At 69.4% G+C, this 56659-nt stretch carries 51 protein-coding genes and 1 pseudogene (2 of these 52 only partly in view); 23 read left to right on the top strand and 29 right to left on the bottom strand.

Going from position 1 to position 56659, the window contains the following annotated elements; genetic code table 11:
• The 7 genes in view from GT347_RS26785 to GT347_RS26815 are tightly spaced (at most 10 nt apart) and all read left to right on the top strand, a layout consistent with a single transcriptional unit that may run on beyond the window.
• On the top strand, positions 1-970 hold the 3' portion of the coding sequence (locus GT347_RS26785; RefSeq protein WP_229722556.1) for a hydantoinase B/oxoprolinase family protein. It extends 860 nt beyond the left edge of the window; only the last 970 of its 1830 coding nucleotides appear in the window; its start codon lies beyond the left edge, outside the window; its stop codon occupies positions 968-970.
• 5 nt (positions 971-975) lie between these two features.
• A complete protein-coding gene (locus tag GT347_RS26790) occupies positions 976-3066 on the top strand; it encodes a hydantoinase/oxoprolinase family protein (RefSeq protein ID WP_160555087.1) in 2091 nt (696 codons plus the stop codon).
• 9 nt (positions 3067-3075) lie between these two features.
• Entirely contained in the window at positions 3076-4062 is a 987-nt protein-coding gene (locus tag GT347_RS26795) for a TRAP transporter substrate-binding protein (RefSeq protein ID WP_160555088.1), read from the top strand.
• A gap of 10 nt (positions 4063-4072) precedes the next feature.
• Positions 4073-4552, top strand: a complete 480-nt coding sequence (locus GT347_RS26800) for a TRAP transporter small permease (RefSeq protein WP_160555089.1) — start codon at positions 4073-4075, stop codon at positions 4550-4552.
• The gene (locus GT347_RS26805) at positions 4549-5835 is read left to right on the top strand and encodes a TRAP transporter large permease (RefSeq protein WP_160555090.1); all 1287 of its coding nucleotides are present in this window, start codon (positions 4549-4551) and stop codon (positions 5833-5835) included. Before GT347_RS26800 ends, GT347_RS26805 begins: the two co-directional genes overlap by 4 nt.
• Position 5836: 1 nt before the next feature.
• Positions 5837-6250: a RidA family protein gene (locus GT347_RS26810; RefSeq protein WP_160555091.1), complete on the top strand. Its 414-nt coding sequence runs from the start codon at positions 5837-5839 to the stop codon at positions 6248-6250.
• Positions 6247-6999 carry an SDR family oxidoreductase gene (locus tag GT347_RS26815; RefSeq protein ID WP_160555092.1) on the top strand — a complete coding sequence of 251 codons (753 nt, stop codon included), beginning with the start codon at positions 6247-6249 and terminating at the stop codon, positions 6997-6999. Before GT347_RS26810 ends, GT347_RS26815 begins: the two co-directional genes overlap by 4 nt.
• On the opposite strand, the gene GT347_RS26820 is transcribed toward GT347_RS26815, so the two are convergent.
• A complete protein-coding gene (locus GT347_RS26820; protein WP_160555093.1) occupies positions 6996-7508 on the bottom strand; it encodes an ureidoglycolate lyase in 513 nt (170 codons plus the stop codon). The genes GT347_RS26815 and GT347_RS26820 overlap by 4 nt on opposite strands.
• 127 nt (positions 7509-7635) lie before the next feature.
• Here GT347_RS26820 and GT347_RS26825 point away from each other — a divergent pair, with 127 nt between their 5' ends.
• The 3 genes from GT347_RS26825 to GT347_RS26835 all read left to right on the top strand — a co-directional run bounded on the left by GT347_RS26825 (position 7636) and on the right by GT347_RS26835 (position 10493).
• Positions 7636-8307, top strand: a complete 672-nt coding sequence (locus GT347_RS26825) for a GntR family transcriptional regulator (RefSeq protein ID WP_229722558.1) — start codon at positions 7636-7638, stop codon at positions 8305-8307.
• 52 nt (positions 8308-8359) lie between these two features.
• The gene (locus GT347_RS26830; protein ID WP_160555095.1) at positions 8360-9463 is read left to right on the top strand and encodes an isocitrate/isopropylmalate dehydrogenase family protein; all 1104 of its coding nucleotides are present in this window, start codon (positions 8360-8362) and stop codon (positions 9461-9463) included.
• 151 nt (positions 9464-9614) lie between these two features.
• The gene (locus GT347_RS26835) at positions 9615-10493 is read left to right on the top strand and encodes a tripartite tricarboxylate transporter substrate binding protein (RefSeq protein ID WP_229722560.1); all 879 of its coding nucleotides are present in this window, start codon (positions 9615-9617) and stop codon (positions 10491-10493) included.
• A 23-nt stretch (positions 10494-10516) separates the two neighbouring features.
• On the opposite strand, the gene msuE is transcribed toward GT347_RS26835, so the two are convergent.
• The 4 genes from msuE to paoA all read right to left on the bottom strand — a co-directional run bounded on the left by msuE (position 10517) and on the right by paoA (position 15012).
• A complete protein-coding gene (gene msuE / locus GT347_RS26840) occupies positions 10517-11089 on the bottom strand; it encodes an FMN reductase (RefSeq protein WP_160555096.1) in 573 nt (190 codons plus the stop codon).
• Between the two features lie 105 nt (positions 11090-11194).
• A complete protein-coding gene (paoC, locus tag GT347_RS26845) occupies positions 11195-13402 on the bottom strand; it encodes an aldehyde oxidoreductase molybdenum-binding subunit PaoC (protein WP_160555097.1) in 2208 nt (735 codons plus the stop codon).
• 6 nt (positions 13403-13408) lie between these two features.
• The gene (locus GT347_RS26850) at positions 13409-14359 is read right to left on the bottom strand and encodes an FAD binding domain-containing protein (RefSeq protein ID WP_160555098.1); all 951 of its coding nucleotides are present in this window, start codon (positions 14357-14359) and stop codon (positions 13409-13411) included.
• Positions 14356-15012, bottom strand: coding sequence for an aldehyde dehydrogenase iron-sulfur subunit PaoA (paoA, locus tag GT347_RS26855; protein ID WP_160555099.1), 657 nt, complete (start codon positions 15010-15012; stop codon positions 14356-14358). Before paoA ends, GT347_RS26850 begins: the two co-directional genes overlap by 4 nt.
• Positions 15013-15121: 109 nt before the next feature.
• Here paoA and GT347_RS26860 point away from each other — a divergent pair, with 109 nt between their 5' ends.
• Entirely contained in the window at positions 15122-15571 is a 450-nt protein-coding gene (locus GT347_RS26860; protein ID WP_326830370.1) for an H-NS histone family protein, read from the top strand.
• Positions 15572-15602: 31 nt separating this feature from the next.
• Positions 15603-16076: a GNAT family N-acetyltransferase gene (locus tag GT347_RS26865; RefSeq protein ID WP_160555100.1), complete on the top strand. Its 474-nt coding sequence runs from the start codon at positions 15603-15605 to the stop codon at positions 16074-16076.
• On the opposite strand, the gene GT347_RS26870 is transcribed toward GT347_RS26865, so the two are convergent.
• Entirely contained in the window at positions 16073-16945 is an 873-nt protein-coding gene (locus GT347_RS26870; protein ID WP_195812376.1) for an MBL fold metallo-hydrolase, read from the bottom strand. The two genes, GT347_RS26865 and GT347_RS26870, sit on opposite strands and share 4 nt — an antisense overlap.
• Positions 16946-17037: 92 nt before the next feature.
• Between GT347_RS26870 and GT347_RS26875 the strand changes: the two genes are divergently transcribed.
• Positions 17038-17679 carry a glutathione S-transferase family protein gene (locus GT347_RS26875; RefSeq protein ID WP_160555101.1) on the top strand — a complete coding sequence of 214 codons (642 nt, stop codon included), beginning with the start codon at positions 17038-17040 and terminating at the stop codon, positions 17677-17679.
• Between the two features lie 22 nt (positions 17680-17701).
• On the opposite strand, the gene GT347_RS26880 is transcribed toward GT347_RS26875, so the two are convergent.
• From GT347_RS26880 to GT347_RS26940, 13 genes and pseudogenes are all read right to left on the bottom strand, one after another.
• Complete coding sequence (locus GT347_RS26880; protein ID WP_160555102.1) at positions 17702-18544, bottom strand: dienelactone hydrolase family protein; 843 nt, start codon at positions 18542-18544, stop codon at positions 17702-17704.
• Between the two features lie 148 nt (positions 18545-18692).
• Positions 18693-20057 (bottom strand): c-type cytochrome, encoded by a 1365-nt coding sequence (locus GT347_RS26885; RefSeq protein ID WP_160555103.1) that lies wholly within the window; start codon positions 20055-20057, stop codon positions 18693-18695.
• Positions 20058-20070: 13 nt separating this feature from the next.
• Positions 20071-21849, bottom strand: coding sequence for a GMC family oxidoreductase (locus GT347_RS26890; RefSeq protein WP_160555104.1), 1779 nt, complete (start codon positions 21847-21849; stop codon positions 20071-20073).
• A gap of 3 nt (positions 21850-21852) precedes the next feature.
• A pseudogene (locus GT347_RS26895) lies at positions 21853-22598 on the bottom strand (gluconate 2-dehydrogenase subunit 3 family protein).
• A 331-nt stretch (positions 22599-22929) separates the two neighbouring features.
• On the bottom strand, positions 22930-24240 hold the full coding sequence (glgC, locus tag GT347_RS26900; protein WP_160555105.1) for a glucose-1-phosphate adenylyltransferase: 1311 nt from the start codon (positions 24238-24240) through the stop codon (positions 22930-22932).
• 168 nt (positions 24241-24408) lie between these two features.
• Positions 24409-25371, bottom strand: coding sequence for a tripartite tricarboxylate transporter substrate binding protein (locus GT347_RS26905; RefSeq protein WP_229722562.1), 963 nt, complete (start codon positions 25369-25371; stop codon positions 24409-24411).
• Complete coding sequence (locus tag GT347_RS26910; protein ID WP_160555539.1) at positions 25368-26315, bottom strand: Bug family tripartite tricarboxylate transporter substrate binding protein; 948 nt, start codon at positions 26313-26315, stop codon at positions 25368-25370. Before GT347_RS26910 ends, GT347_RS26905 begins: the two co-directional genes overlap by 4 nt.
• Before the next feature lie 80 nt (positions 26316-26395).
• Positions 26396-27379 carry a Bug family tripartite tricarboxylate transporter substrate binding protein gene (locus GT347_RS26915; RefSeq protein WP_160555107.1) on the bottom strand — a complete coding sequence of 328 codons (984 nt, stop codon included), beginning with the start codon at positions 27377-27379 and terminating at the stop codon, positions 26396-26398.
• On the bottom strand, positions 27376-28809 hold the full coding sequence (locus GT347_RS26920; RefSeq protein WP_160555108.1) for an MmgE/PrpD family protein: 1434 nt from the start codon (positions 28807-28809) through the stop codon (positions 27376-27378). Before GT347_RS26920 ends, GT347_RS26915 begins: the two co-directional genes overlap by 4 nt.
• Positions 28810-28816: 7 nt before the next feature.
• Positions 28817-30016, bottom strand: a complete 1200-nt coding sequence (locus GT347_RS26925) for a 2-methylaconitate cis-trans isomerase PrpF family protein (protein ID WP_160555109.1) — start codon at positions 30014-30016, stop codon at positions 28817-28819.
• Positions 30017-30054: 38 nt separating this feature from the next.
• Positions 30055-30669, bottom strand: coding sequence for a 3-isopropylmalate dehydratase small subunit (leuD, locus tag GT347_RS26930; protein ID WP_160555110.1), 615 nt, complete (start codon positions 30667-30669; stop codon positions 30055-30057).
• Between the two features lies 1 nt (position 30670).
• Entirely contained in the window at positions 30671-32080 is a 1410-nt protein-coding gene (locus GT347_RS26935) for a 3-isopropylmalate dehydratase large subunit (RefSeq protein ID WP_229722564.1), read from the bottom strand.
• Positions 32077-32979: an isocitrate lyase/PEP mutase family protein gene (locus GT347_RS26940; RefSeq protein WP_160555112.1), complete on the bottom strand. Its 903-nt coding sequence runs from the start codon at positions 32977-32979 to the stop codon at positions 32077-32079. Before GT347_RS26940 ends, GT347_RS26935 begins: the two co-directional genes overlap by 4 nt.
• Before the next feature lie 114 nt (positions 32980-33093).
• Here GT347_RS26940 and GT347_RS26945 point away from each other — a divergent pair, with 114 nt between their 5' ends.
• The 4 genes from GT347_RS26945 (at position 33094) to GT347_RS26960 (ending at position 35048) form a co-directional block, all read left to right on the top strand.
• Positions 33094-33900 (top strand): GntR family transcriptional regulator, encoded by an 807-nt coding sequence (locus GT347_RS26945; protein WP_160555113.1) that lies wholly within the window; start codon positions 33094-33096, stop codon positions 33898-33900.
• A 125-nt stretch (positions 33901-34025) separates the two neighbouring features.
• On the top strand, positions 34026-34271 hold the full coding sequence (locus GT347_RS26950; protein ID WP_160555114.1) for a hypothetical protein: 246 nt from the start codon (positions 34026-34028) through the stop codon (positions 34269-34271).
• A gap of 90 nt (positions 34272-34361) precedes the next feature.
• Positions 34362-34565 (top strand): hypothetical protein, encoded by a 204-nt coding sequence (locus tag GT347_RS26955; protein ID WP_160555115.1) that lies wholly within the window; start codon positions 34362-34364, stop codon positions 34563-34565.
• Between the two features lie 36 nt (positions 34566-34601).
• Entirely contained in the window at positions 34602-35048 is a 447-nt protein-coding gene (locus GT347_RS26960; RefSeq protein WP_160555116.1) for a zeta toxin family protein, read from the top strand.
• 46 nt (positions 35049-35094) lie between these two features.
• On the opposite strand, the gene GT347_RS26965 is transcribed toward GT347_RS26960, so the two are convergent.
• Entirely contained in the window at positions 35095-35784 is a 690-nt protein-coding gene (locus tag GT347_RS26965) for a Bax inhibitor-1 family protein (RefSeq protein WP_160555117.1), read from the bottom strand.
• 46 nt (positions 35785-35830) lie between these two features.
• On the bottom strand, positions 35831-36286 hold the full coding sequence (locus GT347_RS26970) for an ABC transporter substrate-binding protein (RefSeq protein ID WP_160555118.1): 456 nt from the start codon (positions 36284-36286) through the stop codon (positions 35831-35833).
• A gap of 121 nt (positions 36287-36407) precedes the next feature.
• Here GT347_RS26970 and GT347_RS26975 point away from each other — a divergent pair, with 121 nt between their 5' ends.
• Entirely contained in the window at positions 36408-37298 is an 891-nt protein-coding gene (locus GT347_RS26975) for a LysR family transcriptional regulator (protein WP_160555119.1), read from the top strand.
• Between the two features lie 36 nt (positions 37299-37334).
• On the opposite strand, the gene GT347_RS26980 is transcribed toward GT347_RS26975, so the two are convergent.
• Entirely contained in the window at positions 37335-38087 is a 753-nt protein-coding gene (locus GT347_RS26980) for an SDR family NAD(P)-dependent oxidoreductase (protein ID WP_160555120.1), read from the bottom strand.
• Between the two features lie 277 nt (positions 38088-38364).
• Between GT347_RS26980 and GT347_RS26985 the strand changes: the two genes are divergently transcribed.
• Together GT347_RS26985 and GT347_RS26990 are read left to right on the top strand one after the other, a co-directional pair.
• Positions 38365-39240, top strand: a complete 876-nt coding sequence (locus tag GT347_RS26985; protein ID WP_229722957.1) for an SDR family oxidoreductase — start codon at positions 38365-38367, stop codon at positions 39238-39240.
• A gap of 114 nt (positions 39241-39354) precedes the next feature.
• The gene (locus GT347_RS26990; RefSeq protein ID WP_160555122.1) at positions 39355-40590 is read left to right on the top strand and encodes an acyl-CoA dehydrogenase family protein; all 1236 of its coding nucleotides are present in this window, start codon (positions 39355-39357) and stop codon (positions 40588-40590) included.
• A gap of 4 nt (positions 40591-40594) precedes the next feature.
• On the opposite strand, the gene GT347_RS26995 is transcribed toward GT347_RS26990, so the two are convergent.
• The 6 genes from GT347_RS26995 to GT347_RS27020 all read right to left on the bottom strand — a co-directional run bounded on the left by GT347_RS26995 (position 40595) and on the right by GT347_RS27020 (position 47456).
• Entirely contained in the window at positions 40595-41752 is a 1158-nt protein-coding gene (locus GT347_RS26995) for an LLM class flavin-dependent oxidoreductase (RefSeq protein WP_160555123.1), read from the bottom strand.
• A gap of 38 nt (positions 41753-41790) precedes the next feature.
• Complete coding sequence (locus tag GT347_RS27000; RefSeq protein ID WP_160555124.1) at positions 41791-43410, bottom strand: dipeptide ABC transporter ATP-binding protein; 1620 nt, start codon at positions 43408-43410, stop codon at positions 41791-41793.
• Positions 43410-44225 carry an ABC transporter permease gene (locus tag GT347_RS27005; protein WP_160555125.1) on the bottom strand — a complete coding sequence of 272 codons (816 nt, stop codon included), beginning with the start codon at positions 44223-44225 and terminating at the stop codon, positions 43410-43412. Before GT347_RS27005 ends, GT347_RS27000 begins: the two co-directional genes overlap by 1 nt.
• Positions 44222-45196, bottom strand: coding sequence for an ABC transporter permease (locus GT347_RS27010; protein WP_326830371.1), 975 nt, complete (start codon positions 45194-45196; stop codon positions 44222-44224). The genes GT347_RS27005 and GT347_RS27010 overlap by 4 nt, the downstream gene beginning before the upstream one ends.
• Positions 45197-45202: 6 nt before the next feature.
• A complete protein-coding gene (locus GT347_RS27015; RefSeq protein ID WP_229722565.1) occupies positions 45203-46849 on the bottom strand; it encodes an ABC transporter substrate-binding protein in 1647 nt (548 codons plus the stop codon).
• Between the two features lie 259 nt (positions 46850-47108).
• On the bottom strand, positions 47109-47456 hold the full coding sequence (locus GT347_RS27020) for a hypothetical protein (protein ID WP_160555126.1): 348 nt from the start codon (positions 47454-47456) through the stop codon (positions 47109-47111).
• A 154-nt stretch (positions 47457-47610) separates the two neighbouring features.
• Here GT347_RS27020 and GT347_RS27025 point away from each other — a divergent pair, with 154 nt between their 5' ends.
• The 3 genes from GT347_RS27025 to GT347_RS27035 all read left to right on the top strand — a co-directional run bounded on the left by GT347_RS27025 (position 47611) and on the right by GT347_RS27035 (position 55297).
• Positions 47611-51360, top strand: coding sequence for a DUF7379 domain-containing protein (locus GT347_RS27025; protein WP_160555127.1), 3750 nt, complete (start codon positions 47611-47613; stop codon positions 51358-51360).
• An 11-nt stretch (positions 51361-51371) separates the two neighbouring features.
• A complete protein-coding gene (locus GT347_RS27030; RefSeq protein ID WP_160555128.1) occupies positions 51372-54245 on the top strand; it encodes a hypothetical protein in 2874 nt (957 codons plus the stop codon).
• Between the two features lie 128 nt (positions 54246-54373).
• On the top strand, positions 54374-55297 hold the full coding sequence (locus tag GT347_RS27035; protein ID WP_160555129.1) for a cation diffusion facilitator family transporter: 924 nt from the start codon (positions 54374-54376) through the stop codon (positions 55295-55297).
• Positions 55298-55414: 117 nt separating this feature from the next.
• Here GT347_RS27035 and GT347_RS27040 read toward each other — a convergent pair whose 3' ends face one another.
• Positions 55415-56659, bottom strand: partial view of an MmgE/PrpD family protein gene (locus tag GT347_RS27040; protein ID WP_160555130.1) — the 3' portion only. Its footprint extends 174 nt past the window's final position; only the last 1245 of its 1419 coding nucleotides appear in the window; its start codon lies beyond the right edge, outside the window; its stop codon occupies positions 55415-55417.

Here is a 56659-nt window from a genome sequence, read left to right on the forward strand (position 1 = left end):
CATCAACATGTCCGAGGCCACGGTGGTCGGCAGCTGCTACAGCGCGGTGATGAGCATGATCGGCAAGGATGTGCCGCGCTGCTCCGGCGCCTTCCGCCGCATCGACATCCTGATGCGCGAGGGCGCTGCGGTCGGCAAGCCGCGTTTCCCCGCGGCGACCTCGGCGGCCACCACCAATCTCACCCACATCCTCACCTCGCACCTGCAGGCGCTGTTCGCCGATTTCCGTGCGGACCTGGGCGCGGCCTATTCCACCATCGGCCAGCCGGCCTCGGCGCCCTGCATCAGCGGCGAGGACTCGCGTAAGGGCGGCAAGTCCTTCTACAACCAGATCATCCTGGGCTTCTGGAGCGGGCCGGCGCTGCATGGCCACGACGGTTGGCTGACCTTCGGCAGCGCGGGTGCCCAGGGAATGATCGCGCAGTCGAGCGTCGAAGTGGTCGAACAGCAGCAGCCGGTGCTGGTCGAGAAGCTGGAGATCCGCATCGACTCTGGCGGCGCCGGCCAGTGGCGCGGCAGCCCGGGTTCGGAATGCATCATCCGCAGCCGCAAGGACACGCTGCGCCTCATGGCCACCAGCGCCGGCCGCGACCATCCGCCGCCGGGCGTGCTGGGCGGCGGCCATGGCGGCGGCAACTGGGCCTGGAAGATCGATGCCGAGGGGCAGCGCAGCGTATTGCCGGTCTCGATGGACACCACCATCGGCCCGGGCGAGGCCATGGTGTCCTACGGCTGCGGCGGCGGCGGTTTCGGCGCTCCCAGCCAGCGCGACCCGGCCCTGGTGGCACGCGATGTGCAGGACGGCTGGGTCAGCCACGACGCCGCCCGCGCCGTGTACGGCGTGGTGCTGAAGGATCGCCAGCCCGGCACCGTCGACATGCCAGCCACCCGCGCCCTGCGCGACTCCCTCGCCGCGGCAGAGTCCACCGACGCCCCCCGCGCCGCCATCCCCACCCCCATCCTCGCCTGAACACCATGAGCTTCGAAATCGCAGTCGATGTCGGCGGCACCTTCACCGATCTGGTGCTCCGCCAGCCCGGACAGGAAACCCGGCACTACAAATCGTCCTCCACCGCCCGCATCGAGGAGGGCATCCTCAGCGGCATCGGCATCATCGCCGCCGACCTCGGCCTGGAACGCCAGCAGCTGCTGGAGCGCTGCAGCGACTTCGCCTGCGGCACCACCGCGGCGACCAACGCGGTGCTCGAAGGCAAGGGCGCCCGCACCGCGCTGCTGTGCACCGAGGGCTTTCGCGACACCTTGCTGATCCGCGAAGGCACGCGCCACGATGTGCTCGACCTGTATGTGGACTACCCCCAGCCCTATGTGCCGCGCCACCTCACCCACGGCATACGCGAACGCGTCAACGCCGAGGGCGGCGTGGAGATCCCGGTGGATGCCGAACAGGTGCGCGCCGTGGCCCGCCAGCTGCGTGAGCAGGGCGTGGAAGCGGTCGCGGTCTGCCTGCTGTGGTCCTTCCTGCGGCCCGACCATGAAGAGCTGGTCGGCAAGCTGGTGGCGGCCGAACTGCCCGGCGTGCCGATCAGCCTCAGCCACCAGGTCAACCCCACGCTGCGCGAATACCGGCGGGCATCGGCGGTATCGCTGGACGCATCGCTCAAGCCCATCGTGCGCGACCGCATCGGCAAGCTGGAGAGTTCGCTGCGCCAGGCGGGCTTCGCCGGCAACCTGAGCTTCGTCACCTCCAACGGCGGCCGGGCCTCTTCGGAAGAGGTGATGGGCAAGCCGGTCTACCTGTGCCTGTCGGGCCCTTCGGCGGCGCCGCGTGCGGCCAGCAGCCTGGCCCAGGCCGGCGCGCGGGACAGCCGCGACGTGATCGCCGTGGACATGGGCGGCACCAGCTTCGATGTGAGCATCGTGGTCGGCGGCCGCATTCCGACCCACCGCGAAGGCGTGATCGACGGCCACATGTTCGGCGTGCCCTCGGTGGACGTGAAGACCATAGGCGCCGGCGGCGGCTCGATCGCCCGGGTGGATGCGGGCGGCTTCATCCATGTGGGGCCGCACAGCGCCGGCGCCTTCCCCGGCCCCGCCTGCTACGGCCGCGGCGGCACGCTGCCCACGGTGACCGATGCCAACCTGGCGCGCGGCCTGCTCAATCCGCACAACTTCGCCGGCGGACAGTTCGCCCTGTCGGTGGAGAACGCGCGGCGAGCCATCGAGGAGCATGTGGCCGGCCCCCTGGGCCTGAGCGTGGAAGACGCGGCCAGCCTGATCGGCCTGGCGGCCGAGCAGAGCATGGTGGCGGCCATCGAGGACATCACCGTGCGGCGCGGCATCGATGCGCGGCGTTTCGTGATGGTCTCGGGCGGCGCCGCCGGCGGCCTGCACTCGGCCGAGATCGCCCGCGAGATGGGCATGGGCACCGTGCTGTTCCCGCAGGCCTCGGGTGTGCTGAGCGCCTACGGCATCGCCATCGGCGACTTCAGCTTCAACTTCACCCGCAGCTTCTACGCCATCTCCTCGGCCTTCAATTTCGAGGGCCTGGGCATCGTGCTCGAAGGCCTGGTGGCCGAAGGGCGCTCCTTCCTGGAACGCATGCAGGTGCCGGCGCAACGCCAGCGCCTGGCGTTCTCGGTGCAGGCGCGATATGCCGGGCAGATCTGGGAGATCACCCTGCCGCTGGACGGCGAGCGCCTGCAGGGCGAGGCCGCGCTGGCCGCACTGGTGGCGCGTTTCCATGCGCTGCACGAACAGCTCTACGCGGTGCGGGCCGAACACGATGCGGTCGAATTCATCGAATGGGACCTGCTGGCCGTGGGCGAGCGGCCGGCGCTGTCGCTGGTCGAGCCCGAGCCCGTCGGCGCCGATGCCACGGCGCGGGCGCGCGAGTTGCGCACCGTCTCGCTGGGCCGGCCGGCGCGGCCGATCCAGGTGCCGGTGTACGAACGCGCCGCACTGTTCGCCGGCGCCGTGCTGCCCGGCCCGGCGCTGGTCGAGGACCCGCTGTTCACCTGCCTGATTCCCGAGGCCTGCACCGGCCGCTACACGGCCGACCGCACCCTCATCGTCGACATCCACCCCCTTGCCCCGCAACGCCACTAGGAGCGCACCATGAAACTCTCAATCCTCAGGCGACTCGCCGTGGGCGCCGTGGCCCTTGCGCTCGGCTCGGCCGCCGCAGCGGCCACCTACACCGTCAAGCTGGCGCATGCCGCGGGCGAGCAGACGACTTTCAACCGCTCTATGCAGAAGTTCGCCGACGAGGTCCGGCAGAAGAGCCAGGGACAGATCGACATCAAGGTCTTCCACAGCAGCCAGCTCGGCGGGGAGCGCGACTACGTCGAAGGCCTGCAGCTGGGCAGCGTCGAGTTCGCGGCCGTCACCACCAGCACCATGGGCTCCTTCGAGCCGCGCATGTCGGTGTTCAGCCTGCCCTTTCTCTTTCGTTCGCCCGAGCATTTCGATGCGGTGGTGGACGGCCCCATCGGCACCGAGATCGCCGGCCGTCTCACGGCCAAGGGCATGCGGGTACTGGGCTATACCGACATGGGCTCGCGCTACATCCACAACAGCCGCCATCCGGTGAAGACGCCGGCCGACCTGGCCAACCTGAAGATGCGGGTGCCGCAGGACAACGTGCCGCTGGAGACCTATGCCGCCCTGGGCGCGCGGGCCGTGCCCATGGCCTGGCCCGAGGTGTATTCGGCGGTCAAGCAGGGCGTGATCGACGGCCTGGACAACGCGCTCATCTTCTACGAGGCCTCTGGCGTGTACGAAGGCGCGCCTTATCTCACCTATGGCGTGCCGATCTTCCAGTCCACCGGCCTGCTGATGGTCTCCGAGAGCTTCTACCGCAAGCTGCCCGATCCGCTGAAGAAGGTTGTGAGCGACGCCGCCCGCGACATGATCCCGGAACAGCGCCGCAGCTTTCGCGCCGACAGCAGCGCGGCGCTGGAACGCCTCAAGTCCAAGGGCGTGAAGGTGGAGCTGGCCGACCCCGCGCCCTTCGCCGCCAAGGCCGCGCCGGTGTGGAACAAGTTCGCGGCGCAGGTCGGCGGCCGCCAGGTCATCGACGCGATCGACAACACCGGCCGCTGAGGACAAAGCCGTGATATCCAGACTCAAGACCTTCGTCTTCACCACCCTGACGCTGGTGCTGCTGCTGTGCGTGTTCGGCCAGGTGCTGCTGCGCTACCTCACCGACGCGCCCATCGCCTGGACCGAGGAACTCTCGCGCTACACCTTCATCTGGCTGGTGATGCTGGGTGCGGCAGAGGGCTCCTACCGCGCCGGCCATTTCGCCATCGACCTGGTCACGCGCCGACTCGAAGGACGCGCGGCCCGCGGCTACCGCGCCTTCCTGGCCGGGCTCGAAGGCGTGGCCTACGCCGTGCTGGCCTATTCGGGCGCCGTGCTGCTGCCCATCGTGGCCGGACAGACCTCGATCACCCTCGGCGTGCCCTTGACCGTGGCCTATGCCGCGATACCCGTCGGCTTCGCGCTGATGGCGCTGGTCTCCTGGGTGCGCTGCGCCCGCTATTTCACCGCCCGTGCTACGGCCGGCTTCACCGAGGAACTCGCATCATGATCGCCGCATCGGGATTGCTCCTGCTGATGGGCCTGGCCATCGGCCTGCCCATCGTGGCCGCGCTGATCTGCGCCTCGGCCCTGGGCGTGCTTGGCGGCACCGGGCTGCCGGTGGGCGTGCTGGCCCAGCGGGTCTTCGTGCAGCTCGACAGCTTTCCGCTGCTGGCAGCGCCTCTTTTCATCATCGCCGGTTCGGTGATGGACCGGGGCGGCATGTCGCGCCGCATGATCGACTTCGCCGCGTCCATGGTCGGCCACATGCGGGCCGGACTGGCGCAGGTGGCGGTGATGTCGGCGGTGCTGATGTCGAGCTTCTCGGGCTCGCAGACGGCCGACACCGCGGCCATCGGCTCGGTACTGATTCCGGAGATGACCAAGCGCGGCTACCGGCCGCAGTTCGCCGCCGCGGTGGTGGCCGCGGCCGGTGGCATGGCGCTGTTGATACCGCCCAGCGTGATGCTGCTGATGTACGGCTTTCTGACCAACACCTCGATCGGCACGCTGTTCATCGCCGGCATCATCCCGGGGCTGCTGATGTGCCTGTTCGGTGCGCTGGGCGTGCACTGGGCGGCGCGGGGCGAACCGGCGCCGCCGAGCATTCCGTTCTCGTGGGCGACCTTGCGCGCCACCGGCAAGGATGCCTCCTGGGCCTTGATCATGCCGCTGCTCATCCTGGTGTGCATACGCTTCGGCATCGCCACCATCACCGAGGCGGCGGTCATCGCGGTGGTCTACGGACTGCTGGTGTCGATTTTCGTCTACGGCGACCTGAAGGTGCGCGAACTGCCGGCGCTGTTCGTCGACTCGGCGGTGCTCACCGGCGTGGTCATGGCCATCGTCGGCTGCGCGGCGATCTTCTCCTGGTACCTCACCAGCGAACGAGTGCCCTCCATGGTGGGCGAGGCCCTGCGCGAGTTCACCCACAGCAAGACCGTGCTGCTGATGCTGATGACGGTGGTGCTGCTGCTGCTCGGCGCGGTCTTCGAGATCACGGCCGCGCTCATCATGACCACGCCCATCCTGTTCCCCCTGGCCACTTCCTACGGTGTCGATCCGGTGCACCTGGGCATCCTGATCTGCGCCAACCTCGGCGTGGGCCTGTGCCATCCGCCGATCGGCGTCTGCCTGTTCGTCTCCACCGGCATCGCCAAGGTGTCGATGGAGTCGGTCATCAAGCCGCTGCTGCCGCTGCTGGCCTGGATGATCGCCGCGCTGATGCTGATCACCTATGTACCGGCGATCACGCTGGTGCTGCCCCGCCTCATGCTCAACTACGCCGGCTGAGATGCCGGCCCTCATCACCATGCCTTTCACCGCCATCCACACCCCGGGCGTCTCGATGCCCGCCGGAGCGCCGGCCTCCATGGCCACCCGCACCGCCACGCCGCACCTGCTGCACATCTCCGGCCAGCCGCCGCGCGACGCCGAGGGGCAGACCGTCTGCGTGGGCGACATCGTCGGCCAGACCGAACAGGTCATCGCCCGCATCCGGCAGATCGCCGAGGACCAGGGCGGCAGCCTGGCCGATGTCTGCCGGCTGCGGGTGTACTACACCCGGCGCGAGGACCTGCCGGCCATCATGCAGGTGCGGCTCAGGCATTTCCAGGCGCCGTATCCGGCGGTCAGCGCGGCGCTGGTGGGGCTCTACAACCCCGAATGGCTGCTGGAGATCGAGGCCACCGTGGCCCTGCCGGCATGAGCACGCCGTCTCCCACGGCCCTGGTCACCGGCGCCGGCAACGGCATCGGAAGGGCCCTGGCCCTGCGCCTGGGCCGAGCCGGCCGTCCGGTGGCGCTGGTCGACCGCGATGCGGCGGCCCTGGCGGCCGTGGCGGCGGAGATGTCCGGCCCGTGTTGCCAGGTGGTGGCCGATGTGTGCGCGGCCGATGCCGCGGCGCGCACCCGCGAGACGGTCGAGGCGCAGCTCGGGCCGGTCGGCATCCTGGTGAACAACGCCGGCATCGCACCCAAGCTCAACGGCAAGGGCGCCGGCCTGCTGCAGACCACCGATGCGATGTGGGACGAGGTGATGGCGGTGAACCTGCGCGCCATGTTCCGCTTCACCCGGGAGTTCGTGCCGCCGATGCAGGCGCGCGGCTGGGGCCGCATCGTCAATGTGTCGTCCCTGGGCGGCCGCACCCGTTCGCTCATCGCCGGGCCGGGCTACATGGCCTCGAAGGCCGCGGTGCTGGGGCTGACCCGCTCCATCGCATCGGAGTTCGCGGCCGACGGGATCACCGCCAACAGCGTGGCGCCAGGACGCATCGGCGGCCGGCTGGAGGAAGCGACCGATGCGCGCATCAACCAGCAGTATCTGGCGGCCATCCCTGTGGGCCGCTTCGGCCAGGCCGATGAAGTCGCCGCGCTGATCGAGTACCTGACCGGGGAGCATTCGGGTTTCATCACCGGCGCCGTTTTCGATATCAACGGCGGCTTCTTCATGGCCTAGCGGGCGGCAGGGTCGATGCGGCAGCGGTCCTCGCCCACCAGCTCGAACAGATCGCAGTTCGGGCCCTGCCCGATGCGGTCGACCACCGCGAAGGTCTGCCGCTGGCCCACCGCGATCAGCACGTGGTGCCAGACGCCCCGGCGGTAGTTCACGCCCTGCCTTCCATCGGTGACGAAGGCGCGGATGTTCTGCAGCGATGGCTGCTCCCCGGCCGGCGCCACCACCAGCAGGAAGGGCCGGTCGTCCAGCGGGATGAAGGCCTGGCTAGACAGGGGATGACGCTCCAGACAGGCCAGGTCCAGCGGCATCGGATAGGGCTCGGCCACGAAGAGGCTGATGCCGGGCTTTCCTTGCGCTTCCAGCACATCGACATCCGCCAGGTCGTGGAAGCGCTGCACCTTGCCGGCGTTGATCGGAAAGTGGTGGCGGCCTTCGGTCTCGATCACGTCGCCGAAGGGCGCGAAGGCTTCAGCCGTGAGCGGGAGCAGGGGGAGGATGGAGCGATGCATCGCCAAAGCTTACGGCCTGCGCCAGGACTCGGGAAACTCCGCAGCCCGCCGGCCTCACAAAAAATCCATTAACGTATACATTGATGTTTTCTCAAGAAAGCGTCTCATGTCCGATTCACGCCCCGCCATGCCTCCCGCCCCCGCCACCGGGCGCAAGGACGCGGCTTACGAACAGATCCGCCGGCTGATCCTCGACAACGTCTGGCCGCCTGGCCACCAGGCCCTGGAGCAGGAGATCGCCCTGCAGCTCGGCGTCAGCCGCACGCCGGTGCGCGAGGCCCTGATCCGCCTGGAGCAGGACGGCCTGCTGCAGATCGTGCCGCGCCACGGCATCCGGGTGCTGCCGATGTCGGCCCAGGACATGCGTGAGCTCTACGAGGTGCTGACCGCGCTGGAGAGCCTGGCCGCCGAACTGCTGGCCCTGCAGCGGCCCGACCGCGACACCCTGGCGCCGCTGGTGCAGGCCACGGACGCGATGGCGCAGGCGCTGGAGCAGGACGACCTCGACAGCTGGGCCCGCGCCGACGAGGACTTCCATGCCCGCCTGGTCACCCTCTGCGGCAACCGCATGCTGGCCGAGGCGGTCTTCAGCCACTGGGACCGCGCCCACCGCGCCCGCATGTTCACCCTGCGCCTGCGGCCCAAGCCGCTCGAATCCACCCGCGAGCACCGGGCGCTGATCGACTGCCTGCTGGCCGGCGATTCCGCCGGTGCCGGCGCGGTCAACCGCGCCCACCGCCAGCGCGCCAGCCGCGAGCTGCTCAGCCTGTTCGATCGGCTGCGGCTGCAGCAGCTCTGAGCGCGGACCGCGGCCATTCATCACCGACCCAACGACCCAGAAGGAGCTTCCCTTGAAAGACCAGTACCAGATCGCCGTCCTGCCCGGCGACGGCATAGGCCGCGAGGTCATGGCGGCCTGCGAACACGTGCTGCAGGCGGTGGAGAAACGCGTCGGCATCCGCCTGGGCCTGCAGTGGCTGCCGGCCGGCGCCCAGCACTACGTGGATACCGGCGATGCCTTGCCGCAATCCACCCTGAAGGCCTGCGAGGCGGCCGACGCCATCCTCTTCGGCGCCATGGGCCTGCCCCATGTGCGCGGCGCCGACGGCACCGAGATCATTCCGCAGCTCGACCTGCGCATGCATTTCGACCTCTATGCTGGCGTGCGGCCGATCCGCACCTTCGCCGGCCTGCCCACGCCGCTCTCCCACCCCCGGGCCCAGGCCATCGACCTGGTGCTGGTGCGCGAGAACACCGAAGGCCTGTTCTATGCCCGCGGCCGGGGCGATGTGCGCGGCGACGAAGAGGTCTTCGACACCATGCGCATCACCCGCAAGGGCACTTCGCGCATCTGCGAGTTCGCCTTCGGCCTGGCCGAGCGGCGTGCCCGGCGGCTGGGCCGCCAGGGCCACGTGACCAACGTCGACAAGGCCAACGTGTTCGCCAGCATGGCCTTCTTCCGCAAGGTCTTCGAGGAAGTCGCGGCGCGCCATGCCGGCGTGGGCAGCGACAGCGCCTATGTGGACGCGATGGCGCTGAACCTGGTGCTCAAGCCCTGGAACTACGACGTGCTGGTCACCGAGAACATGTTTGGCGACATCCTCTCCGACCTGATCGCCGCGCTGGTCGGCGGCATGGGCATGGCGCCGTCCGGCGACATCGGCGACAGGGTGGGCCTGTTCCAGCCGGCCCACGGCACGGCGCCGGACATCGCCGGCCAGGGCAAGGCCAATCCCACCGCCATGATCCTGTCGGCCGCCATGATGCTCGACTGGCTGGCCGGCCGCAGCGGCGATGCCCGCCTCGGCGACGCGGCAGCGCTGATCGAACGCTCGGTCGAACAGGTCTTCGCCTCTGGCGGCGTGCGGCCGATGGAGTTCGGCGGCGCGCACGGCACACGCGAGATCACCGAAGCCGTCACCGGCGCACTGGCCGAAGCCATGGCCGCCGTGTAGCCGTGTAGCGCCCCTCGCGCTGTTTCCCCGTCAGCTTCAAGGAGACAACCATGAAGTGCATCCGTAGAGCCGCCATCGCAGCGGCCGTATTGCTCTGCGCGCCCTGGGTCCAGGCCCAACAGTCCGCCTACCCGCCTATCCCGCCAAGCCGGTGAAGATCGTCGTGCCCTCGCCGCCGGGCGGCAGCACCGACCAGCTGGCACGCCTGATGGCCACCAGGCTCCAGGAGATCTGGGGCCAGACGGTGCTGGTGGAGTACCGCCCCGGCGCCGGCCTGACGCTGGGAGCGGATTTCGTCGCCAAGTCCCCGCCGGACGGCTACACCATCCTGATGGCGGCGGTGCACCACTCCATCGCGCCGGCGGTCTACAGGAAGCTGCCCTACAACATCGCCAAGGACCTGCTGCCGGTCACCACCCTGGCCATCGTGCCCAATGTGCTGATCGTGCCGGCCAGCCTTCCCGCCAACAACGTGCAGGAACTGATCGCCCTGGCCAAGGCCAGGCCCGGCGCGCTCAGCTACGGCAGCACCGGCGCCGGCACCGCCCACCACCTGATCGGCGAGCAGTTCAACGAGATGGCGGGCACCGACATCCTGCATGTGGCCTACAAGGGCAGCGCGCCGGCGATCACCGACATGCTGGGCGGCCAGATCACCATGATGTTCGACACCATCCCGTCCTGCCTGCCCTTCATCAAGGCCGGGCGGGTGAAAGCCCTGGCCGTGGCCACCGCCAAACGCTCGGCCACCTTGCCGGAGGTGCCCACGCTGTCGGAAGCCGGGCTGGCCGGTTTCGACATCGCCACCTGGTTCGGTTTCATGGTGCCGGCGGGCACACCGGCATCGGTGGTGGAGAAGATCAACCGCGATGCGCTGCGGGTGCTGGGCCAGCCGGAGACAAGGGCCCAGCTGCTGGCCATCGGCGCCGATCCGGTGGGCGACACACCGGCGCAGATGGGCGAGCGGATCAGCTCGGAGACGCTGAAGTTCAAGGCCCTGGCCGCCAAGGCCAATCTCAGCCTCGACTGAATGCCCGCGCTGCCTGGCGCAGCTCAGGCCACCAGCTCGGGATGCCTGCCGGCCGTCGAGCGCAGGTTCAGCAGCGGTATCGCCCGCTCCACCGCCAGGGCGGCGCGGGCCCGCAGCGCATCGTCGCTGATGCGGTAGTGGGTGAAATCCTTGTCGGTGCCATAGACACCGATGGGCAGGGTGCGGGCCTGGAAGAAGCTGAACAGGGGCCGCAGCTGGTGGTCGATGACCAGGGCATGCCGCTCGCTGCCGCCGGTGGCGGCCAGCAGCACCGGCTTGTCGATCAGGGCCTCGTGATGCACGAAATCGAAGAAATGCTTGAACAGGCCCGAGTAGGCGGCCCGGTACACCGGGCTGGCCACGACCAGCAGGTTGGCCGACTCGACCGCGGCGATCTCGGCCTCGATCTCCGGCGGCAGCTGCGAACGCGCCAGGGCGCCGGCCAGGCGTGGGCCGACCTCGCCCAGTTCGATCAGATGGCTTTGCACCGGCACGGCATCGCCGATCAGCTCGACCAGGTGTTCCACCAGGGCCAGGGTGCGGGAAGGGCGCTGGAGGCTGCCGGAGACGGCGACGACTTTGAGGGCTTTGGTCATGACGGGTGGGAAGGTTTGCGAGCTTGGACCACGCATGGTGGTTCAAGCCTTCCCGTCTGCCAAAGAGCTTGTTCGTATATGGATGAACGAATTGCTTAGAAGGCCTCAGGCCGGATAGCTCGCGGGCGGCATGTGGGCCAGCAGCTTGTCCAGCGTCACCGGATAGTCGCGCACCCGCACGCCGGTTGCGTTGTAGACCGCGTTGGCCAGGGCCGCCGCCACGCCGCACAGGCCGAGTTCACCCACGCCCTTGGCTTTCATCGGCGAGGAGACGGGGTCGGTCTCCTGCAGGAAGATCACCTCCTGGTGCGGGATGTCGGCATGCACCGGCACCTCGTAGCCGGCCAGGTCGTGGTTGACGAAGAAGCCGCGGCGCTTGTCCACCGCCAGCTCTTCCATCAGCGCCGCGCCCACACCCATGGTCATCGCGCCGATGACCTGGCTGCGCGCGGTCTTGGGATTGAGGATGCGGCCGGCGGCGCAGACGGCCAACATGCGGCGCACCCGGATCTCGCCGGTGTCCACCGCCACGCCCACTTCCACGAAATGCCCGGCGAAGGTGGACTGCTGGTACTGCTTGCCCAGGTTGCCGTACTCGATCGAGTCCTCGCCGGCCATGCCGGCTTCACCGACCGCCTCGCCGAGTGTCACGGTCTTCGCGCCCGTCCGCACCATGCCGTCGGAAAAGACCGCGTCGGCCGGCGCCACGCCGAGCTTCTGTGCGATCGCCTCGCGCAGCTTGACGCAGGCCGCGTAGACACCGGAGGTGGCATTGTTCGCCCCCCATTGCCCGCCCGATCCGGCCGAGACGGGATAGGACGAATCGCCCAGCCGCACCTCCACCTGCCGCAGCGTCACCCCCATCATCTCGGCCGCGGTCTGGCCCATGATGGTGTAGCTGCCGGTGCCGATATCGGTCATGTCGCTCTCGACGATCACCAGGCCCTTCGAATCCACACGCACCCGCGCGCCGGACTTGGTCAGCTGGTTGTTGCGAAAGCCCGCCGCCATGCCCATGCCGACCAGCCAGCGGCCTTCGCGCCGCTGCGCCGGGGTGGGGCTGCGTTGCGACCAGCCGAAACGCTCCGCGCCCAGGCGCAGGCATTCGACGAGCTGGCGTTGCGAGAAAGGGCGGCCGGGCTTTTCGGGGTCGGTCTGGGTGTCGTTGATGACGCGGAATTCGACCGGGTCCATGCCCAGCTTCTCCGCCATCTCGTCCATGGCGATCTCCAGCGCCATCAGGCCCGGTGCCTCGCCGGGTGCGCGCATGGCGTTGCCCTCCGGCAGGTCCAGCGGCGACAGGCGCAGTGCGGTGTAGCGATGGGCGCCGGCATAGAGCAGCCGGGTCTGGGCGATGGCGTTCTCCGGCTTGCCGCCGGCCAGGTTGCCCGACCAGCTTTCGTGGGCGATGGCCGAGATGCGGCCGTCCTGCGCGGCGCCGATGCGGATGCGCTGGATGGTCGCGGGCCGGTGCGTGCCGTTGTTGGCCATCAGCGGCCGCTGCATGGCCACCTTCACCGGGCGATTCGCCGCCCGGGCGCCGAGGGCTGCCAGCACCGTGTCCGCCCGCAGGAAGAGTTTGCCGCCGAAGCCGCCGCCGATATAGGGCGAGACCAGGCGCACCTTGTCGGGCGCCAGGCCCAGGGTGGTGGCCAGGTCGGCCGCGGTCCAGGCGATCATCTGGTTGGAGATCCACACCGTGAGCCTGTCGCCTTCCCAGGCGGCGAGCGAGGCGAAGGGCTCCATCATGGAATGGCTCTGGTCCGGCGTGGTGTAGGTGGCGTCGAGTTGCACCGGCGCCGCCGGGAATTCGCCAGCGAAATTGCCGACCACGCTTTCCGGGTTGGGCACCGCCGGCACGGTGGCCGACGCGCGCGATGCCGCCAGGTCGAAGGCGCCGGGCGTGCTCACGTAGTCGATCTTCAGCAGCTGCGCGGCGGCGCGGGCCTGCTCGAAGGTTTCGGCCACCACCAGGGCGACGGCCTGGTGGTAATGATCGATGCCCGGACCGCCCAGCAGCCTGGCGCTGTTGAACTTGCCCTTGCCGAGCTTGCCCGCGTTCTGGGCGTTGACCACGGCCAGCACGCCGGGCGCGGCCAGCGCGGCGCGGGTGTCCATGGCGGCGATGCGGCCCTTGGGGATGGACGATCCGACGATGTAGCCATAGGCCTGGCGGGCGACCACATCGTGCTGCTCGTAGGCATAGCGGGCCAGGCCGCTGGTCTTGAGAGGACCGTCGATGCGGTCCAGCGGCTGGCCGACGACCTTCAGCTGGTCGATCGGGTTGGTGGAGGCGGGGGTTTCGAATTTCATGGTTCTTCAGCCCTTTGCCTGTGCCAGCACGCCGGCGAGCGTGCGCTCGGCCAGGGTGATCTTGAATTCGTTCTCCGGCGTGGGGCGCGCGCCTTCGAGGAGCGCCGCCGTGGTGGCCCTTGCGCCCAGCGGCAGCAGGGCCTCGGCCTTTTCGACCCGCCAGGGCTTGTGCGCCACGCCGCCCAGGGCGACGCGGCCGCTGCCGTCCTTCTGCACGATGGCCGCCACCGACACCAGCGCGAAGGCATAGGAGGCCCGGTCGCGCACCTTGCGGTAGATGTGGGTGCCGCCGACGGGTGCAGGCAGGGTCACGGCGGTGATGAGTTCGCTGCGCTCCAGCGACGTCTCGATATGCGGCGTGTCGCCGGGCAGGCGGTGGAAGTCCGCGATGGGAATGCGGCGCTGGCGGCCGTCGGCGCGCATGGTCTCCACGGTGGCGTCCAGCGCGCGCAGCGCCACCGCCATGTCGCTGGGATGGGTGGCGATGCAGGCCTGGCTGCCGCCCACCACCGCATGCTGGCGGGTGACGCCGCCGATGGCCGAGCAGCCGGCGCCGGGCTGGCGCTTGTTGCAGGGCATGTTGGTGTCGTAGAAGTAGGGGCAGCGGGTGCGCTGCAGCAGATTGCCGGCGGTGGTCGCCTTGTTGCGCAGCTGGCCCGATGCGCCGGCGAGCAGGGCGCGGGACAGCAGGCCGTAGTCGCGCCGAACGGAGGCGTGCGCCGCCAGGTCGGTGTTGCGCACGATGGCGCCTATACGCAGGCCGCCGTCGGCGCTGCTTTCGATCCTGTCCAGGCCCAGTCCGTTGACGTCGATCAGGTGGGCGGGCGCCTCGATCTGCAGCTTCATCAGGTCCAGCAGATTGGTGCCCCCGGCGATGAACCGGGCCTGCGGGTTGCCGGCCGCGGCGATGGCGGCCGAGCGGACGGATACGGCGCGTTCGTAGGTGAAGGGTTTCATGCCGCGCCCCCCTTCGATCCGGCGACCTCGACGATCGCCTCCAGGATGTTGGAGTAGGCGCCACAGCGGCAGATGTTGCCGCTCATGCGTTCGCGGATTTCCTCGGCCGAGAGCAGCGGCCGCGCGGTGAGGTCGCCGCTGACATGGCTGGGAATGCCCGCCTCGATCTCCTTCAGCACACTCACCGCCGAACAGATCTGGCCCGGCGTGCAGTAGCCGCACTGATAACCGTCGTGCTTGACGAAGGCGGCCTGCATCGCATGCAGCTGCTGCGGATGGCCCAGGCCTTCGATGGTGGTGACCTGGGCGCCTTCGTGCATCACCGCCAGCGTGAGGCAGGAGTTGATGCGGCGGCCGTCGACGATGACGGTGCAGGCGCCGCACTGGCCGTGGTCGCAGCCCTTCTTGGTGCCGGTCAGGTGCAGGTGCTCGCGCAGGGCGTCGAGCAGGGTGGTGCGGGTATCGAGCGTGAGGGTTTCGAGGCGGCCGTTGACGGTCAGGGTGACGGGCATGCCGGCCTGGCTTTCGGCGGGCGGGGACGCGGGTGCCGCCTTCGCCGGTTCGGCGGCCGTGGCGGCCACCGTCGAGGCGGAGGCCGCTCCCACGATGAACAGGTCCCGGCGGGTCAGTGCGGGGTCTAGCGGATTTTCCATCGTGCGCTTCCTTCTTTGAGGGTGGTCCGTCGGTGGACGGTGGAGCCGAATCTCCAATGTAGGTTCCACCGGGAATCCGCGCTAGCCACCATTGCCTGGCTGCTCCATCATGTTTTCCTTGTCAATTCGAGGCCTTGGCTTATTCGCCGGTCCACGGCTTCATAATCTCGCCCGCGGCGCATTCCTGCGCAGAATTCGGATTTTCAAAGGCAACATGAAGGCGTTGAAGGATTTATTGGCGGAAAAAGCCGCCCTGGAGGCCGCGATCAGCGGCGCCCACCAAAAAGCATCCCAGGAGGCACTGGCCCAGGTGCACCAGCTCATCGCGGAATTCGGTTTCACCGCCCAGCAGGTATTCCCCTGGAAGCCGCAGGTCAAGAAGGTCGCGGCCAAGTATCTCGACGAAAAATCCGGCGCCACCTGGACCGGCCGCGGCAAGCCGCCGGCCTGGATCGTGGGCAAGGACCGCGATGATTTTCTGATCGAGCGGCCCGAGCCGGCCGACCGCGCGCCTTTCCTCGCGGAAATGGCTGCCGCGGCGGCGAACCGGCACCGCTGACCCGGTCGGCACTGAATCGCTGATCAAGACCATGAAAATCGAGATCGACGACCTCAGCCGTCCCGCGATTCACGCGCTGCTTCAGGAGCATCTTCAGAACATGCATGAACTCTCGCCCGCCGAGAGTGTTCATGCCCTGGACCTGGAGAAACTCCGCCAGCCCGGGATCAGCTTCTGGAGCGCCTGGCAGGACGATCGACTGATGGGCTGCGGCGCCCTGAAGGAACTCGACGGCCGGCACGGCGAGATCAAGTCCATGCGCACGCCTCAGGCACTGCGGGGCCGGGGCGCCGGCAAGGCCATCCTCGCGCACATCGTCGAAGTGGCCCGGGCCAGGGGCTACGACCGCCTGAGCCTGGAAACCGGCACGGCCGACGCCTTCCTGCCGGCGCACCGGCTCTACGAACGGTCCGGTTTCGTGCGCTGCGGGCCCTTCGGCGATTACGCCGAGGACCCCCACAGCGTCTTCATGACGCTGCACCTGTCGAATCCGGCCGCGGTCTAGAACAGGTCGATCGGTATGCGCAGGTAGGTGCTGCCGTTGGTGTCGGGCGGCGGCAGGTGGCCGCCGCGCATGTTGACCTGCACCGCCGGCAGCATCAGTGCCGGCAGCGCCAGGCCCGCATCGCGCTGCCTGCGCAGCGCCACGAAATCGGCTTCGGCCACGCCATCGCGCACATGGATGTTGGCGGCGCGCTGCTCGGCCACCGTGCAATGGCAGCGCGGGGCGCGGCCGGGCGGCGGATAGTCGTGGCACACGTACAGCTCGGTCCCGGCCGGCAGGGCCAGCAGCTGCCGGATGGAGGCGAAGAGCGCACCGGCATCGCCGCCGGGAAAATCGCAGCGGGCGGTGCCCACATCGGGCATGAACAGGGTGTCGCCGACGAACACCGCGTCGGCGCCGCCGTCCCAGGCGTGGATGCGATAGGCCATGTCGGCTGGTGTGTGTCCGGGCACATGCAGCGCCGTGGCCTGCAGGCGGCCGATGGCCAGGCGTTCGCCCGGCTGGAAGAGGTGGTCGAACTGCGAGCCGTCCACCGGCATGTCGATCGCGTTGAAGACGCCCCGAAACCTTTGCTGCACCTCGGTGATGCCCGCGCCTATGCCGAGCCGGCCGCCCAGCCGCTGCTGCAGCCAGGGCGCGGCAGAGAGGTGGTCGGCATGGGCATGGGTCTCCAGCAGCCAGACAACTTGCAGCGAGTGCTGCCGCACATGGTCCACGATGGCCTGCGCGGGAGCGGCGTCGGTGCGGCCGGAGCGCAGGTCGAAGCCCAGCACCGGATCGACGATGGCGCAGCTGCCGGCGCCGTCGTCGATCACGTGCGAACAGGTGGAGGTGGCGGCATCGAAGAAGGTCTGGACATGCAGGTGCACGATGAACTCCCGGGCTCTGCCTGAATTTTAAAGAATGACCCTATGCTGGCGGGCTCGTTTCCTGACGCGGGGCGGCACGCCTCTTTTCACCCATGCTGACACTCCACCACCTGGGCAAGTCCCAATCCGAACGCATCGTCTGGCTGCTGGAGGAACTGGCGCTGCCCTATGAACTGGTGCACCACACGCGGGATGCGGTGACGCAGCTGTCGCCGCCCGCCCTGCAGGCCCTGCATCCGCTGGGCGCGGCGCCGGTGATCGTCGATGGCGCCATCCTGCTCGCCGAGTCCGGGGCCATCGTGCAGTACATCCTGGGCCGTTATGGACAGGGCCGCCTGGCGCCGGCACCGGAGCATCCGGGCTTCGCCGACTACCTCTACTGGTTCCACTTCGCCAACGGCAATCTGCAGGCCCTCATGGGCCGCAACATGGTGCTGGGCCGGTTGGACCTGCCAGCCGACAACGCCGTGCTCGCCTCGACCCGCGGCCGGCTGGACCGGGCCCTGCGCCTGATGGACCAGCGCCTGGGCGAGCTGCCTTTCCTCGCCGGGCAGGCGCTGACGGCCGCGGACATCATGACGGTGTTCTCGCTCACCACCATGCGCTATTTCTGCCCGCTGGACCTGAGTCCCTATCCGCAAGTGCTGACCTACCTGCAGCGGATCGGCCGGCTGGACAGCTACCGCCGCGCGATGGCCAAGGGCGATCCGGGGATGCCCTTGCTGCTCGATTGAGCCGGTACCCGGCCCCGGGCCGTCAGGCCAGCGCCTTGCCGAAGGTGTCCAGCAGGCGCGACCAGGCGCGTTCGGACTGGGCGGCGTCGTAGACCTGGGTGTCGGGCGGGCACCAGCCATGGGCGGCCGGGTACACCTCCACCTCGGACTGCAGCTTGGCGCCGTCGAAGGCGGCGCGCAGGGCGAGCTTGGCTTCCGGGTCCTTCTTGTCGTCGTTCTCGGCGACTGCGATCAGGTAGCGGGCCTGGGTCTGGGCGACCAGGCGGTGCGGGCTGTCGGGTGCCGGGGTGACCATGGCGGCGCCGTGGAAGGTGGCGACGGCGCCCACGCGGCCGGGCGCGACCGTGGCGGTACGAACCGCGATCGGGCCGCCCATGCAGTAGCCGGTGGTGCCGAGCTTGCGTTTCTTGTCCACTTCGGGCTGGGCATCGAGCCAGGCCACGAAGGACTTGCCGTCGCTCAGGTGCATGGCCGGCGTCAGCGCCTGCATCAGCGGCATCACTTCGGCGATGGGTGTCTTGCCGCCCTGCGCCGCCGTGGGCGCCTTCATCTGCCGGTAGAAGGGGTTCACCACCAGCACGCTGTAGCCCGATTCGGCCAGGCGGCGGGCCATCTGCCGGAAGGCCGGGCGAAGGCCGAACACGTCGGGCCAGATCAGCACGCCGGGCGCGGGGCCGGATGTGGGCGCGACGAAATAGGCGTCGCAGCTGCCGTCGGCGGTGGCGATGCTCACATCGCGCTCGGCCACCGCCACGGCGTTGGCCACCGCGGGCAGCGCAGCCAGCATGCCGGCGGACGCGGCCCACACGGCGAAGTCGCGGCGCTTGTACTTCTTCAGCTCTTCCTGGTCATGCAGATCGCACATGTTGGGTTCCTGGTTGGATCACATCGAACTAAAAGGGGGACGTGCGCTTGTGCCACAAGTCGCAGGGGCGATCAAGCAGGCATGCAAGGCGCCCAAAAAAAAGCCGGCCGGATGCGTATCCGGCCGGCTTTCCCGTGGGCGAAGGCTTTCAGCGAACCGGAGCCGCCGCGGCTTTGATTTCCTTGCGCATGTCGCGCACCTGCTCGGCGCTGACCGCCGGGCCCTGGTTGCCCCAGGTCTTGCGCACGAAGCTGGCCACCTGGGCCACTTCGGTATCCGTCAGGCGGTCGGCGAAGCCGGGCATGGCGAAATGCGTGGGCGCCGTCTGCGTGCTCGGCATCTCCGCACCCTGGAGGATGATGTGCACCACCGAGCTGGGGTCCTGGGTGCTCAGCGTGGGGTTCTGCGCCAGCGCGGGGAACACGCCCTCGTAGCCCTTGCCGGAGGTGCGGTGGCAGGCCGCGCAGTTGTCCACGAAGAGCAGGGCGCCCACGTCCTTGGTCGTGCCTTCGAACATGGCCTTGGCATCGGTGTCCACATAGGCCTGGGCCGCGGCATCGGGCTTGAGCGGCGGCAGAGTCTTCAGATAGGCGGCCATGGCCTGCAGGTCGCGGTCGCTCATGTACTGCGTGCTGTGCTGCACCACGTCGGACATGGAACCCACCGCGGCGCCATGGGCGTTGCGGCCGGTCTTGAGCAGCTCGACGATGTCCTGCTCGCTCCAGGCGCCCAGGCCGTCGGCCTTGTCGCCGCGCAGGTTGCGCGCCAGCCAGCCTTCCAGCACCGCGCCGGAGAGGAAGGCCGGGCCGTCCGCATCGGTGCCGGCCTTCTCCTGCAGGGCGACGCCACGCGGGGTGTGGCAGGTGCTGCAATGGCCGAGGCCGGTGACCAGGTACCGGCCCACGGCGATCTTGTCGCCCTGGTCCACCGGCGTGTTGTCCGCCACCGGGGTGGGGGCGAACATGCGGCGCCAGAAGGACAGCGGCCAGCGCATGGACAGCGGCCAGCTGATGTCCGTGCCGCGGTTGGCCTGCGCCACCGGCGCGACGCCCTGCATGAAGTACGCATAGAGCGCCTTCACATCGTCGGGCTTGACGTAGGCATACGAGGTGTAGGGCATGGCCGGGTACAGCGTGTGGCCTTCCTTGGCGATGCCGTGGCGCACGGCATTGTCGAAGTCTTGCAGCGTGTAGCTGCCGATGCCGCTCTGCTTGTCCGGCGTGATGTTGGTGCTGTAGATGGTGCCGATGGGCGAGGCCATCGGCAGGCCGCCGGCGAAGGGCTTGCCGCCCGCGGCCGTGTGGCAGGCGATGCAGTCGCCGGCGCGGGCCAGGTACTGCCCGCGCAGCACCAGCGGGTCCTTGGAATCGACGCCGGGGGCTTCGGCCACCGGCACCGGCGGGTCGCCGATGGTCAGGTCCCTGGCGGGCGCCTGGGTGGCGGTCGAGATGCCCCAGGCGCCGGCCAGTGCCAGGGCCAGCAGGGAAGCGGAGATGGTCAGGAACTTGCGCATGTCCACTGCCTCCTCAAGCCTGCACCAGGGGCTTGCCCGGGTTCTTCAGGTACTGGGTCTTGATGGCGTTGAGCGACCAGTAGGCCAGCGCGCCGACCAGGCCGGTCGGGTTGTAACCCATGTTCTGCGGGAACACGCTGGCACCCTGGACGAACACATTGGGCACGTCCCAGCACTGCAGGTAGCGGTTGACGACGCTGGTCTTGGGGTTCTCGCCCATGATGGTGCCGCCGGTGGTGTGGGTGCTCTGGTAGGGGCGCGTGTCGTAGTGCGAGCCCTTCTTGCGGATGCCCACCCAGTATTTGTCCGGCTTCATTTCCTTGGCGATGCGTTCGACCTGCTCGCTGACGTACTTGATCATGTTGAACTCGTTGTCGTGCCAGTCGAAGGTCATGCGCAGCAGGGGCTGGCCGAAGGAGTCCTTGTAGGTGGGATCCAGGTCGAGGTAGGTGTCCTGGTAGGGCATCACCGAGCCGGACATGCCGATGTTCAGGATGCGCTGGTAGCCCTCCTGCACGCCGGCCTTCCAGCCGCTGCCCCAGGTGGGGGTGCCGGGCTTGGCGGCGGCCTGGCCGATCGGGCGCCCGCCGGTGCGCGCGTGGCGGATCACCGCGCCGCCGATGAAGCCCAGCGGGCCGTGGTCGAACTGGTCGGCGTTGTAGTCGTCCATCGAGACGCCGGCCGCGCCCGCGCCGATGAAGGGGTTGAGGTAGGTGCCCTTGGGCATCAGCACGCTCACGCCGCCGTTCATCTGGTAGGCGTAGTTCTTGCCGACCACGCCTTCGCCGGTCTTCGGGTCGTAGGGCTTGCCGATGCCCGACAGCAGCATCAGGCGCACGTTGTGCATCTGGAAGGCGCACAGGATGACCATGTCGGCCGGCTGCTCGCACTCGCGGCCTTGCGAGTCGATGTACAGCACGCCGGTGGCCATCTTGTTGTCCTTGTCCATCAGGACCTTGAGCACATGCGAGCGGGTGCGCAGCTCGAAGTTGGGCTTCTTCATGAGCACCGGCAGGATCGTCGTCTGCGGCGAAGCCTTCGAGTACATGTAGCAGCCGTAGTTTTCGCAGAAGCCGCAGAAGTTGCAGGGCCCCAGGCGCACGCCGTAGCTGTTGGTGAAGGGCTCCGAGGCGTTGGCGGCCGGCAGCGGGTAGGGGTTGAAGCCGGCGGCCTTGGCGGCGGTCTCCACCAGGCTCGCGCCGTAGTGGTTCTTCAGCGCGGGCGTGGGAAAGGGCTTCGTGCGATTGCCTTCCAGGGGGTTGCCGCCCGGCTGCTTGACACCGTTGAGCACGCCCGCGGTGCCGGACACGCCGGCCACGTATTCGAACTGCGAGTAGTAGGGCTCCAGCTCGTCGTAGGTGACGCCGTGGTCCTGCGGCGTCATGCCTTCTGGAATGAACTTCTTGCCGTAACGCTCGACGGTGCGGCTGTACACGCGCAGCTCTTCGGGCAGGTTGCGGTAGGTCATGCCGTTCCAGTGGAAGCCGGCGCCGCCGACGCCGTTGCCCAGCAGGAAGGAGCCGTGCTGGCGGTAGGGCAGCGCGGTGTCATCGGGCTTGTGGCGGATGGTCACGGTCTCGGACGACAGGTCCTGGAACAGCTTGCCGCGGATCGAGTAGGCCAGCTCGTCGATCACCTTGGGGTACTGGGCGTCGGTCGGCGTGTCCTGCATGGGACCGCGCTCCAGCGCCAGCACCTGCAGGCCTTCGGCGGTGAGTTCCTGCGCCATGATCGCGCCGGTCCAGCCGAAGCCGACCAGCACCACGTCCACTTTGTCTTTCTTGATCGCCATGTCTTAAGCCCTCGCCCCGTTGATGGAAACAGGCCCGAAGGGATAGGGCTTGTTCGGCTGGTCGATCCAGTCCATGAAGTCGGCGCGGGCGCCCGGAAAACCGATCAGCTTCCAGCCGACCATGCCCTTGTTGCCGCCGTAGATCGGGTCGGCGAAGAAGCCCTGGCGGGTGCCGGTCAGCAGATAGGTGAAGAACAGCTTGGTCGGCACGTTGGGCAGGTCGATCTTCTTGTCGTCCATCAGGTGCAGCACCTCTTCCTGCTGCGCCTTGTCCAGGGTGGCGAAGGTCTTGCCGCCGCGGTTCTGCCGGCACCAGGCGTCGCAGTCGGCGATGCCGTGGCGGAAGATGTCGCGCGGCGTCATGTTGTTCTGGTAGCCCATTTCCGGGACGGCATCCGGCTGGAACGGGCCCTGCATGTACCAGAGGCGGCCGTAGCCCCAGGGGGTTTCGAGCTGGCGGTCGATGAATTCCGGCACACCGGCTTCCAGCGCACCCGGGCCGAGGTCGTCGGCGGGGATGAGGTGGTCCACCACGGCATTGACGAAGGCCCACTCGCCGTCGTTGAGGTAGCTGGGGAATACTTGCCCGAACCCGCTTCGTGCGAAGCGGCCGATGCCGCGGCCGCCGGGGCCTTGGTGTCGCTGCAGGCGACCTGCGAGACCGCCGTGCCGGCGGCGATGCCGGTCGCGGGGACGACGGCGATGACACGGCGCAGGAATCCACGCCGCTGGTCGAGAGAGTCATTCATGGGGGCACTCCTTGTTGTGTCGGATCGACAAGGAGGTGACCCATGGGTCGCGATACCGGCGCGCGGACGGCGACCGTTCGAAGTCTGAAGGAACAGGGACAAGCCCCGTTCTCGCAGGCCTGCCAATGCAGGCCCGATGCCTTCGCCAGGTGCGCACCGGAGCGTCTCAAGTCCGCAAGGACCGGTCCGGCTCCGCCGACTTACTCAACACCACAACCCAAGCGCACCCACACTGGCCGAACTCTGATTAGGGTCGCGATGATACGGACTCACGCAAAGTTACCGCTGACATCCGCTGCTTGGCCGAGAAGAATCATCGGGTATACCCCGGCTATCCGGTGCTCGCGCCGCCCGCCAGCCGGGCCAGCATCTCGCGGGTGATCAACACGACGCCGCTGTCGGTGCGCTCGAAACGCTCGCTGTCCAGCGCCGCGTCCTCGCCCACCACCAGGCCCTCCGGGATCACGCAGGCCCGGTCGACCACCACCCTGGACAGCCGGGCGCCGCGGCCGACCTCCACGTCCGGCAGCAGCACCGCCTGCACGATCTGGCAGAAGGAATGGATACGCACGCCGGAGAAGAGCACCGAGTCCCGCACCGTCGAGCCCGACACGATGCAGCCGCCCGAGACGATGGTGTTGACCGTGGTGCCGTTGTTGCCGTCGCGGTCCACCACGAACTTGGCGGGCGGCAGCTGGCGTTGGTAGGTCCAGATCGGCCAGTCGGTGTCGTAGATGTCGAGTTCCGGGCTGAGGGATGCCAGGTCGAGGTTGGCGGCCCAGAAGGCGTCGATGGTGCCGACGTCTCGCCAGTAGGTGGCGGCGTCCGGGCCGCGGGCGCCGCGCGTCACGCAGGACAGGCTGAAGGGGTGGGCCAGCGCCCGGCCTTCCTTCACGGCGCGGGGGATGATGTCCTTGCCGAAGTCGTGCGAGGAGTCCGGATCCTGGGCGTCTTCCTCCAGCAGCTGGTAGAGGTATTTCGAGTCGAAGACATAGATGCCCATGCTGGCCAGCGCCAGGTCCGGATGGCCGGGCATGGCGGGCGGGTCGGCCGGTTTCTCCAGGAAGTCGGTGATGCGGCGGTCCGGGCCGGCCGCCATGACACCGAAGGCGGTCGCCTCCATGCGCGGCACCTCGATGCAGCCCACGGTGCAGCCCAGGCCGTGTTCTGCATGGTCCTTGACCATGATCGAGTAGTCCATCTTGTAGATGTGGTCCCCGGCCAGCACCACCACGTAGTCGTGTTTGGTGGAGCGGGTCTGGATGATGTCGAGGTTCTGGTAGACGGCATCCGCCGTGCCGCGGTACCAGTGGCCCTCGTCCACCCGCTGCTGGGCCGGCAGCACATCCACCATCTCGTTGAGTTCGGCGCGCAGGAAGCTCCAGCCGCGCTGCAGGTGGCGCATCAGCGAGTGCGACTTGTACTGGGTGACGACGGCCATGCGCCGGATGCCCGAGTTCAGGCAGTTGGACAGCGCGAAGTCGATGATGCGGAACTTGCCGCCGAAGTACACCGCCGGCTTGGCGCGGCGGTCGGTGAGCTGCTTGAGCCGTGAGCCGCGGCCGCCGGCCAGCACCAGTGCGATGGTGCGGCGTACGAGCTGGTGCGCCTGCAGGGGGCGCTGGGGTGCGGGATCGTTCATGTGCCTCCGGTCTTCCTTTTTTATGACGGGCCTGGCGGCCGCGGAAGGGGGGCTTGGTCAGCCGCCCCAGCGGATTCACTTTATCCGGGCTGGGGGGCTGTGTGTATCGGGATGGAACAGGGGCCGCGGCGAGCGCGGCCTGGCGGGGCATGGCCCCGCCGGAGCGGATCAATCCAGCGGGTACTTCGCGGCGCGGGCCGACAGCAAGGCGTCGTCCCGCGCGATCTGGGCCAGGAATTCGGCCGGGGTGCTGAACCGCGGCTCGCCGCCCGCCAGCGCGATGGCGTCCTGCACGTCCTCGAACCTGCCGCTTTCCTTCACCGCCTGGGCCAGGGCGGAGGTGATGCGCTGCGGCGTGCCCTTGGGTGCGAACAGGCCGTACCAGGTCACCGAATAGGCATGGGCCCAGCCGGCTTCGGTGCTGGTCGGCACATCGGGCAGGGCGGCGGCGCGCTGGTCGCCGTTGGTCGCCACGATGCGCAGCTGCCCGCTCTTGTGCAGCGGCAGGGCAGCCGTCAGGCCGGTGAAGGCCATGGTGAGGTTGCCGGAGACCAGGTCGCTGATGATCGGGCTGGTGCCCTTGTAGTTGACGATGGCCAGGTCGTGCAGGCCATAAGAGTCGGCGAACAGGCGGGCGCGCAGCTTGGAGCTGTTCTCGCCGGAGCCCGCCGAGCAGGCGGCGCCCGGCTTGCGGCAGTAGGCGGCGAGTTCGGCCAGGCTGTGGATCGGCAGCTTGCCGGTCACGACCACGGCCGTCGGCGACATCGACAGCGCCGACACCGGCTCCAGCCGCGCCACCGGGTTCACGCCCTTGAGGCTGCTCTGGTATTTCATGAGCAGCAGCGAGGGAACCTGCAGCAGCAGGGTCTGGCCATCGGGGCGGGCATCCATCACACGGCGGGTGCCGATCAGGCCGTCGGCACCGCCGATGTTCTCCACCAGCACCGGCTGGCCCCAGGCTTCGGAGAGCCGCCGCGCAACCGCCCGCGCGGTGGCATCGGTGCCGCCGCCGGGCGCATAAGGCACCACGATGGTCACGGGGCGGGAGGGCTTCCAGCCTTGCGCGGCCTGCTGGGCGTGGGCCGATGGCAGGGCCAGCAGGGCGGGAATCAGCAACAGAGCGGTCTTCATTCGGGTTTCACTCCAGCGGCAGCCGCCGCGCGGCCCCATTTGGCGATCTCGGACGGCATGAACTGGCGCATCTGCGCCACCGACAGGCGTTGCGGCTCGCTGCCGCCGGCGCGGATCGGCGCCATCAGCGCGTCCTGCCGGGTGGCGGCCTGCATTGCGGCGTTGAGCTTCTCGACGATGGCGGGCGGCGTGGCGGCCGGCGCGAACATCGCGGTCCAGGCGGCCACCTCGAAGCCGGCAAAGCCCTGCTCGGCCACCGTCGGCACTTCAGGCAGGCCGGAGAAACGCTCCTTGCTGGAGACCGCCAGCACACGCACCTTGCCGCTCCTGATGAGCGGCATCAGCACCGCGCCGGCGTCGAACATGGCCTGCACATCGCCCGCCAGCAGGCCGGTGACGGCGGCGGGCGAGCCCTTGTAGGGCACATGCAGGGCGTCCATGCCGGTGTCCGACTTGAGGATTTCCATGGCCAGGTGGGCGGTGATGCCCGCGCCGCCGGATCCGTAGCTGAGCTTGCCCGGGTGCGCCTTGCTGTAGGCCACCAGTTCGGCCAGGGACTTCACCGGCAGGGCATTGTTGACCACCAGGTAGGAGCGTCCGGTCGCGCCCATGCCGATGGGGGTGAAGTCCTTCAGCGTGTCGTAGGGCAGCCGGGCATAGAGCGCGGGGTTGATCGCCATCTGGCCCGAGGTGCCGAACAGCAGGGTGTAGCCGTCTGCCTCGGCCGCCTTCACGGTCTGCGCGCCCAGGATGCCGTTGGCGCCGGGCTTGTTATCGACGAAGACGGCCTGGCCCAGCGACTGCTGCAGGGCGGCGGCGAAGGCGCGGGCCGTCACGTCCACCGTCTGCCCCGGCGGGTAGCCGACGACGATGCGGATCTGGCGTTGCGGGTAGGCGGAATCCGGCTGGGCCAGGGCCGGGCGCCGCGCCAGCAGGCTGGTCATGGCGCTGGCGGAGGCGAGCTGCAACAGCAGGCGGCGGCGGGGAGGAGGGGCTTGTCTCGTGTCATGTTCTTAGGGGCGTTTCAGTTCTCGGGCTGCAGGTTCTCGCTGCGCACCACCTCTTGCCAGCGCTTGAGTTCGGCGAGATAGAACTGCTGCGCCGTCGCGGGCGAGGCCGGATCGGCTTCGAGTCCCAGGGTGCGCAGCTGCTGTTTCAGGCGCTCGTCCGCCAGGGCGCCGCGCAGCGCCTCGGACAGCCGCGCGGTCACTTCGGCGGGCAGGCCGGCCGGCCCGCCCAGGCCGTACCAGCTGACGACTTCGTAGCCCTTGACGGTCTCCGAGGCGGCCGGCACGCCTTGGGCCAGCCCGGTGCGCGAGGCCGTGGTCACCGCAAGCAGGTTGGCCCTGGCGGCGATCGGCGCGACCGAGGGCGGCGTGCCGAACTGGATGTCGAGCTGGCCACCCATCAGGGCCGCGGCGGTCTCGCTGCCGCCCTTGTAGGGGATGTGGGTCAGCCGGATGCCGGCATCGCGCTGCAGCACCAGGGCGGCGAGATGCGGCGTGGTGCCGATGCCGCCCGCGCCGTAGTTGAGTTTGCCGGGCTCCTTGCGCGCCGCCTCGATGAGCTGCGCCAGGCTGGTGATGCCGGAAGTCTTGGGCACCGCGATCAGCATCGGGCCGCGCGCCACCATGCCGACCATCTGGAAGTCGGTGGCCGGCTTGTACGACAGCTGCTTGTACATCGCCGGCGAGATGGTGTTGGTGGAGGTCAGCAGCATCAGGGTGTAGCCGTCGGGCGCCGACCGGGCGAGCAGGCTCGCGGCCAGGGTGGTACCCGCGCCGGCGCGGTTCTCCACCACCACCGGCTGGCCCAGGCTGCGGCCCATGGCCTCGGCCAGCACCCGGGCCACGCCGTCGGCGCCGCCGCCGGCGGTGAAGCCGACCAGCAGCTTGAGCGGGCGTTCCGGGAAGGCGCCCGCCTGGGCGGCGGGGCAGAGCAGGGACGCCGCCATTGCCGCCGCGAGCACTGGCAGCAGGCGGCGCCTGATCGCTTGGGGAAATCTCATGGTGTGTCTCCGCTGATGGCCAGTTGCTGAAGTTCATGGACCAGCGCGGCGGCGTCGCCGCCATCGCCTGCGTGGTCGCTCAGTTGGAGGCAGCGCCGCAGCAGCGCCTGGCCCGAGCCGGCGCAGCGTCCCCAGCGCAGGCAGTCGTCGAGCTTGGCGGCCAGTTCGCTGTCGCTGGCGGGTTTCTGCGAGGAACCGTGCAGGGTGTCCACCCGGATCCGCAGGGTGCGGCCGTCGTGCAGGCGCAGTTCGAGTTCGGCCCATCGCGGCGATACCGGGCCTGGCGCCTCGTCGGTTTCGACTCGGGAGAAGAAGGCCTGCACCTCGGGGCGCTGCACGGCCGCGTCGGTGAAGCTGGTGAGGCGCACCGCGCCGTCGGCCAGGCCCGCGGCCATGGCGTACTGCATGCTGAACTTGCCCTCCAGGCCGCTGCGCGGATGCGGATGCACCAGCGGCACCAGTGCGCCGCGGCTGGTGCGCACCTGCATCCAGGCCACCTCGGCCAGCCCGATGCCATGCTGCTCGCGCAATGCCAGCAGGCCGTCGAGCGCGCGGTGGGTGGCGTAGCACATGGGATATTGCTTCACGTCCAGGCCGGCGCGGCTGAGTTCGAGGGGCGCGCAGCCGATGTCCGCCAGCATCCCCGCGGCGTCTTCGCCGTGGGCGTACAGCGCCACGTAGCCATGGGGGCCGTCCAGCGCATGCGGGCCCGCCTCGAAGCCGGCTTCCGCCAGGCAGGCGGCACGCACCCCGGCGGCGTTGGCATGGCCGGCCTGGAAACTCTTGGCTTCGGTGCCTACGTTCTCCCGCGTGCCGGCCGCCTGGGCCACGGCCAGGCCGATGGCGTGGCCGATACGCACGGCATCCAGACCCAGCAGATGGCCGCAAGCCACCGCCGCACCCAGCGCGCCGATGCTGGCGGTGGAATGCCAGCCACGGGCGTAGTGCTCCACCGCGATGCCGCGCGCGAGCTTGCAGATCACCTCCATGCCCACGGCGAAGGCCGGCGCCAGTCGCGCGGCCGGCAGCCCGCGCGATTCGGCCAGCGCCAGCAGGGCCGGCCAGAGCACGATGCTGGGATGGCCGCGCAGCGGCGGGGTGACATCGTCGTAGTCCAGCACATGGCCGGCGATGCCGTTCCACCAGGCGGCGATTTCCGGCGCGGCGCGTTCCGTGCGGCCCCAGAGGCTGGCGGCGGGCGGGGGCGATGTGGGCGGCAGCAGCAGGCCGGCGGCGCGCAGGTAGTCGAGCGCGGCCAGCGCGGCATGTTCGTGCCGGCCGCCGAGCGCCACGCCGAAGCTGTCGGCCAGCGAGCGGGCGCAGAGGCTCCGCTCGTTTTCGTTCAGCCGCCCGGCGTCGAAGTCGCAGGCGAAAGCGGCGATCAGCTGAGCGGCGCTGGCAGGCGCCAGATGGGGGTCGGGTGCGTTCATGCCGGCCTCAGGCAGCCATGGCGGCTTCGGTTTCGACCGCATCGCGCGGCAGGTAGGCGATGCCCTGCATCAGCCGGCGCGCGGTGCGGCCGAAGCCCAGCCGCTTGAAGCTGGCAGCTTGCGGCGCAGCGCCGGCCTCGGCCTCGCACACCACCGTCATCGCGCCCAGCGGATGGCCGATGCGCAGGCTCCCGGGCCGCGCGCCGGCGGCCGCTTCCCGCACCAGGGTGCCGGGTATGCAGGACATGGCGGCGATGCACATGGAGCCGGTGCCGGCCATGCTTTCGTGGCACTTGTTGTAGAAGATGAAGCGCGCCTGCAGGTCCATCTCCGCCGCCGCCACGGGCCGGCCCTGGCTGTCGGTGTAGTCCCGTGGCGGGGCCACCAGCACCACCAGGGGCAGGGCGGGCGACTCGGTCTCGGCGGCGCGCCAGTCGCTGGCCAGGCCGATCAGCGCGGCGGCTTTGCCACGCAGTTCCTTCAGCGTGGCGATGAGGGTTTCGTCCGCGTCGATGGCGACGGGCAGGGGCAGGGCGGGACCGGTGCAGCCCACATCCGCGGCACGCACGAAGACGCAGGGGTTGGCCACGTCGCCGATGCTGGCCTCGATGCGCCGGCCGTCTTCCAGGGCGATGGTGTCGATCGCATGGCCGGTCGGCATCACCTTGCCGGTCTTGGCGCCGGTGGTGGCGCGGTAGTCCATGAAGATCTCGGCGCCGGTGCCCGGCACGCCGGGGATCGCGAAATCGCCGCTGACCTTGACCCGGCCGTGCTGCACCGGCACATGGGCGATCAGCAGCTTGCCGGTGTTGGTGTTGAAGATGCGTACCTGGGTCACCGGACCCTGCGCCGCCACCATGCCGGAATCGATGGCGAAGGGCCCCACGCCCGCCGAGATGTTGCCGCAGTTGCTGGTGTAGACCACCAGCCCGCGGCCGGGCGGCACGATGCCGTAGGTGTAGTCGACGTCGGCATCGGGCCGCTGCGACGGCGCCACGATGGCGAGCTTGGCGGTCACCAGGCGGGAGCCGCCCAGGCCGTCGATCTGCAACAGGTCCTGGCTGCCGAGCGCGGCCTTGAGCATGGCATCGCGGCGCGGGCCGGGCGGCGGAAGGTCGGCGGCGCTGAAATACAGGCCCTTGCTGGTGCCGCCGCGCATCAGGGTGCAGGGCAGGGCGATCTGTTCGTGGTCGGTTTCGGTCTGCATGTGTCTGTCTCCGTGGTCTCAATCGGTCGGCGGCGGGCTCAGGCCACCGGCTCCCACACCCAGGGCCGGGCGAGGCGGTCGGCGGCCTGCCAGGCGAGGATGGTGTCGCGGCGCTGCAAGGTGCGGCTCACGTCGTCCAGGCCGTCGAGCAGGGCGGCGCGTTTCATCGGGTCGATGGCGAAGCCCTGCACCCGGCCGCCGGGAAACACGACTTCGTTGCGCTGCAGGTCCACGCCGACGGCCGATCCATCGGCCGCCAGCGCCGCCAGCGCATCCAGGGCATCGCGCGGCAAGGCCACCGGCAGCATGCCGTTCTGGAAGCAGTTGTTGAAGAAGATGTCGCCGAAGCTCTCGGCGATGACGCAGCGCACGCCGCTGCCGGCCAGCGCCCAGACGGCGCCCTCGCGCGAGGAGCCGCAGCCAAAGTTGCGGCCGGCCAGCAGGATGGGCGCGCCGCGGAAGGCCGGCTGGTTGAGCACGCAGCCGGGGTCCTCGCTGCCGTCGGGGCGCAGGCGCAGGGCCTCCATCGCATAGGGGCCGAGCTGGCCGCGCTCGAAGGCGGCCAGGCGCTCGATGCGGATCACGGTGTCGGTATCGACGTTGTCCAGCATCAGCGGCGCGGCCGGGCCGGTCACGGTGGTGAAGGGGGTCATCTCACAGCTCCCGGGGATCGGCGATGGCGCCGGCCAGCGCGCTGGCCACCGCTGTCGCGGGACTGGCCAGATGGGTGCGCACGCCCTTGCCCTGGCGGCCCACGAAATTGCGGTTGGAGGTGGACACCACCCGCTCGCCCGGCTCGGCGATCTCGCCGTTGGCCGCCACGCACATGCTGCAGCCGGGCTCGCGCCAGTCGAAGCCGGCCTCGATGAAGCGTTGGTGCAGGCCTTCCCGCTCCGCCTGGCGGCGCACGTTCTCGGAGCCCGGCACCACCCAGGCGGTGACATGCGGCGCCACCCGCAGGCCGGGGCGCAGCAAGTCCGTGGCGGCACGCAGGTCGGAGATCCGCGAGTTGGTGCAGGAGCCGATGAAGACCCGGTCGATACGCTGGCCGCGCAGCGCGCTGCCGGCCGCCAGGCCCATGTACTGGCGCGCCTCCCGCCAGGCATCGCGCCGGGCTTCGTCGGGCGCATCGTTGTCCAGCGGCACCCAGCCGGCGATGCCGGTGCCCTGCTCGGGGCTGGTGCCCCAGGTGAGCTGGGGTTCGAGCGCGGAGATGTCGATGTTTTCCTCCCGGTCGAAGGCCGCGCCCGGGTCCGAACGCAGGCCGCGCCAATGGGCCACGGCCTGGTCGAACAGCGCGCCCCGTGGCGCGAAGGGCCGGCCGGCGAGGTAGTCGAAGACCTTGTCGTCCGGCGCCACCAAACCGACCTTGGCGCCCATCTCGATGGACAGGTTGCAGACCGTCATGCGCTCCTCCACCGACATGGCCTCGATCGCCGGGCCGGCATATTCCACCGCATGGCCGGTGCCGGCGGCCGCGCCCAGCCGGGAGATGGCATGCAGGATCACGTCCTTGGCGGCCACCCGATCGGGCAGTAGACCCTCGAAGCGGATGCGCATGCTGCGCGGCTTGCGCTGCATCAGCGTCTGGGTGGCCAGGGCGTGCATCAGCTCGGAGGAGCCGACGCCGAAGGCCATGGCGCCCAGTGCGCCGTCGGTGCAGGTATGGCTGTCGCCGCAGATCACGGTGGTGCCGGGCAGCACGATGCCCATCTCCGGACCCATCACATGCACGATGCCGTGGCCCGGCTGGCCCAGATCGAAGAACCGGATGCCGCGCGACCGCGACCCGTCCTTCAGACGCGACCACAGTTGCGCGCCGCCGGCGAAGGTGGTGCCGGTGCGGCCGGGCGCGGTGGACACCATGTGGTCCGGCGTGGCGAAAGCCAGTTCGGGCCGGGCCACCGGCAGCTGGCGTTCCTCCAGCTGGCCCAGGCTGCGCGAGCCGGACATGTCGTGCAGCAGTTGCCGGTCGATGTGCAGCAGTGCCCAGCCATCGCCGAGCTCTTCGATCACATGGGCCTGCCAGAGCTTGTCGAACAGGGTGGTGGCAGGCGTGCTCACGATGTCTTGGCCTCCGCCTGCGGTGCGTCGCGGAAACGGGTGCGCATGGCATTCCATTCGTCAGCGCCCCAGCGCCGGAAACGCTCGGCCACCGGCACCGACTGGGCCGACACCGGAGGCTTGCGGGTCTCGCGCAGGCCGTGCAGGGCTTCGTCGCAGGCGCCGACCACCGCGCCGATCAGCAGGCTGGGCAGGATGGCCAGCCGGTAGCCCATGGCCTGGGCCGCGTCCAGGCCCACATCGGGTGTCTTGCCGCCGCGCACGATGTTGAGCAGGCAGGGGCCGTGGACCCGCTGGGGGATGAGGGCGAGTTCCTGCATATCCTGCGCGGCCTCGACGAAGGCCATGTCGGCACCGGCGGCCAGTGCGGCGTTGGCGCGGGCGATGGCTTCGTCGAAACCGATGACGGCGCGTGCGTCGGTGCGGGCGATGATGAGGAAGTCCGGATCCACCCGTGCCGCCACCGCCGCGCGGATCTTGGCGATGAAGTCCTCGCGCGAGACGACTTCCTTGCCGTCGAGGTGGCCGCAGCGCTTGGGCGCGACCTGGTCCTCGATATGGCAGCCGGCGAGCCCGGCGCGTTCGTACTCGCGGATGGTGCGGGTGACATTGAGCTCGTTGCCGTAGCCGGTGTCGGCATCGGCGATCACCGGAATGCCCACCGACTGCGCCATGACAGCCGCCGCCTGCGCCATCTCGGTCAGGGTGAGCAGGCCGAAATCCGGAAAGCCGCGCGAGGCGGACACACCGGCCCCCGTCATGTAGGCGCAGGCGAAGCCCGCCTGCTCGATGGTGCGGGCGGTGATGCCGTCGTATCCGCCCGGTGCGGCGACCAGGCCGGGCGCGGCCAGCAGGGCACGCAGCTGGCGACGGGGTGAAGAAGGGGTGGCAGGCGACATGGGCGGATACCTCGACGGCAAAACAGGGCAGGGCTGCGGCGGCAGCGAATCAAAGACGTACTAAGTCTATAACGTCCTAAATAAATGATGTCATAGGGTCGATACACTTGACACATGAAGCCAACCGCCGCACCGCCGCTGCCACGCAAGACCGGCCTGCCCCTGCACCACCAGTTGTTCGTGGTGCTGCGCGACCAGATCCTGCGCGGCCTCTATCCGCCGGGCGCCGCCATTCCCAACGAGGCGCGGCTGTGCGAGCTGTTCGGCGTCTCGCGCATCACGGTGCGGCGCGCGGTGGCCGACCTGGAGGCCGAGGGCCTGCTGGAGAAACGCCATGGCCACGGCACCTTCGTGCGCCACGAGCTGCCCGCGCAAAGGCCGGCGGCGACCCTGGGGTTCATCGATTCATTGCGCAAGCAGGCGCAGAACACCGAGGTGCAGGTGCTGGAGCTGCTGACCGGCCCGGCGCCGGCCGTCGTCGCCCTGCAGCTGCAGTTGGCCGTGGGCGAGGCGGCGATCCATGCCGTGCGCCTTCGCTCGGCGGGCGGCCGCCCCCTGATGGTGACGGATGCCTGGGTGCCCGAGCACCTGGGCAAGGGCATCACCCGCGCGGCGCTACGCAGGCAGGGGCTCTATGAAATCCTCATGGCGCAGGGCGTGCGCTTCGGCCGGGTGGTGCAGGAGATCACCGCCTTGTCGGCCGATCCGCATTACGCCAGGCTGCTGGCCGTGGCCGTCGGCTCGCCGCTGCTGCGCATGACCCGGTTGCTCTATGGAGCCGACCGCCAGCCGGTGCAGCACCTCACGATTTCCGTCACGCCGGAACGCAGCCGGATCCTGATGGATGTGTCCAACGAGAGCGTCAACACCCTGGGGGCCGGGCAGATTACCCATGACGCGGCGGGTGCTGGCGACATGTGATTGCCAGGGCGATGATCGGATCTTGGCGACCGCGTCGGATGTCGTTGCTGGCAGGCCGCCGAAACCCAGCCGGCATCGCGGCAGCAAGCCACCAGGTGCACAATCGACCCCAACCTGGACATCCCATGAGCACCACCCCTCTCCTTGACGACGATGCCGACAGCGCCTTGACGCGCGATGCGTTGCGCACCTATGCGCGCAACGCAGGCCAGCGCGCTCATGACCAGGGCTTGGCGGTGCGCGGCTTCGTGCTGCGGGCGCGAGGTGACGAGCTCGTGCGCGAATCGCGCGATGGTTCCGTGGCGGTGCTGCGCCCAATGGCTCCTGCCCAGCAGGTCCGCGCCGGACTGACCCTGCATAAGCGCCGCTGAAGCATTGGTTCCGCCAGCCTTCGAGACCACGCGATCGTGCCTCGACTACGTGTATTCGCAGGGCCCAATGGTTCAGGCAAAAGCACGCTGGTGGCTGTTTTGCCGCCGGAGTGGATAGGTGTCTATGTCAACGCCGACGATCTCGAACTTTCCCTGCGCAACAATGGATTTTTCGACCTCGCGGCCTACCAGCTGCAAGAGGACGCCGAAACGAGATTCGAGGATCTGCGTATGTCGCTGCAACAGTCCAGGCGGATCACGCCGCGGCAGGTGCAGGGCGTCATCGCCGGTTAGATCCTGCAGCAAAGCCGGATCCACATCCCCGTAGCCGTGGTCGACTCCTACCTGGCCGCCACGATCTGCGATTTCCTGCGCCAAGAATTGCTGGCCTCGGGGCGAGACTTCACCTTTGAGACGGTGATGTCGCATGGCAGCAAGGTGGATTTCATGCGCGAAGCGCAACGCCGTGGCTACCGAACCTACCTGTATTTCATCGCGACCGGTGACGCGGATATCAACATCGACCGGGTCGACCAGCGGGTGGCGCTGGGCGGCCACCCTGTGGACCCGGCCACGGTGCGGCAGCGCTATGAACGCTCGATCGCCCTGCTGCTGCAGGCCTGTGAGGCCGCTAACCGCGCTTATGTTTTCGACAATTCCGGCCAGGCGCATCAGATGCTCGCGGAAGTCACGGACGGCGATGAACTGACCTTGCACAGCGACACGCTACCGGCCTGGTTCACCGGCTCGGCGCTGTGGCAGGCTTTTCAGGCGTGATGCACACAGAGGCCGAGGCCAAGGACGCCACTGGTTTCGAACGGCGTCACTCCTCCCGCCCGCCGATGCCCAGCAGGGCCAGCAGCGCCTGGAAGACGTTGAACAGGCTGAGGTAAACGCCCAGCGTCGCCGTGATGTAGTTGGTTTCCAGCCCATCCTTCACCCGCTTGAGGTCATGCAGGATGAAGGCCGAGAAGACGCCGATCGTCAGCACCGCGATGGTGATCATCAGCGCGCCCGACTGTAGGAAGACGTTGGCGATGCCCGCCACCAAGATCATCAGCGCCCCGATGAAGAGCCACTTGCCCATGGCCGACAGGTCGCGCTTGATGAGGGACGACAGGCCGGCCATGCCCAGGAAGATCGCGCCGGTGCCGGCGAAAGCCGTCATGACGAGGGCCGCACCGTTGCTCTGCCCCAGCACGCTGCCGACCAGGCGCGAAAGCATCAGCCCCATGAAGAAGGTGAAGGCCAGCAGCACGAACACGCCGGCCGCCGAGTGCTTGGTCTTCTCGATGGCGAACATGAAGCCGAATGCGCCGCCCAGGAACAGCAGCAGGCCGATGCCGGGCGACAGGGCGGCGGCCATGCCGGTGGCCACGCCCACCCAGGCGCCCAGCACGGTCGGCACCATGGACAGGGCCAGCAGCCAGTAGGTATTGCGCAGGACTTCGTTGCGCCCGGCGCTGACGGCGGCGGACGAGCCGCCGTCGTAGGTCTGAATGTTCTCGTTCATGGGGTCACCTGTTTGGGTTCGTTCGAATCCGGCCGCCGGCTTTTTCTTACTTGGCCGCGGCGCGGGCCGCTTCGGCCTTGGCCTTGGCCGCGTCGGCCTTGTGCTGCAGTTCCTGGGCTTCCTTGTCCGCCGCCGCGGCTTCGGCCTGCCTGGCGTTGGCGGCCTCCTTGTCCGAAGACATGCCGCCGGCCAGCGCGCTGCCGGCCATGGAGCCGACGACACCGCCCACGACGGCGGCACCGAGGGTCGAGCCCATGCCGGGGCGCGGTGCCGCCGCGGCGGGTACGGCGGCATCAGGTGCCGCGGCAGCGGGTGCAGCCGACGCCGCCGGAGCCGGTGCAGCGGCCGGAGCCGGCTTGGCGGGCGCCCGGCTGAAGCTCGAAGTCGACGACTTGCCCCCGCCCATGCGCTTGGCATGCGCCACCGAGGGCAGCGCCAGGGACACGACGGTCACGGCCATCACCGCGGCGGCGGTGGAACGAATGGAGAAAGAAGTGCGCATGGTGCAGTTGTCCTTGAGTTGGGGAACGCGGCCGGTATTTCGGCCGAGACCTGAACTTAAGGCGGGAAACGAATCGAAAAAAGAAGAAGATATGAGAACGTAGTTCCCGAAAAACCGGAAGATGAGCCAAGCCTTCAACCATCGCCACCTGTACTACTTCTGGGTCGTCGCCAAGGAGGGCAGCATGTCGCGCGCCGCCGAGACGCTGGATATGGCGGTGCAGACTGTCAGCGCGCAAGTGCGCGAACTCGAGCGCGACCTGGGCTGCCAGCTGTTGCGGCCCGCTGGCCGCGGCCTGGCCTTGACCGAAGCCGGAACCGTCGCGATGCAGCAGGCCGAGCAGATCTTCCAGCTGTCGCAGGCGCTGCCCGAACAGGTCCTGGCCGCCGCCCAGGCGCCGGCGGCGCGCCTGGCGGTGGGCATTGCCGACGGCCTGCCCAAGCTGGAAGTGCAGCGCCTGCTGCAGCCGGTGCTCGGCGTGCCCCATCTGCGCCTGGTCTGCGACGACGGCGAAATGGCCGACCTGCTGGCCGACCTGGTCCTGCACAAGCTCGACGTGGTGCTGACCGATCACCCCGCACCGCCGAACGCGCAGCTACGAGTTCACAGCCACTCCCTGGGCGCGTCGGACATCGGCTGGTACGGCTCGGAGAAATGGTGGACGCTGGCGCACCAGGGCTTTCCCCTCTCGATGCGGGACGTGCCCATGCTGCTGCCCACCTCGCACTCGGTGGTGCGCGGCCAGCTCGACCGCTGGCTGCATCAGAAGGGCCTGCGGCCCAAGGTGGTCGGCGAGATCGAGGACAGCGCCTTGCTGGAAACCTTCGGCAGCACCGGCCTGGGCGTCTTCCCCGCGGCGATGGACATCGCAGAAGCGCTGCAAAAGCGCAGCCAGGTCCGGCTCATCGGCGCCTGCGACGGCGTGCAGGAGCACTACTACGCCATCAGCACCGAGCGCAAGGTGATGCATCCGCTGGTGCAGCAGATGCTCCGGCCGGCGTCCGCCAGGTGATGGGAGGACACGCCCTGGCGCGTGCCCCCGCTGCGCCTAGATGGCCGAACCACCCGAGACGAACAAGGTCTCGCCCGTGATCCACCGCGCCTCGTCGCTGGCCAGGAACGCGGCCGGCAGGGCGATGTCCTCGGGCTGGCCGATACGGCCGAGCGGCGTGGTGGCGACAACCTGCTTCTCGAAGTCGCTGCCCAGGAAGCCCGCCGTATCCGTGCCTTCGGTCGCCACCATGCCGGGGTTGATCGCGTTCACCCGGATGTTCTTCGGGCCCAGCTCCTTGGCAAGCACCCGGGTGATGGTGTCCACCGCGCCCTTGGTGCCCGAGTAGATCGACGATCCCGGAGGCGCCAGGGTGCTCACCACGGAGCTGATGTTGACCACGCTGCCGCCGCTCGCCGGAAACAGCGGCAGCGCCGTCTTCACGGTGAGCAGGGTGCCCATGACGTTGGTGTCGAACTGGCGCCGGTACTCCTCGGTGGTGACCGACTCGATCGGGCTGAACGAATAGACGCCCGCGTTGTTGACCAGCACGTCGACACGGCCGTAGGCCTTCTTCACCTCGTCGAACAGGCGCACGACTTCGGCTTCCACCGCCACGCTGCCGCCGATGGCGACCGCCTTGCCGCCGGCCGCGGTGATGTCGGCCACCACCTTGTCGGCGCCCTCCTTGCTGGAGGAATAGTTCACCACCACCGAAGCGCCTTCCGCGGCCAGGCGGCGTGCGATGGCCGCGCCTATGCCCTTGGATGCACCGGTGACGACGGCGACCTTGTTTTCGAGTTTGCCCATGATGTTTGTCTTTCACGATCGGATGAATCGCGGACTCGGGCCATGGCCGGCGACCCTGTCCGGTCCGCGCAGCATCAGTATTGGTTGGCCGCTGGATTTACAGAAGCCACGGGATTGGGAACTGAGTGTTGGCGAGCGGCGAACAAAGACTGGGCCATGGCAGCGCTGTCCTACGCCGACCCTGAAGATTTGCCGCCAAGCCGGACTCGCGAGGCCCTGGAGGATGAAGTCCTGATCCAACTTTTCCCAGGAGAGCACCTTGTCCGACCGCCTCACCATGCAAGACCCCCGCGATCAATATCCGAAGCCGCCTTTTCCCCTGCAGCCGCAAGCGGTGCCCGGCAAGGCCTCCCGCATGGAGCCGGTGCCCGACCATGGCGAGACGAGTTACCAGGGCTCGGGCAAGCTCAAGGGCCGCAAGGCCCTGATCACCGGCGGCGACAGCGGCATCGGACGCGCCGCGGCCATCGCCTATGCACGCGAAGGCGCGGACGTGGCCATCGCCTATCTCCCGGCCGAGCAGGCCGATGCGGACGAAGTCATCCGCCTGATCGAGGCCGAAGGCCGCAAGGCGCTGGCACTGCCGGGCGACGTCACGGACGAAAGCTGGTGCCGCGAACTCGTCGCCAAGACCGTCGACACGCTGGGAGGCCTCGACATCCTGGTCATCAACGCGGGCCGCCAGCAGAACCGCAAGGACATCTCCCAGGTGACGACCGAAGACTTCGACAAGACGCTGAAGACCAACCTCTACGCCCTGCACTGGATCGCCCAGGCCGCCGTGCCGCACCTGCCGGCCGGCGCGGCGGTCATCACGACGGCCTCGATCCAGGCCTACGAGCCATCGGCCATCCTGCTCGACTACGCCACCACCAAGGCCGGGATCGTGGCCTATACCAAGGCGCTGGCCAAGCAGCTGTTGAAGAAGGGCATACGCGCCAACGTGGTGGCGCCGGGGCCGTTCTGGACGCCGCTGCAGTCCTCGGGCGGACAGCCGCCGGAGAAGGTCACCGAGTTCGGCACGGAAAGCGCCTACGGCCGGCCCGGCCAGCCGGTGGAGATCGCGCCGGTGTATGTGCTGCTGGCCAGCCAGGAAGCCAGCTTCATCAGCGGAGAGGTGTACGGCGTGACCGGCGGGGCCGGCGTGGCCTAGGCCTGCTTCCTGCCGGGCGGCGGCCGACGCCCGCATAAGCAAGCGCGGAAATCTTCTTTTCCGGGACGGCCGGGCCCCCTAGGCTCGTCGTCTTTGCCTTGCACACCCAGCGCCATGAATGCATTCGTTTCCCTCTCGGAACCCAGCGCGGCCCAAGACCCGGCCCTGCCGGGCTCTGACGTCCTGCGGCGCCTCACCGAGACCATCGCCCAGGGCGCTTCGGAGCGTGACCAGCAGCGCATCCACCCCTACGAGGCGGTCGGCCTGCTGCGCCAGGCCCGCTACGGCGCGCTGCGCCTGCCGCGCGAACACGCCGGCGGCGGCGCCACGCTGCGCCAGCTGCTGGGCTCGGTGCTGGAGCTGGCGGCGGCCGATTCCAACGTGGCCCATGTGCTGCGCAACCATTTCTCCTTCGTCGAACGTTTCGTGCTGCCGGCGCCCGGCCAGGCCCCGAGCCGCTGGCTGGACGCGGTGGCGCAGGGCGCGATCTTCGGCGTGGCCGCCGGCGAGCTGTCCACCGCCGCGGTGGGCGACGGCAGCCTGGACACCACCGTCGTGCCCGATCCGGCCGGCGGCTGGCGCCTGAACGGCATCAAGTTCTACAGCACCGGCAGCCTCTACGCCGACTACGTGGCGGTACGCGCCAGCCTGCCCGACGGCCATGCCGCCACCGCCGTGGTGCCGGTGGACCGGGCCGGCGTGCGGCTGGACGACGACTGGTTCGGCATGGGCCAGCGCCTCACCGGCACCGGCACCACCCGGCTGACCGATGTCCACCTGACCGGGGACGAACTGCTGCTGGACCGCGACGGCCACGACTACCGCATCCCCTACAGCTCGGCCATCGCGCAGCTCTTCCTGACCACCGTCAACGCCGGCATCCTGCGGGCCGTGCAGCACGAGGCGGTCGCGCTGGTGAAGCGGCGCGGCGACCGCAATTTCGCCCACGGGCTGGCGGCGCGGCCGGAGGACGATCCGGTGCTGCAGCAGGAGATCGGCGAGATCGCCAGCGCCGCCTTCGCCGCCGAGGCCACGGTGCTGGCCGCGGCCGATGCACTCGACCGGGTGGCCGAGTCGCGCCAGCGCGGCGCGCACGACCGGGAACTGGCCCTGCAGGGCGCCCTGGCCGCGTCCAAGGCCAAGGTGGTGGTCGACAGCCTCACGCTGCGCGCCGCCACCCAGCTCTTCGACGTGGGCGGCGCCTCGGCCGCCACCCAGCGCTACAACCTCGACCGCCACTGGCGCAATGCCCGCACCCTGGCATCGCACAACCCGGCCAGCCTGAAGGCACGTCTGCTCGGCCAGTACGAGGTGCACGGCACGCCACTGCCCACGGGCGGCTTCTTCTGAATCCTTAAAGCCGCAAGCCGGCCTGTTTCATCAGGGGCAGGACTTTCTGCCCGAAGTGGGCCAGGTCGGGCTCGAAGTCGAAGAAGCTCAGCTGCACGCCGCCGATGCCGGTGGCCTGCAACGCCAGGAACTGATCGACGATCTGCTGGGGCGAGCCGACCAGCACCAGGTTGCCGCCCACGATGCGGTGCTCGCGCAGCCGGTCCTTCTTCCAGCCCTGGGCATCGCTCACCGCGCCGCGGGCGATGAAGCCGTCCACCGCGCCGTCGTCGGCGCCCGCGACGATGGCGCGGTAGTAGTCCCAGGCTTCCTGTTCGGTGTCGCGGCAGACCACGGTGGGGTTGATCAGGATACGCACGCTGCGGCCAGCCTCGGCGGCGGCCGCCTGGATGCGGGCGTTGTGCGCGGGCAGGGCGGGCAGGGCCTCGTCGATGCCGGTGCCGCCGGGGCTGGGGGTGAAGACGATGTCCGAATGCCGCGCCGCATAGGCCATGCCGGCGGGCGAACCGGTGGCGTTGACCAGGATGGGCCGGCCGTACAGCGGCTTGGGAGTGACGTAGGCGCCGGTGGTCCGCCAGAACTCGCCCTGGTAGTCCAGGTTGCCCTCGGCCGCCCAGAAGCCTTCGGCGATGCGGGAGAACTCGTCGGCCATGGCGTAGCGGCGGTCGTGCTCGGCGCGCTCCATGCCGAACATCGGCGCCTCGTAGGCCAGGTGGCCGGTCACCAGGTTGATGCCCCAGCGGCCCTTGGAGATGTGGTCCAGCGTGGCGCCGAATTTGGCCAGGTGCAGGGGATGCCAGGGGCCGTAGAGCACATGCAGGGTGCTGATCAGCAGGATGCGGCTGGTCAGCCCGCACAGCGCCGCCGTGGCCATGAAGGAATCGATGGACTGTTCGCGGTACTGCATCGCGCCGCCATGGCCGCCCTTGCCCACCCACTGGGCCAGGCCGAAGGCCAGGTCGAAGCCCAGGGCCTCGGCCTGCAGGGTGAGGCGGCTGTTGTAGTCGAAGCTCCAGTCGGTGCCACGCGGCGCGGTGGAGGCCGACCAGCCGCCGCTTTGCAGCGGCAGAAACAGGCCCAGCAGCATCGGCTGGCGCAGCACGGCGGAAAGCGGGCTGTGGGGAAATTCGGCGGGGGAGCGGGGAACAGGCAGTGCGGACATTCGGGGAAGCGGGGCCGCCAGCGCGGCACTTTGAGGGGTCAGGCAGCCAGGGGAAAGTCCTGCCGCGCCCGGCCGGGCATGGCGGCCAGCAGGCTGCGGGTATAGGCGTGGCGCGGATGGCGGAACAGCTCGCCGGTGGCGGCTTCCTCCACCACCCGGCCGTGCTGCATCACCGCGATGCGGTCGCAGACCTGGGCGGCCACCCGCAGGTCGTGGGTGATGAAGACGATGGACAGGCCCAGGCGCCGGCGCAGGTCTTCCAGCAGGGCCAGCACCTGGGCCTGCACCGAGACGTCGAGCGCGGAGACCGGCTCGTCCGCCACCAGCACCTCGGGTTTCATGGCCAGGGCACGCGCCAGGCCGATGCGCTGGCGCTGGCCGCCGGAGAACTCGTGCGGCAGGCGGCCCAGCGCGTCGGGCGACAGGCCGACCAGGGCGAACCACTCCTTGGCCTCGGCTTCGGCCCGGGCTCGCGGAACGCCCTGGGCCAGCGGGCCCTGGATGACGGAATCGCCGACGCGGCGGCGCGGGTCCAGCGAGCCATAGGGGTCCTGGAACACCATCTGCACCCGCGGGTCCGGTCCGGGGGCGGCATCGCGGCCGGCCACCTGGATGCGGCCGCCGTCGCTGCCCAGCAGGCCGACCAGGCAGCGCGCCAGGGTCGACTTGCCGGAGCCGCTCTCGCCCACGATGCCGAGCGTGCTGCCGCGAGCCAGTTTCAGGCCGACGCCGTCCAGGGCATGAGTGACCCGTTGATTGCGCAGCCAGCGCGAGCCGCTGCGGTAGGTCTTCTGCAGGCCCTCGGCGGCCAGCACCTCTTCGCCGCTGGCGGCCGGGGACGGCTCGCGCGGCAAGCCGTGCGGCACGGCGGCCAGCAGCGCCCGGGTATAGGCATGGCGCGGCGAGCCCAGCACCTCGCGTGCACTGCCCGACTCCACGACGCGCCCGTGCTGCATCACCGCCACCCGGTCGGCGATGTCGGCCACCACACCGAAGTCGTGGGTGATGAAGAGCACGGCGGTGCCGCGCCGCTGCTGCAGCTCGCGGATCAGCTTGAGGATCTGCGCCTGCGTGGTCACGTCCAGCGCGGTGGTGGGCTCGTCGGCCACCAGCACCCGCGGATCCAGCGCCAGGGCCATGGCGATCATCGCCCGCTGGCGCTGGCCGCCCGAGAGCTGGTGGGCATGGGCCTGCAGCGCGGCGGCGGGGTCGGCGATCCGCACGTCCTGCAGCAGCTGCAGGCAGCGGGCCTCGATCTCGCGGCGGCGCAGCCCGGTGTGCGCGCGGAAGATCTCGGCCAGCTGCTGGCCGATGGTCATCAGCGGGTTGAGCGCGCTCATCGGCTCCTGGAAGATCATGCCGATGCCCGCGCCGCGGATGCGGCGCATGGCGGATTCGGGCAGGGTCGCCAGGTTCTGGCCGTCGAACAACACGCCGCCCGAAATAATGGGCAGGGCGCCCGGCAAGAGGCGCGTGACGGCGGCGGCCGCCACCGACTTGCCCGAGCCGCTCTCGCCGACCAGGCAGAGCACCTCGCCGGCCTGCAGGCTCAGGTTCAGGTCTTGCACGGCATGGGCGCGGTCGGCACCCGGGGGCAGGGCGACGGTGAGCCGGTCCAGGCTCAGCACGGCGGTATCTCTCGGTTGGGCGGTCGACATCAGAAGGCCCCTCGCTGGCGCGGGTTGAGCAGGTCGGTCAGGCCGTTGCCGATCAGGTTCAGCGCCACCACGGTCAGGAAGATGGCGGCGCCGGGCAGGGCGGTCATGTACCAGGCGGTGCGCAGCACCTCGCGGCCCGAGCCGATCATGCTGCCCCAGGAGGCGATGTTGGGATCGCCCAGGCCCAGGAAGGACAGCGAGGCCTCGGTGAGGATGGCGTGGCCGATCAGGATGGACACCATCACCAGCGCCGGCGTCAGCACATTGGGCAGCACATGCAGCCACAGGATGCGGCCGTGGCGCAGGCCCTGCAGCCGGGCGGCTGCCACGAACTCGCTGGCGCGCAGGCGCAGCGCCTCGGCGCGCACCAGGCGGGCGATGTTGGGCCAGCCGGTGACGGCGATGCCCAGCACGATGCTGGCCACCGTGGGCCGCAGGATCACCACCAGCACGATGGTGAAGACCAGCGAGGGCATGGTCTGGAAGATGTCGGTCAGCCGCATCAGCAGCGCATCGACCGCGCCGCCGAAATAGCCGGCGATGCTGCCCACCAGCAGCCCGCACAGGGCGGCCAGCAGGCCGGCCGCCAGGCCGATCAGCAGCGAGAAACGCGCGCCGTGCAGGATGCCGGCCAGCAGGTCGCGGCCCAGCATGTCGGTGCCAAGCGGATGAGCCGCCTCGCTGCCCGGCCACTGGTAGGGCCGGGCCACCATGTCGAGCGGATGGGGGCCGGTCAGCACACTCGCCAGCAGCGCGCCGGCGATCACGGCCAGCAGCAGCAGGATGCCGGCGAGCAGTCCGGGGCGGCGGCTCATGCACGGCCTCCCAGCTCGCCGATGCGGGGATCGAGCCGGCTGTAGAGCAGGTCGGTCAGCAGGTTGACCAGCATCACGAAGAAGGAGCTGAAGAGCAGGATGCCGAGCAGCAGGTTCACGTCCCGGCTGGTCACCGCGTACAGCGCCAACTGGCCCAGGCCCGGCCAGGCGAAGACCGTCTCGATGGTGATGGAGCCGGCCAGCAGCGCGCCGAACTGCAGCCCGGTCATGGTGACGATGGAGAGCATGGCGTTGGGCACGATGTGGCGCAGCACCACCCGCCAGCGCGACAGGCCCTTCGCGGTGGCGGTGCGCACGAAGTCGAGACGGTCCACCTCCAGCACCGAGGCGCGCATCAGCCGCGCATACACCGCCAGGTAGTAGAGCGACAGGCAGGCGCCGGGCAGCACCAGGTGGCGGGCCGCGTCCAGCCAATGGGCGGGGCCTTGCAGGTCGATGGTGATGTCCGACAGGCCGCCGGTGGGCAGCCAGCCGAGCTTGACCGAGAACAGCACGATCAGCATCAGCCCCACCCAGAACAGCGGCGTGGCGAAACCGATGGTGGTGAACAGCGAGACCACCGGCTCCACCCAGCGCCGCCGGGTGAGCGCCGCCCAGGCGCCGAGCGAGGTGCCGATCACCAGCGCCACCAGCAGGGCCGACACCACCAGCAGGGCGGTGGCGGGCAGCCGGCCCCAGATCAGGTGCATCACCGACTCGTTGGCGCGGAAGGACCAGCCCAGGTTCAGCGAGGCGATCTTCCGCAGGTAGTGGCCGAACTGCACCGGCAGCGGCTGGTCGATGCCGAACTGGCCGCGCAGCGCGGCCATGAATTCCGGCGTGGCCGCACCCGCCTCGCCGGCGATCACGTCGGCCATGTCGCCGGGCGCGGCTTTGAGCAGGAAGAAGTTCATCACGATGATCACCAGCGCCACCGGGATCATCTGGAACAGGCGCTTGAGGACGTACACCGGTGCTCAGGCCGCGGGCGGCGCCAGCCAGGCATCGGCCAGGGTCGAATAGAAACGCAGCGGGCCTTCGCGCAGGCCCTGCAGGCGCTTGCTGTAGATGGCGTAGAAGTTGAGTTCCAGCAGGTTGATCGAGGGCACGTCCACCTGCGCCAGTTGCTGCATCTGGCCGATGAGTTCGCGCCGCTTGTTCACATCGGCCTCGTCGTGGATGCCCTGGATGATGCGGTCCATCTCTGTCGAGCTGTAGCGCGCGGCGTTGCTGGACACCGAGCCCTTGCGGATGTTCTGCGACCAGTAGCGCCGCTCCACGCCGATCTGCGGATCGGGGTAGGCCGAGTACCAGCCCTGGGCCGTGTCGAAGTCGTAGTCGGTGTACATCTTGCGGATCCAGGTCGGCAGGTCGAAGTTGACCAGCGTCAGCTCCACCCCGACCTTGCCCAGGGCCTGGCGGGTGTATTCGGCGGCGCGCTGGTAGACCGGGCCGTAGGGGCTCACCATGTGGTTGATGCGCAGGCGCACACCGTCCGCGCCGCGTTTGAGGCCCGCCTCGTCGAACAGCTTCTCGGCCTGGGCCGGGTCGAATGCGTACTGCGGCAGGCCGGGCTTGAAGAACTGCTTCTGGTAGCTGGGCACCGGGCCTTCGGCGGGTTTGGCCAGGCCATACCAGATGTTGTCGGCCAGGGCCTTGCGGTCCAGCGCATGGGCGAAGGCGCGGCGGATGCGCACGTCCTGGAACTGCGGGCGCTGCATGTTGAAGTCGATGAAGAACATCGGCGCGGGAGCTTCCCAGCCCTTGGTGTCCACCACCAGGGCGGGGTTCCTGCGCAGGCGCTCCACATCGGATTCGGGCACCGGGTTGGTCACCGCGTAGTGCAGCTCGCCGCTCTCCAGCGCGGCGGCGCGGGCGCCGGCATCGGGGATGAACTTGAAGACCACCCGGTCGAGCAGGGGCTTGCCGCTGTCCCAGTAGTTCGGGTTGCGCTCCAGCACCACATGGCTGCCGCGCACCCACTCCTTGAAGACGAAGGCGCCGGTGCCCACCGGCTTGGTGTTCCAGGGGTTGGCCATCACGTTGGTGCCGGCGTAGAGGTGCTTGGGCACGATCTGCGTCTCGGTGCCGAAGAGGGCCGACCACAGCACCACCGAGGGGCCGTCCAGGCGCAGCACCACGGTGTGCTCGTCGGGTGTCTCCACGGCGGTCACCCGGCCGAAGGTGGAGCTGCCGCGCGGGTGCACCTTCTTCACCACTTCCAGCAGCGAGTACTGCACGTCGGCCGAGGTGAAGGGATGGCCGTCGTGCCACTTCACGCCGCGGCGCAGCTTGAAGGTGATGGTCTTGCCGTCCTTGGATTCGCTCCAGGATTCGGCCAGCTGGGGCTGGGGCTTGAAGTCCTTGTCGTAGCGCACGAGCCCGTCGAAGATGCTGGCCGAGATGACCACCGCCGGCTGCGAGATGTTGATGCCGGCGACCAGGCCCGCCGGCTCCGGCAGCACGTTGGCGACCAGGGTGCCACCCTTGACCGGGCTGGAATCGGCCGCCCAGGAAGCGTGGGAGAGCAGGCTGGCGCCCAGGCCGATGGCGGCTCCGGCTTCGAGGAACTGGCGGCGCGAGCGGACCGGGAATTCGGCGGCGTGGGGGATCTGATGTGTCAAGACGGAACTCGGTGGCGGTGAAGGCAGGGACACCCGACGGTAAGAGCCGCGGCGGCATCGACCAAGGAAGAAAACCGCCTATGCATATGAGGGAAGGGCCGGCCCGGCTCAGGCCGCCGCCGGCGTAGGGGATGTAGTTGACGGCTCGCGCCTATGGTGCCGCTGGCGCCGGCGACGGTCTCCACCACCACCGCCTGCGCCCACTGGAGCGAGAGTATTCAAATAACCTTGGGTGAAATCGTGATGAGGGCCGTCGGCGCTAAATGATGCCCCGGACAAAAAACATCATTCCGGCCAGCATCGAAATCACCATGCCCCAATACTGAGTGCGCGGCAGCAGGGGAATTCGATAAATGCCCTGTGTCGAAATCAGCTTGAGCGCGGTGATCTGATACGTGTGCGACAGGGCGATGCTGAGAATCAGCGCGGCCCAGCAGCAAATGAAGCTGCCCTTGTGGTCCCCCTTGAGCGCAGCCTGCAGGGGCAGGCCGGACACGTCCTTCATATAAAACACGGGGAGAAACATGGCGGCGGTGGCCAGCTTGGCGCAAGCCTCCGCGCTCTTTGCCCAGCCGGCCATGGTGTTCGCATAGAAATTCTCGGTCATGGTTATTTCCTTTAAAAATAAAGCATCTCGGCAATAAATCCGATGGACTGCGCGAGGTAATCGCCTCTCAAAGTGAGCACCCGCGACTTTTCAAATGATGTAACAGGATGGATACTAATTCGGGGGCTTAACCAACAGCAATACCGGAGACGACATGATCGAAATTCGGCTTCCTGAGCAGGCGGGCATCGTGAACCTGGGCAATGGCATCGCGATCCATTCCCGCGGTCTGGCCGGCTCCGTGTATGTGGACGCCGGCGGGCCCGGCGCACGGGACCTGGCCGGCGGCCCGCTGGCGCTGCGGCTCACCCAGGCGGGGCTGCGTCCCGGACCCTTGCTGGCGACGGCTGCGCCGCCGGGAGCCGGAACGCCCTCCCTGAGCCGGCTGGCCAGCCGCTCGCTCCAGCCGGGCGCGGCCGATGCCCCCTCCGCCGCGACAGTGACGATAGACGTCGACGTGCCAGACGGCGAGGCCTGCGTGCTGCTGGTCGAGGATGGCGCCGGCTGCCTCCACTGGGTGGTGCCCGAGGAGCCCTTCGCGGCGCCCGAAGCCGCCGCGCGCTCCCTGGGCCGCACGGTCAGTTTCCCGGTGCCCGCCGATACCCTGGTGGCCGCCGAAGGCACGCGCGGTTTGCTCGGCCGCCTGGACAGCGCGGGCGCCAGGGTGCAGGCCTGGTTCTTCGCGGCCACCGACGCGGTGCTGGGGCCGGTCATCCACGGATTCGCCCGCAAGTGGGAGACGCAGAACCGCCCCTGCTTCACCCGCGGCTTCACGCCCTCCGACTACCGCATCGACGACCCGCATTTCGCCCGCCTCGACGACGCCGCCTGGCGGGCGCTGGCGGCCGGGCCGGCCCTGCTCTTCGTGCACGGCACCTTCAGCAGCAGCGGGGCCTTCCAGGGCCTGCAGCCGGCCGTCATGCAGTCGCTGGCCGCGGCCTACGGCGGGCGCATGTTCGCCTTCAACCATCCGACGATGACGGCCGACCCGCGCGAGAACGCCATCGCCTTCCTCAGCCAGATGCCGCAGGACCTGCGCCTGGAAGTCGACATCGTCTGCCACAGCCGCGGCGGGCTGGTGGCGCGGCAGATGGCGGCCCTGGGCAGCGCCGGCGGGCGCCTCAAGGTGCGCCGCATCGTCTTCGTCGGCGCCACCAACGCCGGCACGGCGCTGGCGAACGGCGATCACATGGTCGACATGGTCAGCCGCTTCACCACCCTGGCCAGGTTCATCCCGGAGGGCGTGACCCGGACGGTGGTCGATGCGCTGGTGCTGGCGGTCAAGGTGGCGGGCCACGGCCTGCTGGCGGACCTGGAAGGCCTGCGGGCCATGGATCCGAGCGGCAAATTCATGCGCGAGCTCAACGTGCCCGCCGCATCGCAGGTGGAGCTGTTCGCGATCGCGTCGAACTTCGAGCCCAAGGCCGGTACGCCCTTCATCAGCCTGCGGCGTGCCGAGGATCTCGCCGCGGACCAGGTCTTCGGCTCCGACCAGAACGACCTGGTGGTGCCGACGCAGGGCGTCTTCTCCAGAAACGGCGCGACGGGTTTTCCGATCGCCGAAACCCGCCTGCTGAACTACACGGCCGCCGACGGCGTGGTGCACACCGGCTATTTCGACGAGGCCCGCACCGGTGAGCGTCTGCTCGAATGGCTGGCCGGCGGATCGCGTGCGGCGGCGGCAGGCTCGGCCGCGTCCGGCGCGACGGCCGCGGAGGTGGCCCGCATGTTCGACGCCATGCGCGACCGGGCGGTGCAGCAGCTGACGACGACAACCAGCGGCGGCCGGGCGCTGGCGCGTGGCGGCAATGCCGAATTCACCCCGGCCGAGCTGGAGAAACTGCGGCCGCACGTGGTGAACCTGAGCGAAGGCGTGTTCAAGGCCAGCGGCATCTACTCGTCCACCCCGCAGGACGTGGACGCCATGGTGCAGGAGCACATCCCGCGCTTCGCCGAGAAGCTGCCGGCCGGGCAGAAGCTGCGCATCGTGGTGTGGGCCCATGGCGGACTGATCGGCGAACGCGACGGCCTGCGCATCGCCCAGAAACACATCGACTGGTGGCTTGCCAACGGCGTCTTCCCGATCTACGTGGTGTGGGAGACCGGCCTGTTCGATGCCCTGCGCAGCATCCTGGAGCAGGTGCGCCGCAAGCTCCCCGGCATGGGTGGCCGCGACCTGTTCGACTACACCAGCGACCCGCTGCTGGAGCTGGGCGCGCATGCGCTCGGCGGGGTGAGCATCTGGGGCGCGATGAAGCGCAATGCCGAGCTGGCCAGCGGCGCCGATGGCGGCGCCCGCCTGATAGCCCGGCGGCTGGCAGATCTGGCGGCGTCCGACGACTGGCGCCGCGGCCGCGAGGTCGAGTTCCACGCCGTCGGCCACAGCGCCGGCTCCATCTTCCATTCCTGGTTCCTGCCCGCCGCCGTCGACGAGAAGATGCCGGCCTTCAAGACCCTGCAGCTGCTGGCACCGGCCATCACGGTGGCCGAGTTCGACAGCCGGCTGGCGGGCCGGATCGGGCCGGACGGGGCCGCCGAGCGCGCCATCCTCTACACGATGAAACGCTCGTACGAGGAGGACGACAACTGCGCGGGCATCTACCGCAAGTCGCTGCTCTACCTCATCCACCACGCCCTGGAGCCGCAGGTGCGCACGCCCATCCTGGGGCTGGAGCTGTCGCTGCGGGCCGACCCGGCGGCCGCCTCCCTGTTCGGCCTGAACGGCGCGCCGAACGCGGCGGGCAGGGTGGTCTGGTCGGTGAGCGAAGGCGACGGCCGCAACTCCAGCCGGTCGCAAAGCCACGGCGACTTCGACGACGATTCCGCCACCATGAACAGCGTGGCCGCCAACCTGCTCGACGAGGCCAACGCCCGCTGCGCCTATGTGGACAGCCGCGCCGCGCCGGCACGGGGGCTGGACCTCTGGCCGGTATCGGACGACTGGCTGCGCGGGGTGGACACATCGGCGGCCGCGGCACCATCGGCACTGGCTCCGCTGGCGCCCTCCGAGCCGCCGGCGGCGCATGCGGCACCGGCCACGGTGCGCCCGCCCCCGTCTCCGCCGGCCCCCGCGGGCGGCGGCGCCCGGCGGGCCCTGTGCATCGGCATCGACGCCTATCCGGCACCCAACACCCTGTCGGGCTGCGTCGACGACACCCGCACCTGGCAGCGCACCCTCACCGCCCTGGGCTTCGAGGTCGCATCGCTGTGCGACAAGGATGCGTCGCACCAGGCCATCGTCGAGACCCTGGGCGTACTGGTCCGCGATGCCAGGGCCGGCGACACCCTGGTGGTGCACTACTCCGGCCACGGCACCCAGGTGGACGATTTCGACGGGGACGAGGACGACGGCCTCGACGAAGCGCTGGTCCCCATCGATTTCCAGGCCGGCGCCTTCCTCGTCGACGACGACCTGCGCGACATCTTCCGGCAGCTGCCGCCGGGCGTGGACCTGACCTGCTTCATCGACTGCTGCCACTCCGGCACCATCACCCGCATGCTCGGCCGCAGCACCGGCGGCCCGCGGTCCGCGCCGGACACGCGTGCCCGGCTGCTCAAGCACACCGACGACTGGCAGGACTGGATGCGGGCCCACGAACGTTTCCGGCAACGCCAGGCCTCCCGCACACTCTCGCTGCGCGGCTCCCGCGCACTCGAAAACAACGCCATCGGCTGGGTCAATTTCTCCGCCTGCGCATCGCACGAGCTGGCCTACGAATCCGGCGGCAGCGGCGACTTCACCCGCCACACCACCGCGCTGCTGACCCGCGGCGCGCTGCAGCTGAGCAACCGGGCCTTCCAGGACGCGGTGATCCAGTCCTTCGGTGCGCAGCGCCGCCAGACCCCGCAGCTCGACTGTCCCGATGCGCAGCGCGACGTGCGGCTGCTGAAGTTCCTGCGCTGAAGGCCACGGCGATGACCCGCGCCAGCACACCGCAGGCCTCGGCGGCCAGCGCCCAGACACGCATCGACCAGACGCAGGACCGCCCGGAACACAAGCGCCGCGGCCGGGCGGTGCGCGGCCAGGACTTCGCCATCGGCCCGCGCGTGCTGCAGGGCAGCCGCCAGCGCGCCTACGAACGCGGGCAGGACGATCCCGTGTACCGGCCGCTGCGCATCTATGCGCTGGATCCTTCGGCCTCGGTCTCGGATGGCGCGCAGGCCATCGTCAACGTGCCGTACGAGCCGCTCAAGCTCACACCCTCCGGCCTGCGCGGAGCCATCCTGGAGGTGGTGGACGCGCCGGCGGCCGACCCCGTGCACCTCGACGACCCCTTCGTGCTGATGCGCCAGGGCCATATGCCGAGCCCGGAGGACGCAGGCTTTCGCCAGCAGATGACCTACGCGGTCGGCAGCACCACCTATGCGGCCTTCCGCCAGGCCCTGGGGCGCGAGGTGGCCTGGGGTTTCCGGCGCGATGACGGCGAGACCGGAAGCCGGCTGCGCCTGCGGCCCTGCGTGGAGCATCTGCAGAACGCCTTCTACGACCCCGGCCGTGGCGAGATCTGCTTCGGCGCCTTCGAGGCCGGCGCCTCCGTCTGCGGGCGCAACGTGCCGGGCGGCATGGTGTCGCTCAGCCTGGCCCACGATGTGGTGGTGCACGAGATGTCGCATGCGCTGCTGGACGGCCTGCGCTCGCATTTCCTGCACCCGTCCAACCTCGACGTGCTGGCCTTCCACGAAGGTTTCGCCGACCTGATCGCGGTGTTCCAGCGCTTCACCTACCGCGACGTGGTCAGCCGGGCGGTGCGGGCTTCGCGCGGCGAGATTTCGGCGTCCGAACTCATCACCGACATCGCGGTGCAGTTCGCGCAGGCGCTCGATGCCACCGGCGCGCTGCGCAGCGCCGCGCCGAAGGAAGAGCGCCGCTACGAGGACACGATAGAGCCGCACTTCCGCGGCGAGATCCTGGTGGCGGCCGTCTTCGATGCCTTCAACCGGGTGTACCAGCGCAAGACGGCCGCGCTGTTCAGGCTGGCCAGCGACGGCACCGGCCTGCTGCCGCCGGGCGAGATTTCCGAGCTGCTGGCCAACCAGCTGGCCGAGCGGGCCAGCGTGCTCGCATCGCAGTTCCTGTCGATCTGCATCCGGGCCATCGACTTCTGCCCGCCGGTGGACATCACCTTCGGCGAGTTCCTGCGCGCGGTCATCACGGCGGACATGGACCTGGTGCCCTCGGACGACTGGGGCTATCGCGAAGCCTGGATAGACGCCTTCGCAAAACGGCGCATCTACCCGGCGGGCGTCAAGAGCCTTTCGGAAAGCTCGCTGATCTGGCGGGCGCCCGCCAGCGCGCTGCCGCCCGAGCCTGAACTGAGTTTTTCGAGCCTGCGTTTCGATGGCGATCCGGGACGTGTCGCCAGCCCGGAGGAAATGCTGCGCCAGGCCACCGCCTTCGGCCAGCTGGCCGCCGACAAGGCCTATCTGCGCGAGTTCGGCCTGTGTCCGCCCGGCGACGCCGCGCTCGGCGAGGACACGGTCGACCTGCCGGTGGTGGAATCGGTCCGCGCGTCCCGGCGGGTCGGGCCCAGCGGCCAGGTGGTGTTCGACCTGATCGCCGAGATCACCCAGCGGCGTGTGGTGAAGAAGTCCGGCAAGGGACCCGGCTTCGACTTCTTCGGTGGCGCGACCGTGGTGCTCGACCCGCGGGGCCGTGTGCGCTATGCGGTCGGCAAGTCGGTGCTGGACGAGACGCGGCTGGAGGCCCAGCGCCGCTTCATCCAGAACGAGGGACAGGCCTTCTTCGGCATCGCGCCGCACGACAGCCTGTGGCCCGCGGAAAAACTGCTGCTGCGGCTGCACCAGGTGACCCGGCCGCAGCTGCGCGCGAGTGTCGGCACCCGCGCGATGGTGCGCGGCCTGGAATCGACCGAGGCCGGCCGGTCCGCCGTGCGCTACCTGGCACGCCGCGGGCAGACGCAGCCCTGGGTTTCGCTGCTGAAGCATTGCCTGAACCTGGACCGGAACCTGGCCTTGATGCCGGCGCTGGACGACTCGTCCGACTACGACATGGCGGTCGAACAGGCGGTGAGCCGCCTGCAGATGGCCAGCAAGGCATCGGTGGACGGCATCGCCGGGCCTGCGACATGGGGCATCGTGGGAACCCGGCTGCGCGGGCAGAAGGACACGGCCCTGCCGGACGCGGCCGCGGATACGCCGCGCTGGATCGGGGGATTGCTGAAGAACGATCCGGTCACCACCAGGCTCGGCGGTCTGGACATCGAAGCGGTCATCGACATGACGGAGTTCAGCTTTGGGCCGCTCGGCTCCGCCCAGCGCACCGGCCTCGCCTATCTGCTGGACCGCCTGCGGTCGGACCGGGACATCACGGACCTGCGTTGGGCCGCCTACATGCTGGCCACGGTCAAGCACGAGTGCGGCAATACCTGGCGGCCGATCGAGGAATACGGCAAGGGCGCCGGCAAGGCGTACGGGCAAGCCGTGACCGTGAGGGACGGTTCCGGGAATCCCCTGCGCAATGTCTATTTCGGCAGGGGCTACGTGCAGCTGACGTGGCAGCAGAACTATGCCGCCATCGGCATGGCGCTGGGGCTCGGGCGGGAACTGGAGATCCATCCCGAGAAGGTCCTGGATCCGGGCATCGCCTACGACGTCATGTCCTATGGAATGCGGCACGGGACGTTCACCGGCAAGAGACTGCAGTCGTATTTTTCCGCCTCTCTCGCGGATTACCTGAATGCGCGCCGGATCATCAACGGCACCGATTGCGCCGAGTCGATCGCCGGATACGCCAACCGGTTCCAGACCATGCTTCAGGCCTGCGCCTAGGACATCGGGAATCGCCGTTCGCGCCCTCGGCCTACTGCGGCGCCAGGGGCCGTGCTGAAGAATCGCGGGTCCTCCTTCGGAACCCCCATGCAGCACCACGACCACCATCCCGAGACCGGAACGCGCCCATGAGCCGGCCGGTCGTCAAGCAGGGCGCCGAGCGCCCGATCGCGATCTACGGCGCCATCGCCGCCAACGTGGCCATCGCCGTCACCAAGTTCATCGTGGCAGGCCTCACCGGCAGTTCGGCCATGCTCTCCGAAGGCATCCATTCGGCGGTGGACACCTTCAACGGCCTCTTGCTGCTGCTGGGCCTGCGCCTGAGCAAGCGGCCGGCCAGCCAGGAACATCCCTTCGGCCATGGCAAGGAGCTGTACTTCTGGAGCCTGATCGTGGCGGTGCTGATCTTCGGGCTGGGCGGCGGTGCCTCGGTCTACGAGGGCATACAGCATGTGCGCCATCCGGTGGCGTTGAGCGATCCGACCTGGAACTACCTGGTGCTGGCCGCCGCGGCCCTGTTCGAGGGCACCAGCTTCGTGATCGCGCTGCGCGAGTTCCTGTCCGAGAAACGCAGCGGCGTGCCCTTCTGGCGGGCGATCCGCAGCAGCAAGGATCCGTCCAACTACACGGTGATCGCCGAGGACGGCGCGGCCCTGGCGGGGCTGGCGCTGGCGGCCTGCGGCGTGTACTTCAGCCACAAGCTGCAGCGGCCCGAGCTGGACGGCGTGGCCTCCATCCTGATCGGCCTGCTGCTGGCGGCGGTGGCGGTGCTGCTGGTGCGCGAATCGCGCGGCCTGCTCATCGGCGAGGGCCTGCGGCCGGAGACCGCCGAGCGCATCCGCGCCATGGCCATGGGCCATCCGGGCGTGCGGCAGGCCGGCAAGGTGCTGTCGATGTACCTGGGGCCGGACGAGGTGCTGGTGACGCTGGACATCTCCTTCGACCCCGGCGCGCTGGCCAGCGACGCGGGCCTGACCATCGCCGCGCTGGAAGCCGAGGTGCGCCGGCAGTTCCCGGTGATACGGCGCCTGTTCATCGCGGGCGTGGACTGAAGCACGGCGCGAATCCCGAGCCTGCGATGAAACGCCGGCCGGCGCCATGGTGGAACGGGGTGGTGCGGCACCTGGCTTGCCTCCTGCAGCACAGGAAGCCGGTTGCGCAGAACGGCTCTACCGCATCCGGCGGGTCGAGTGCCCGTGCGCCGCGCCGGCGGCGCCGTCCGGCACGGCAAGCCGCGCCAGCGCCCCGACGCCGGCCGCATCGCCCAGCCCCCAGCAGGCGTCCAGCAGCTCGCGCGTGCGGCCGGCGCCCAGCACCGGGTCGGCCATGCCGGCGAACTTGGCCTCCAGCTGGGCATCGCTCAGCGGCCGCTGCAGCGAGCCGATGGCGTGCTCCACGAACACCTGCACCCGGCTGCCGTCGGCCAGCACGGCGGTGACGTCCGCCGAGGCCTCGTCGATGGCGTCATCCACCGTGGCCACCACCTTGCGGCGCAGCGCGACCATGTCGGCGCGGTTGACGATGTCGTCGGCGTATTCGTCCTCGGTGGCCTGGCCGAAGATCAGCCCGGCGGCGCAGCCGTGGTAGACGCTGAACTTGCCCTGCAGGCCATCGGCCGGCTCCTTCTTGCCGGTGAGTTCCAGCACCAGCGAATGCACACGCAGCTCGATGCGCTCGACCTGCTCCGGCCGCACGCCCCGGTCGCGCAGCTGCACGCAGGCGTCGATGCTGGGGTGGATGACGATGCCGCAGGCGAAGGGCTTGTAGCTGTTGAAGGAGATCTCGAAGCGCTGGCCCAGCTCGTCGGTGATTTCGTTCCAGGCGGTCTTGGTGCTGAGCACCTGGGCGAAGCCGCGCGGCGCCTCCAGCGCACGCGGGCTGGCGGTGAAGCCCTGCTGCGCCAGCAGGGCCGACATCAGCCCCGCCCGCGCCGCGCCGCCGGGGTGGAAGGGCTTGGTCATGGTGCCGAACTGCTCGCGCAGGCCCACCGGCTGCGAGGCGGCGATGCCCAGCGCCATCTGGGTCCTGTCGGCGTCGAGGCCGAGCAGGCGGGCGCAGCCGGCCGCCGCGCCCAGCACGCCGGTGGTGCCGGTGATGTGCCAGCCGCGGTCGTAATGCTCGGGGTAGACGGTGTTGCCGACGCGGCAGGCCACGTCGATGCCCAGCACCAGGGCGTCGATCAGCTGGCGTCCGCTGGCGCCGGTGTGCTCGGCCAGCGCCAGCAGCGCCGAGGCGACCGGGCCGGCGGGATGGATGATGGTCTTGAGATGGGTGTCGTCGAAGTCGAAGGTGTGCGAGGTGATGCCGTTGACCAGCGCGGCGCTGGCGATGTCCACCTTCTCGCGCCGGCCGGCGACGGTGGCCTGCGGGGCGGGCTGCAGCACGGCGATGGCGGCCAGGGCGGCGTCGGCTGC

Source organism: Xylophilus rhododendri, from assembly GCF_009906855.1.
Classification (GTDB): Bacteria; Pseudomonadota; Gammaproteobacteria; order Burkholderiales; family Burkholderiaceae_C; genus Xylophilus; species Xylophilus rhododendri.

Bases quoted from the DNA above. Each gene is read 5' to 3' on its own strand.
- GT347_RS26790 (WP_160555087.1), top strand. From the start codon at position 976: ATGAGCTTCGAAATCGCAGTCGATGTCGGCGGCACCTTCACCGATCTG.
- GT347_RS26795 (WP_160555088.1), top strand. From the start codon at position 3,076: ATGAAACTCTCAATCCTCAGGCGACTCGCCGTGGGCGCCGTGGCCCTT.
- GT347_RS26805 (WP_160555090.1), top strand. From the start codon at position 4,549: ATGATCGCCGCATCGGGATTGCTCCTGCTGATGGGCCTGGCCATCGGC.
- GT347_RS26810 (WP_160555091.1), top strand. From the start codon at position 5,837: ATGCCGGCCCTCATCACCATGCCTTTCACCGCCATCCACACCCCGGGC.
- GT347_RS26815 (WP_160555092.1), top strand. From the start codon at position 6,247: ATGAGCACGCCGTCTCCCACGGCCCTGGTCACCGGCGCCGGCAACGGC.
- GT347_RS26820 (WP_160555093.1), bottom strand. From the start codon at position 7,508: ATGCATCGCTCCATCCTCCCCCTGCTCCCGCTCACGGCTGAAGCCTTC.
- GT347_RS26825 (WP_229722558.1), top strand. From the start codon at position 7,636: ATGCCTCCCGCCCCCGCCACCGGGCGCAAGGACGCGGCTTACGAACAG.
- msuE (WP_160555096.1), bottom strand. From the start codon at position 11,089: ATGACCAAAGCCCTCAAAGTCGTCGCCGTCTCCGGCAGCCTCCAGCGC.
- paoC (WP_160555097.1), bottom strand. From the start codon at position 13,402: ATGAAATTCGAAACCCCCGCCTCCACCAACCCGATCGACCAGCTGAAG.
- GT347_RS26850 (WP_160555098.1), bottom strand. From the start codon at position 14,359: ATGAAACCCTTCACCTACGAACGCGCCGTATCCGTCCGCTCGGCCGCC.
- paoA (WP_160555099.1), bottom strand. From the start codon at position 15,012: ATGGAAAATCCGCTAGACCCCGCACTGACCCGCCGGGACCTGTTCATC.
- GT347_RS26860 (WP_326830370.1), top strand. From the start codon at position 15,122: ATGTTTTCCTTGTCAATTCGAGGCCTTGGCTTATTCGCCGGTCCACGG.
- GT347_RS26865 (WP_160555100.1), top strand. From the start codon at position 15,603: ATGAAAATCGAGATCGACGACCTCAGCCGTCCCGCGATTCACGCGCTG.
- GT347_RS26875 (WP_160555101.1), top strand. From the start codon at position 17,038: ATGCTGACACTCCACCACCTGGGCAAGTCCCAATCCGAACGCATCGTC.
- GT347_RS26880 (WP_160555102.1), bottom strand. From the start codon at position 18,544: ATGTGCGATCTGCATGACCAGGAAGAGCTGAAGAAGTACAAGCGCCGC.
- GT347_RS26885 (WP_160555103.1), bottom strand. From the start codon at position 20,057: ATGCGCAAGTTCCTGACCATCTCCGCTTCCCTGCTGGCCCTGGCACTG.
- GT347_RS26890 (WP_160555104.1), bottom strand. From the start codon at position 21,849: ATGGCGATCAAGAAAGACAAAGTGGACGTGGTGCTGGTCGGCTTCGGC.
- glgC (WP_160555105.1), bottom strand. From the start codon at position 24,240: ATGAACGATCCCGCACCCCAGCGCCCCCTGCAGGCGCACCAGCTCGTA.
- GT347_RS26905 (WP_229722562.1), bottom strand. From the start codon at position 25,371: ATGAAGACCGCTCTGTTGCTGATTCCCGCCCTGCTGGCCCTGCCATCG.
- GT347_RS26910 (WP_160555539.1), bottom strand. From the start codon at position 26,315: ATGACCAGCCTGCTGGCGCGGCGCCCGGCCCTGGCCCAGCCGGATTCC.
- GT347_RS26915 (WP_160555107.1), bottom strand. From the start codon at position 27,379: ATGAGATTTCCCCAAGCGATCAGGCGCCGCCTGCTGCCAGTGCTCGCG.
- GT347_RS26920 (WP_160555108.1), bottom strand. From the start codon at position 28,809: ATGAACGCACCCGACCCCCATCTGGCGCCTGCCAGCGCCGCTCAGCTG.
- GT347_RS26925 (WP_160555109.1), bottom strand. From the start codon at position 30,016: ATGCAGACCGAAACCGACCACGAACAGATCGCCCTGCCCTGCACCCTG.
- leuD (WP_160555110.1), bottom strand. From the start codon at position 30,669: ATGACCCCCTTCACCACCGTGACCGGCCCGGCCGCGCCGCTGATGCTG.
- GT347_RS26940 (WP_160555112.1), bottom strand. From the start codon at position 32,979: ATGTCGCCTGCCACCCCTTCTTCACCCCGTCGCCAGCTGCGTGCCCTG.
- GT347_RS26945 (WP_160555113.1), top strand. From the start codon at position 33,094: ATGAAGCCAACCGCCGCACCGCCGCTGCCACGCAAGACCGGCCTGCCC.
- GT347_RS26950 (WP_160555114.1), top strand. From the start codon at position 34,026: ATGAGCACCACCCCTCTCCTTGACGACGATGCCGACAGCGCCTTGACG.
- GT347_RS26965 (WP_160555117.1), bottom strand. From the start codon at position 35,784: ATGAACGAGAACATTCAGACCTACGACGGCGGCTCGTCCGCCGCCGTC.
- GT347_RS26970 (WP_160555118.1), bottom strand. From the start codon at position 36,286: ATGCGCACTTCTTTCTCCATTCGTTCCACCGCCGCCGCGGTGATGGCC.
- GT347_RS26975 (WP_160555119.1), top strand. From the start codon at position 36,408: ATGAGCCAAGCCTTCAACCATCGCCACCTGTACTACTTCTGGGTCGTC.
- GT347_RS26980 (WP_160555120.1), bottom strand. From the start codon at position 38,087: ATGGGCAAACTCGAAAACAAGGTCGCCGTCGTCACCGGTGCATCCAAG.
- GT347_RS26985 (WP_229722957.1), top strand. From the start codon at position 38,365: ATGCAAGACCCCCGCGATCAATATCCGAAGCCGCCTTTTCCCCTGCAG.
- GT347_RS26990 (WP_160555122.1), top strand. From the start codon at position 39,355: ATGAATGCATTCGTTTCCCTCTCGGAACCCAGCGCGGCCCAAGACCCG.
- GT347_RS26995 (WP_160555123.1), bottom strand. From the start codon at position 41,752: ATGTCCGCACTGCCTGTTCCCCGCTCCCCCGCCGAATTTCCCCACAGC.
- GT347_RS27000 (WP_160555124.1), bottom strand. From the start codon at position 43,410: ATGTCGACCGCCCAACCGAGAGATACCGCCGTGCTGAGCCTGGACCGG.
- GT347_RS27005 (WP_160555125.1), bottom strand. From the start codon at position 44,225: ATGAGCCGCCGCCCCGGACTGCTCGCCGGCATCCTGCTGCTGCTGGCC.
- GT347_RS27020 (WP_160555126.1), bottom strand. From the start codon at position 47,456: ATGACCGAGAATTTCTATGCGAACACCATGGCCGGCTGGGCAAAGAGC.
- GT347_RS27025 (WP_160555127.1), top strand. From the start codon at position 47,611: ATGATCGAAATTCGGCTTCCTGAGCAGGCGGGCATCGTGAACCTGGGC.
- GT347_RS27030 (WP_160555128.1), top strand. From the start codon at position 51,372: ATGACCCGCGCCAGCACACCGCAGGCCTCGGCGGCCAGCGCCCAGACA.
- GT347_RS27035 (WP_160555129.1), top strand. From the start codon at position 54,374: ATGAGCCGGCCGGTCGTCAAGCAGGGCGCCGAGCGCCCGATCGCGATC.